51 protein-coding genes and 2 pseudogenes are annotated in these 57,067 nt (G+C 64.4%); 25 read left to right on the top strand and 28 right to left on the bottom strand.

Features of this window, described 5'->3' with window-relative positions; translation table 11 throughout:
* Positions 1–290: 290 nt before the first annotated feature.
* Entirely contained in the window at positions 291–3,368 is a 3,078-nt protein-coding gene (locus IR187_RS10995) for a TonB-dependent receptor domain-containing protein (RefSeq protein ID WP_194954658.1), read from the top strand.
* Between the two features lie 63 nt (positions 3,369–3,431).
* On the opposite strand, the gene IR187_RS11000 is transcribed toward IR187_RS10995, so the two are convergent.
* The 5 genes from IR187_RS11000 to IR187_RS11020 are packed head-to-tail and all read right to left on the bottom strand — an operon-like array spanning position 3,432 to position 10,909.
* A complete protein-coding gene (locus IR187_RS11000) occupies positions 3,432–3,617 on the bottom strand; it encodes a hypothetical protein (protein ID WP_194954659.1) in 186 nt (61 codons plus the stop codon).
* Positions 3,618–3,671: 54 nt separating this feature from the next.
* Positions 3,672–4,598, bottom strand: a complete 927-nt coding sequence (locus IR187_RS11005; protein WP_194954660.1) for a LysR family transcriptional regulator — start codon at positions 4,596–4,598, stop codon at positions 3,672–3,674.
* Between the two features lie 2 nt (positions 4,599–4,600).
* The gene (locus tag IR187_RS11010) at positions 4,601–6,427 is read right to left on the bottom strand and encodes a CocE/NonD family hydrolase (RefSeq protein ID WP_194954661.1); all 1,827 of its coding nucleotides are present in this window, start codon (positions 6,425–6,427) and stop codon (positions 4,601–4,603) included.
* Positions 6,424–7,956 (bottom strand): AbgT family transporter, encoded by a 1,533-nt coding sequence (locus IR187_RS11015; RefSeq protein WP_228765822.1) that lies wholly within the window; start codon positions 7,954–7,956, stop codon positions 6,424–6,426. The genes IR187_RS11010 and IR187_RS11015 overlap by 4 nt, the downstream gene beginning before the upstream one ends.
* Before the next feature lie 55 nt (positions 7,957–8,011).
* Complete coding sequence (locus tag IR187_RS11020; RefSeq protein WP_194954663.1) at positions 8,012–10,909, bottom strand: TonB-dependent receptor; 2,898 nt, start codon at positions 10,907–10,909, stop codon at positions 8,012–8,014.
* 154 nt (positions 10,910–11,063) lie between these two features.
* On the opposite strand from IR187_RS11020, the gene IR187_RS11025 reads away from it, so the two are divergent.
* A complete protein-coding gene (locus IR187_RS11025; RefSeq protein WP_194954664.1) occupies positions 11,064–12,227 on the top strand; it encodes a CapA family protein in 1,164 nt (387 codons plus the stop codon).
* Positions 12,228–12,340: 113 nt separating this feature from the next.
* Here IR187_RS11025 and IR187_RS11030 read toward each other — a convergent pair whose 3' ends face one another.
* Positions 12,341–12,559 carry a hypothetical protein gene (locus IR187_RS11030; RefSeq protein WP_194954665.1) on the bottom strand — a complete coding sequence of 73 codons (219 nt, stop codon included), beginning with the start codon at positions 12,557–12,559 and terminating at the stop codon, positions 12,341–12,343.
* A gap of 31 nt (positions 12,560–12,590) precedes the next feature.
* Between IR187_RS11030 and IR187_RS11035 the strand changes: the two genes are divergently transcribed.
* A complete protein-coding gene (locus IR187_RS11035; RefSeq protein WP_194954666.1) occupies positions 12,591–13,058 on the top strand; it encodes a hypothetical protein in 468 nt (155 codons plus the stop codon).
* Positions 13,059–13,521: 463 nt separating this feature from the next.
* On the opposite strand, the gene IR187_RS11040 is transcribed toward IR187_RS11035, so the two are convergent.
* The 3 genes from IR187_RS11040 to IR187_RS11050 form a co-directional block, all read right to left on the bottom strand.
* The gene (locus IR187_RS11040; protein ID WP_194954667.1) at positions 13,522–13,947 is read right to left on the bottom strand and encodes a GtrA family protein; all 426 of its coding nucleotides are present in this window, start codon (positions 13,945–13,947) and stop codon (positions 13,522–13,524) included.
* Positions 13,948–14,031: 84 nt separating this feature from the next.
* Complete coding sequence (locus tag IR187_RS11045) at positions 14,032–15,027, bottom strand: glycosyltransferase family 2 protein (protein WP_194954668.1); 996 nt, start codon at positions 15,025–15,027, stop codon at positions 14,032–14,034.
* Positions 15,024–16,517, bottom strand: a complete 1,494-nt coding sequence (locus IR187_RS11050; RefSeq protein WP_194954669.1) for a hypothetical protein — start codon at positions 16,515–16,517, stop codon at positions 15,024–15,026. The genes IR187_RS11045 and IR187_RS11050 overlap by 4 nt, the downstream gene beginning before the upstream one ends.
* Before the next feature lie 789 nt (positions 16,518–17,306).
* Between IR187_RS11050 and IR187_RS11055 the strand changes: the two genes are divergently transcribed.
* Positions 17,307–17,477, top strand: a complete 171-nt coding sequence (locus IR187_RS11055) for a DUF1328 domain-containing protein (protein WP_194954670.1) — start codon at positions 17,307–17,309, stop codon at positions 17,475–17,477.
* A gap of 14 nt (positions 17,478–17,491) precedes the next feature.
* Here IR187_RS11055 and IR187_RS11060 read toward each other — a convergent pair whose 3' ends face one another.
* Positions 17,492–17,707, bottom strand: coding sequence for a hypothetical protein (locus IR187_RS11060; RefSeq protein ID WP_194954671.1), 216 nt, complete (start codon positions 17,705–17,707; stop codon positions 17,492–17,494).
* 271 nt (positions 17,708–17,978) lie between these two features.
* Between IR187_RS11060 and IR187_RS11065 the strand changes: the two genes are divergently transcribed.
* Entirely contained in the window at positions 17,979–20,309 is a 2,331-nt protein-coding gene (locus IR187_RS11065; protein ID WP_194954672.1) for a bifunctional diguanylate cyclase/phosphodiesterase, read from the top strand.
* A gap of 66 nt (positions 20,310–20,375) precedes the next feature.
* Here IR187_RS11065 and IR187_RS11070 read toward each other — a convergent pair whose 3' ends face one another.
* The 11 genes from IR187_RS11070 to IR187_RS11120 form a co-directional block, all read right to left on the bottom strand.
* Positions 20,376–20,873: a transcriptional regulator, SarA/Rot family gene (locus tag IR187_RS11070; RefSeq protein ID WP_407699082.1), complete on the bottom strand. Its 498-nt coding sequence runs from the start codon at positions 20,871–20,873 to the stop codon at positions 20,376–20,378.
* Positions 20,870–21,454, bottom strand: coding sequence for a JAB domain-containing protein (locus tag IR187_RS11075; protein ID WP_194954673.1), 585 nt, complete (start codon positions 21,452–21,454; stop codon positions 20,870–20,872). Before IR187_RS11075 ends, IR187_RS11070 begins: the two co-directional genes overlap by 4 nt.
* A complete protein-coding gene (locus IR187_RS17110; RefSeq protein WP_194954674.1) occupies positions 21,394–21,888 on the bottom strand; it encodes a hypothetical protein in 495 nt (164 codons plus the stop codon). The genes IR187_RS11075 and IR187_RS17110 overlap by 61 nt, the downstream gene beginning before the upstream one ends.
* 38 nt (positions 21,889–21,926) lie before the next feature.
* The gene (locus tag IR187_RS11085) at positions 21,927–22,268 is read right to left on the bottom strand and encodes a hypothetical protein (RefSeq protein WP_194954675.1); all 342 of its coding nucleotides are present in this window, start codon (positions 22,266–22,268) and stop codon (positions 21,927–21,929) included.
* A gap of 63 nt (positions 22,269–22,331) precedes the next feature.
* Entirely contained in the window at positions 22,332–22,895 is a 564-nt protein-coding gene (locus IR187_RS11090) for a LuxR C-terminal-related transcriptional regulator (protein ID WP_228765826.1), read from the bottom strand.
* 372 nt (positions 22,896–23,267) lie between these two features.
* Positions 23,268–23,888 (bottom strand): MarR family winged helix-turn-helix transcriptional regulator, encoded by a 621-nt coding sequence (locus IR187_RS11095; protein WP_194954677.1) that lies wholly within the window; start codon positions 23,886–23,888, stop codon positions 23,268–23,270.
* A 119-nt stretch (positions 23,889–24,007) separates the two neighbouring features.
* The gene (locus tag IR187_RS11100) at positions 24,008–25,114 is read right to left on the bottom strand and encodes a Csu type fimbrial protein (RefSeq protein WP_194954678.1); all 1,107 of its coding nucleotides are present in this window, start codon (positions 25,112–25,114) and stop codon (positions 24,008–24,010) included.
* Positions 25,105–27,564, bottom strand: coding sequence for a fimbria/pilus outer membrane usher protein (locus IR187_RS11105; protein WP_194954679.1), 2,460 nt, complete (start codon positions 27,562–27,564; stop codon positions 25,105–25,107). The genes IR187_RS11100 and IR187_RS11105 overlap by 10 nt, the downstream gene beginning before the upstream one ends.
* Before the next feature lie 4 nt (positions 27,565–27,568).
* Positions 27,569–28,429, bottom strand: a complete 861-nt coding sequence (locus IR187_RS11110) for a fimbrial biogenesis chaperone (RefSeq protein WP_228765828.1) — start codon at positions 28,427–28,429, stop codon at positions 27,569–27,571.
* A gap of 38 nt (positions 28,430–28,467) precedes the next feature.
* Complete coding sequence (locus IR187_RS11115; protein WP_194954681.1) at positions 28,468–29,004, bottom strand: Csu type fimbrial protein; 537 nt, start codon at positions 29,002–29,004, stop codon at positions 28,468–28,470.
* Positions 29,005–29,064: 60 nt separating this feature from the next.
* Positions 29,065–29,613: a Csu type fimbrial protein gene (locus tag IR187_RS11120; protein ID WP_194954682.1), complete on the bottom strand. Its 549-nt coding sequence runs from the start codon at positions 29,611–29,613 to the stop codon at positions 29,065–29,067.
* A 715-nt stretch (positions 29,614–30,328) separates the two neighbouring features.
* On the opposite strand from IR187_RS11120, the gene IR187_RS11125 reads away from it, so the two are divergent.
* Positions 30,329–30,907, top strand: a complete 579-nt coding sequence (locus IR187_RS11125; RefSeq protein WP_194954683.1) for a J domain-containing protein — start codon at positions 30,329–30,331, stop codon at positions 30,905–30,907.
* Between the two features lie 499 nt (positions 30,908–31,406).
* A complete protein-coding gene (locus IR187_RS11130; RefSeq protein ID WP_194954684.1) occupies positions 31,407–31,832 on the top strand; it encodes a hypothetical protein in 426 nt (141 codons plus the stop codon).
* Positions 31,833–32,395: 563 nt separating this feature from the next.
* On the opposite strand, the gene IR187_RS11135 is transcribed toward IR187_RS11130, so the two are convergent.
* From IR187_RS11135 to IR187_RS11145, 3 genes are all read right to left on the bottom strand, one after another.
* Positions 32,396–33,712 (bottom strand): hypothetical protein, encoded by a 1,317-nt coding sequence (locus tag IR187_RS11135; RefSeq protein ID WP_194954685.1) that lies wholly within the window; start codon positions 33,710–33,712, stop codon positions 32,396–32,398.
* A gap of 362 nt (positions 33,713–34,074) precedes the next feature.
* Positions 34,075–35,391 carry a DUF1996 domain-containing protein gene (locus tag IR187_RS11140; protein WP_194954686.1) on the bottom strand — a complete coding sequence of 439 codons (1,317 nt, stop codon included), beginning with the start codon at positions 35,389–35,391 and terminating at the stop codon, positions 34,075–34,077.
* A gap of 326 nt (positions 35,392–35,717) precedes the next feature.
* Complete coding sequence (locus IR187_RS11145; RefSeq protein ID WP_194954687.1) at positions 35,718–36,926, bottom strand: DUF1996 domain-containing protein; 1,209 nt, start codon at positions 36,924–36,926, stop codon at positions 35,718–35,720.
* Positions 36,927–37,387: 461 nt separating this feature from the next.
* Here IR187_RS11145 and IR187_RS11150 point away from each other — a divergent pair, with 461 nt between their 5' ends.
* The 5 genes and pseudogenes from IR187_RS11150 (at position 37,388) to IR187_RS11165 (ending at position 40,821) form a co-directional block, all read left to right on the top strand.
* Positions 37,388–37,906 (top strand): hypothetical protein, encoded by a 519-nt coding sequence (locus tag IR187_RS11150; protein WP_194954688.1) that lies wholly within the window; start codon positions 37,388–37,390, stop codon positions 37,904–37,906.
* Positions 37,907–38,420: 514 nt separating this feature from the next.
* The gene (locus tag IR187_RS11155; protein WP_194954689.1) at positions 38,421–39,074 is read left to right on the top strand and encodes a glycosyltransferase family 25 protein; all 654 of its coding nucleotides are present in this window, start codon (positions 38,421–38,423) and stop codon (positions 39,072–39,074) included.
* A gap of 307 nt (positions 39,075–39,381) precedes the next feature.
* Positions 39,382–39,480 (top strand): annotated as a pseudogene (locus IR187_RS17165) (DNA-binding protein); the annotation flags it as partial.
* Positions 39,481–39,639: 159 nt separating this feature from the next.
* Complete coding sequence (locus IR187_RS16830) at positions 39,640–40,158, top strand: HEPN domain-containing protein (RefSeq protein ID WP_324187684.1); 519 nt, start codon at positions 39,640–39,642, stop codon at positions 40,156–40,158.
* Positions 40,159–40,596: 438 nt separating this feature from the next.
* On the top strand, positions 40,597–40,821 hold the full coding sequence (locus IR187_RS11165) for a hypothetical protein (protein WP_228765834.1): 225 nt from the start codon (positions 40,597–40,599) through the stop codon (positions 40,819–40,821).
* Between the two features lie 13 nt (positions 40,822–40,834).
* On the opposite strand, the gene IR187_RS11170 is transcribed toward IR187_RS11165, so the two are convergent.
* A complete protein-coding gene (locus IR187_RS11170) occupies positions 40,835–41,626 on the bottom strand; it encodes a DUF2569 family protein (protein ID WP_194954690.1) in 792 nt (263 codons plus the stop codon).
* Positions 41,627–42,163: 537 nt separating this feature from the next.
* Between IR187_RS11170 and IR187_RS11175 the strand changes: the two genes are divergently transcribed.
* From IR187_RS11175 to IR187_RS11225, 11 genes are all read left to right on the top strand, one after another.
* A complete protein-coding gene (locus tag IR187_RS11175; RefSeq protein ID WP_194954691.1) occupies positions 42,164–42,352 on the top strand; it encodes a Flp family type IVb pilin in 189 nt (62 codons plus the stop codon).
* 65 nt (positions 42,353–42,417) lie between these two features.
* Positions 42,418–43,374, top strand: a complete 957-nt coding sequence (gene cpaB, locus IR187_RS11180; RefSeq protein WP_267463778.1) for a Flp pilus assembly protein CpaB — start codon at positions 42,418–42,420, stop codon at positions 43,372–43,374.
* Between the two features lie 16 nt (positions 43,375–43,390).
* Positions 43,391–44,833 (top strand): type II and III secretion system protein family protein, encoded by a 1,443-nt coding sequence (locus IR187_RS11185; RefSeq protein ID WP_194954693.1) that lies wholly within the window; start codon positions 43,391–43,393, stop codon positions 44,831–44,833.
* Positions 44,823–45,083, top strand: a complete 261-nt coding sequence (locus IR187_RS11190) for a hypothetical protein (RefSeq protein ID WP_194954694.1) — start codon at positions 44,823–44,825, stop codon at positions 45,081–45,083. Before IR187_RS11185 ends, IR187_RS11190 begins: the two co-directional genes overlap by 11 nt.
* A 66-nt stretch (positions 45,084–45,149) precedes the next feature.
* Positions 45,150–46,289, top strand: a complete 1,140-nt coding sequence (locus IR187_RS11195; RefSeq protein ID WP_194954695.1) for an AAA family ATPase — start codon at positions 45,150–45,152, stop codon at positions 46,287–46,289.
* A 5-nt stretch (positions 46,290–46,294) separates the two neighbouring features.
* Positions 46,295–47,680, top strand: coding sequence for a CpaF family protein (locus tag IR187_RS11200; protein WP_194954736.1), 1,386 nt, complete (start codon positions 46,295–46,297; stop codon positions 47,678–47,680).
* Position 47,681: 1 nt separating this feature from the next.
* The gene (locus tag IR187_RS11205; protein WP_194954696.1) at positions 47,682–48,683 is read left to right on the top strand and encodes a type II secretion system F family protein; all 1,002 of its coding nucleotides are present in this window, start codon (positions 47,682–47,684) and stop codon (positions 48,681–48,683) included.
* A 1-nt stretch (position 48,684) separates the two neighbouring features.
* A complete protein-coding gene (locus IR187_RS11210; RefSeq protein ID WP_194954697.1) occupies positions 48,685–49,665 on the top strand; it encodes a type II secretion system F family protein in 981 nt (326 codons plus the stop codon).
* A 2-nt stretch (positions 49,666–49,667) separates the two neighbouring features.
* Complete coding sequence (locus IR187_RS11215; RefSeq protein ID WP_194954698.1) at positions 49,668–50,570, top strand: tetratricopeptide repeat protein; 903 nt, start codon at positions 49,668–49,670, stop codon at positions 50,568–50,570.
* A 115-nt stretch (positions 50,571–50,685) separates the two neighbouring features.
* Complete coding sequence (locus tag IR187_RS11220) at positions 50,686–51,486, top strand: tetratricopeptide repeat protein (protein WP_194954699.1); 801 nt, start codon at positions 50,686–50,688, stop codon at positions 51,484–51,486.
* The gene (locus tag IR187_RS11225; RefSeq protein WP_267463779.1) at positions 51,473–51,943 is read left to right on the top strand and encodes an A24 family peptidase; all 471 of its coding nucleotides are present in this window, start codon (positions 51,473–51,475) and stop codon (positions 51,941–51,943) included. The genes IR187_RS11220 and IR187_RS11225 overlap by 14 nt, the downstream gene beginning before the upstream one ends.
* Before the next feature lie 26 nt (positions 51,944–51,969).
* On the opposite strand, the gene IR187_RS11230 is transcribed toward IR187_RS11225, so the two are convergent.
* From IR187_RS11230 to IR187_RS11240, 3 genes are all read right to left on the bottom strand, one after another.
* Positions 51,970–52,344: a TadE/TadG family type IV pilus assembly protein gene (locus IR187_RS11230; RefSeq protein ID WP_194954701.1), complete on the bottom strand. Its 375-nt coding sequence runs from the start codon at positions 52,342–52,344 to the stop codon at positions 51,970–51,972.
* Positions 52,345–52,418: 74 nt separating this feature from the next.
* The gene (locus IR187_RS11235) at positions 52,419–52,880 is read right to left on the bottom strand and encodes a TadE/TadG family type IV pilus assembly protein (protein WP_194954702.1); all 462 of its coding nucleotides are present in this window, start codon (positions 52,878–52,880) and stop codon (positions 52,419–52,421) included.
* A 4-nt stretch (positions 52,881–52,884) separates the two neighbouring features.
* Positions 52,885–54,126 (bottom strand): pilus assembly protein TadG-related protein, encoded by a 1,242-nt coding sequence (locus IR187_RS11240; protein ID WP_194954703.1) that lies wholly within the window; start codon positions 54,124–54,126, stop codon positions 52,885–52,887.
* A 1,016-nt stretch (positions 54,127–55,142) separates the two neighbouring features.
* On the opposite strand from IR187_RS11240, the gene IR187_RS11245 reads away from it, so the two are divergent.
* Complete coding sequence (locus tag IR187_RS11245) at positions 55,143–55,787, top strand: Npun_F0296 family exosortase-dependent surface protein (protein WP_194954704.1); 645 nt, start codon at positions 55,143–55,145, stop codon at positions 55,785–55,787.
* An 822-nt stretch (positions 55,788–56,609) separates the two neighbouring features.
* Positions 56,610–56,729, top strand: a pseudogene (locus IR187_RS17170) (PEPxxWA-CTERM sorting domain-containing protein); the annotation flags it as partial.
* Positions 56,730–57,067 lie beyond the last annotated feature (338 nt).

Raw genomic sequence — 57,067 nt, forward strand, 5'->3', positions numbered from 1 at the left:
CGGCCGTGGCTCTTCGGAAAATAGGGCTGAAGCCGCGCCATCTGCTCGTCCGTCAGCCAGAATAAATCGCTCAAATTCAGGCTCCTTCCCGGCCGCCTGAATCATAATCGCTACCGCAAATCAATGGGTCCTGACCCTAGCGGCGCGGGCGGGCGCCGACGAGCGGCGGCGGGGCGGCGTGAGGGTCGCAGCGGTAGTTTTCTAAGCCCCGGTAACCATATCGAAACGCGGTTTGCCTTATTTTCTCCGCGCCGGGGGGCGAGATCAACTCTTACGTTCGGAAAAATATCATGAAATCAGGCACCCGACCCCAGGTGTTGCTGGCCGCCACTGCCTCGGTCATGGCATTGACGGCCACCCCTGCCGCAGCACAGACCGGTGAAGACGACATTGTCGTCACCGGATCGCGGATCGCAAAGAGCGAATTTACCAGCGCCGACCCGATCCAGATCATCGATCCTGACAGCGCGAAATTGCAGGGACAGGTGCAACTGGCTGAGATACTGCAATCGACGCCCGCAGCGCAGGGATCGATCCAGATCACTTCGGCGCTGTCGAACCGCGTCATCGCCAATGGCGGCAACGACGTCCAGAGCGTGTCGCTACGCGGGCTGGGCGCCGAGCGGACGCTGGTGCTGATTAACGGCCGCCGCGCTGGACCGGCAGGGATCCGAGGCTCAGTCGCGCCGTTCGACCTCAATGTGCTGCCGCTGTCGGTGGTGCGGCAGGTCGAAATTCTCAAAACCGGCGCTTCATCGATCTACGGTTCGGACGCCGTCGCGGGGGTGGTCAATATATTGACCCGTAATGACCTGAATGGCGCCGAAGTCGGCGGTTTTTCATCGGTCACCGAGCATGGCGGCGGCGAAAGCTATGGCATCGATGCCAGTTTCGGCAAGACATTCGACCGCGGGCATGTGTTTGCGACGGTCGATTATTTTCGCCAGCTGAACCTGACCCGCCGCGACCGCGGTTTCCTGTTCTGCTCCGAAGAATATCTGAGGCGCGAGGCCGATGGCAGTCGCGCCGACATCGTCGATTTCCGCACCGGCAGACCGGCATGTGCCAATGCCTTGGGTAATGCGATTGTGTTCGGCGATTTTTCGGGGGCCGATCAGAACGGTTTTCCGACCTTTGGCCCCGGATTGATTGCGCCAAGCGGCCAAACGATCTTTGCCGGCCAATATGGCGCCGAGTTTGCGGCGGTCGGCATCCCGATCAATGCCTATAACCCGATCGGGGTTTTCGGTCCCGCCGACTTCTTCGGGGTCGATTTTGACGGCCCGTCGAACGGCGCGCTCAACCGCTTCAACCCGGTCGAGCAGGACTCCGACGTGTTCTCGGACGTTCGCCGGATCAGCGCCTTTGTCGATGCCGCCTATCAGGTCACCGACGGCACGACGCTGTACGGAGAATTTCTGTTCAGTAACCGCAAGTCGCTCCACAACGGCTTTCAGTCGATGTCGGTCGACCAGTTCACCGGCGCATCAATGCTGCCCTTTTTCCTCTGCAACCCGGCAGCTAACAATTGCGACCCGTTCGACATGGGCGATCCGTTCAATGCCGAATTCGGCGGGAACATCATCCTGCGCCCGCGTGTACTGGTGAAGGCGCAAAGCCAAGCCGACGTCGATTACTACCGCGGCGTACTGGGGCTGCGCGGCGAACTCGGCGGGTGGAAGTGGGATGTTCATGGCCAGCACAGTCGGTCGGACGCCAGCTATACGCAGGACGTCATCTATCAGGATGCGATCGCGTCGCAGACTTTCCGCACGCGCTCGTGCGTCGGCACGACGACCGCGATCCGTGGGGTGCCGTGCATCGACATTGATTTCACCGACCCGCGCGTGCTGCGCGGCGATTTAACCGCCGCCGAGCGCGCCTTCCTCACGGGACGCGAGACGGGGCGGACCTTGTTCAAGCAAACATCGGCCGAGGCGCTGCTGACCGGCAAGCTGGTCATGCTCCCCGCCGGGCCGGTTGGCGCCGCGTTCGGCGCCCATATCCGCCGTGACGAAATCAATGACACCCCGGGCGCGGCAACGCTGGCGGGCAATGTCGCCAATTTTACCACGTCCGGAATCACTGCCGGGCGCACCGTCTCCAGGGAGCTGTTCGGCGAGGTCGAAGTGCCGCTGCTCGAAGGCGTGCCGATGATCGCGCGGCTGACGCTCTCGGGCGCGGCGCGCTACACGCATGTCGAAGCCACCCGCCGCGACGGGGTGCAGGACAGTTTCAGCGACACGACGTGGAAGGTCGGCGCCGACTGGGCGGTGACCGACTGGCTGCGCTTTCGCGGCACATGGGGCACATCGTTCCGCGCGCCCGCGCTGTTCGAGCTGTTCCTGCAAAACCAGACCGGCTTTCTGGGCCAGCTGGACGTCGATCCGTGTATCCAGACCGCAGCGCGGCTCGCGGCAGGCGCGATCAGCCAGCGCATTTTCGACAATTGCGCCGCTGACGGCATCGGCCCCAATTATGCGGGCGGGGTCAGCCCGGTAACGATCGTGTCGGGCGGCGGTATCGGGACGCTCAGGCCCGAAGCATCGACCGCGCGCACGGTGTCGGTAATCCTGACCCCCGACCTGTCGGGCACCCTGTGGGGCGGACTCAAGGCGCGGCTCGCGGTCGATTATTTCGACATCGACGTCCGGGACGAGATCAGCTTGCTCGGCGCGAGGAATATCGTCCGCGGATGTTATGATTCCGCGGTCGCCGACGAGCCGCTGTGCGGGTTGTTCACGCGATCGACGACCGCCGGACCCGACGCGCAAAGCATCGCGGCGGTCACCGACCGCCATGTCAACATCAGCCGCCAGCGCAATCGCGGCGTCGACCTGTCGCTGGCCATCGATCAGGATATGGGCCGCCTTGGCGCGCTGGCGTTTCGCGCCCAGATGACCTGGCAGGTGAAGGACAAAGTGGCGCTGTTCCCCGGCACCGAGATCGACGACAATGGCAAGATCGGCAATCCGAAATGGGTCGGCGATTTCAGCCTTGGCTGGGCGAAGGGTGGGTGGACCTTGTTTTACGGACTCGACGTGACGGGCGCGGCGTCGAACGCGGCGGATCTGCTGCGCGCGCAGGGTGGCGATCCGTGCCGCACGTCGAGTTACCGTCCCGGCGGGCGCTTCTGCCCAGACGTCAGTGTGCCTGCGACCTTCTATCACTCGCTGTCGCTCAGCCGCGATGTTGCCGACCGGTTCCGGATTACTTTGGGGGTCGCGAACCTGTTCGACACACCGCCGCCGCAGGTTTCGACGGTGGTCACGGCAACCCCGCCGGTGATCGGGCAGGCACCGGCGTTCGGGACGCAATATGATTATCTGGGGCGGCGGTTTTTCGTTGGGGTGCGGGGGAAGATTTAGGGTCAGGACTTCTGTGGTTGCCGCCCGCGATGCAAGAGGGTTTCCCATTCCGGAGATATATAGTCAGACCGAGTCAGGGGCTCGCTCTCCGCTGTGCGTGGCGGCTGTGAACCGGTCGAGCGGCAAAATTCCGGTTTCCGCCATTGAGGCGAGCGTCCATCGGTACTTCTTCTCGGTCGCGGCCCGGCCATTGAGACGAAGGCCGCGGCCCGTCACTTCAAGCACGATGTCGTTGATATCGAGCGGCATCACCGGGACCGGGATTGCGCGCCTCCACCGTGAATGCGGGAACATCGCCGACAGTTATTTACCAAAATAGGCCGTTACCGCGTTCCTGAATTCCAGCGTCAGACGCGACGGACGCGAAACATTTGATACGGCGAACGCATATTCATGCGTGATCGGCGGATCGAACGGGCGGCTCACGAGCGGCGGGTGCATATAGGGCTTCACGAGCAGTTCGTTCAGTATCGCCATCCCGTTTCCGCGCGCGGCAAGCGCGCAGGCCGAACCATGGGTATGCGTTTCGATCGCGACCACGGGCCGCATGCCATAGGCACCGAAGGCGGCATCCACCTGGGTGCGCCAGTGACGGCCTGCACCTAGCAGGATCAGCGGATGCTGACCGATATCGGCGGGCGTCACCCTTTCGCATTCTGCAAGCGGGTGATCGTCACGCATCACGCAAACGGAACCGCTGGAGACGATCTGTTCGATCGCCAGATCGCTCTCGTCGGTCGGCAGTTTGACGAAACCGCAATCGACATAGCGCATCGCGATCATCGTTCGGGCCGTCTCGACGCTGCGCGTATCGATGTTGAATTCGACTCCCGGGAAGCACTCGCGGAAGCGCGACACGATGTCGGGAAGTATGCCCTCGGCAAAGCTCGGCGGTGCGACGATCCGTACCGTGCCCGCCGAATAGCCTGCGATATCGCGCACGAGGCTGTTGAACCGGTCGAGGCTGGCAAGGGTCAACTCGACTTCCTGGATCAGCTTGGTGCCGTCGGCGGTGGGGACCAGCTTGCCTCGGTCGCGGTAGAACAGGTCGAACCCCACTTGCGCTTCAAGCTGTGCGATGAGTCGGCTGACCGCCGGCTGCGAGAGCGACAGTTGTTTGCCGGCCGCCGTCGCCGAACCCGTCCGCATGATCTCCGCAAAAACCCGCAACGCGCGAAAACTGACATCCTTGTCGGGCTCGAGGCCGGCCGGTGCGAGCGGCTTGCGCATCGTCAGCGGGCGCCGGCCGGAACGACCGGCAGCAGGATGCGCGAGCTGTGATCGGCGCCCAGATGGATCGTGTTGGTGGCGACGACCGGTTCGAGGCCTTCGACCCGCCAGTCGGTATTGGGGTTGATGTCGAAGTGGGGGAAATTGCTGCCGGCGATCTCGACACGGATATGATGACCCGCCGCGAAGCGGTTGCTCATCGGGAAGGAGGCAATCTGCACGCGATATATATAGCCCGGTTCCATGATTTCGGGCGTCTCGAAGGAATCGCGGAACCGCATTCTCAAAAGGCCATGGGCAATATTGAGGGCATAACCATCCGGGTAGTCGGCGCTCGGCGGGTAAACATCAACGATTTTGATCATGATGTCGGTATCGACCGCGGTCGAACTGACGAAAAGTTCGGCAACCGCCTGACCCGTCAGTTCGACATCGGCCGGCAGCGGACCGGTTTCGAAGATCAGCACATCGTCCCGGTCGGCAAGTGCGCGCCTGGGTTTGCGCGAACCGAAGAAACCGGGTCCTTCGCGCTGGTCGAAGCCGCCCGCCGCCATGACCGGCGCGCCGGACGTGATCGCGCCGCCGATCGTCGGTACCGGATCATGGGGATCGTGCACAAAACGGCACGTCCCGGCAGCGGCAGGCGCGTCTTCGCGTAAACCGCCGCACGGGTGAAGATGGAAGGGCGTCATGCGCATCGCGGGCAGCGGCCACGCCGGGGCACTGCGCCAGCGCCCGCCATGATCGAGCCGTCCGCTGGGCAAGCGTCTCCCGCTGCCGCCGCCCATGGTGAAGAGATAGACCGGCTCGGGCAGCGGGTCCGCGCCTTCATCTTTCAGATGGTGGTCGAACCAGCGCTTGCGCAGCGCGATATAGTCGCCGAACAGATGGTCGAGCGTCGATTGCGGTCCAAAGTCGGCATCCCCGGAATAGGTCAGCGAGCGCTTGCCGTGCGTCCAGGGTCCGAGGATCAGCTTTACCGGCCCGCGTTTGCGCTTTGACAGGCCGACGAAATTCTCGATCGCGGTCAGTGCATAGGGGTCGTACCAGCTCGACATGTGTACCATCGGCACATCGGCGAAATCATCGTACCAGCCGCGTGCGTAGAGCCCGCGCTGCTTCCAGAAATCGCCGAAGCGGTCTTCGCGCCATTGCTCGAGAATGAAGTCCTCATATTCGGGCGCGGCGCTGATCGGCGAATGTCCGGGCCGCCATTTTTCGACCCCGATCCATTCGCGAATGTCCGCCGCCTCCAGCGCGGCCTGCCGCGCGGGGTCGGCCAGCGTCGCAGGCGCAAGCAAGGCATGCTTCTGCGCCCAGGTGAGCTGCTTGAGCTCATAGGCACCGCCTTGACGGATGCCGCTGTGATAGGCGCTCGAGAAGCCGCCGGAGTCGAGGAACATGGCCGCAAGCCCGGGCGGATCGAGGGTGGCGAGCGCTGCCTGCACATGGGCGCCATAGGACAGGCCGAGCGTCCCGATCCGGCCGTTGCACCACGGTTGGGCCATGATCCACGCAATCGTGTCGGCGCCATCCTCGGCCTCGGCGAGATATTTGCGAAATACACCTCCGGACGCATAGCGGCCACGACAGTCCTGCAGGACGAACGCATAGCCTTGCGCAGCAAAGATGCGCGCGATCTCGGGCTTGGAGCGGGGAACCTCGTCGGCAACCGAAAAATCGGCGTGGTTGGTGCCGCGCTTGTCATAAGGCGTGCGCTCGAGCAGGACCGGCTGCGCCGCCGCGTCCGCGGGAAGATAGATGTCGGTGGCAAGACGCACGCCGTCGCGCATCTGCACCATGATGTTGGGGAGAAGGACGGCGGTCATAGCGTCGGCATGATGTAGGTCGCAGGCGCGCTCGGCCCGACCGGCAATTCGAACCCGGCCCACAGGCCGATGAGGCAAAGCCCGGTCAGGCCGATCGCGGCCGAAAAGGGCAGCATCAGCGCAATCAGCGAGCCGACGCCGAAATCCTGCCGCCAGCGCTGGGCAAGCACAAGGACGAGGACGAAGTTCGATGCGACGGGGGTCACGATGTTGAAGATGGAATCGCCCATGCGATAGGCCGCGGTCGTCAATTCGGGCGACACGCCGAGGAGCATCAGCATTGGCACGACGATCGGTGCCATCGCGCTCCATTTCGCCGACGCCGAGCCGATAACGAGGTCGAAGACCGACGACATCAGCAGGAGCAGGATCAGCATGACCGGGGTGGCAAACTGCTGCGCGCGCAGCCAGTCGGCCCCGTTGATCGCCATGACCGGCCCCAGGTTCGACCAGGCAAACATCGCGATGAAATGCGCGGCAAAGAAGGAAATAACCAGAAAGGGCGTCATCGTCGTAAGACCCTCGGTCATCATCCTGACGATATCGCGGTGCGACGACACCGTTCCGGCCGCGGCGCCATAAACCCAGCCGCAGACGAGAAACAGCAGCATGAACCCCGCGACGAGCGAGGCGTAGAAGGGGCCGAACCGCGCAGGTCCTGTCGCTTCAGCGTCGACCAGCGGCGTATAGCCGGGCCACAAGGTGAAGGCGGCGAATATCAGCACGATCACCGCCGCGGCGAACCCAGCGCGACGCAGTCCCTTGCGCTGGCGGCCGTCGTCGGCCGCGTCCTCGATCTCGCCCTCGGGCGGCGTCCCGGTCCAGGCTCCCAGCCTTGGTTCGACGATGCGATCGTTCACAAACCAGGCGACCGGTATCAGGACGATCCCGAGCACAGCCGTGAAATACCAGTTGCCGAGCGGGTTGAGCATATGGTCGGGGACGAGCAGCGCTGTCGCCGATTTGGTAATGCCGAGCATCAGCACGTCGAATTGTCCGGGCAAGAGATTGGCCGCGAATGCGCCCGAGATGCCGGCATAGGCAATTGCGATTCCCGCCATCGGATGACGCCCCGCGGCGGCGAAGATGATCGCCGAAAGCGGGATCAGCACGACATAGGCCGCGTCGGCCGCCTGATGCGACAACAGGCCGATCAGGAATATTGCGGGGGACAGGAACCGGTTCGATACCCCGTGCATGGCGCGCGTCATCAGCGCGGTGAACAAGCCCGAGCGTTCGGCAACCGCGGCGCCGAGCATCACCACCAGGATCAATCCCAGCGGCGGAAAATTTGCCATTGTGTCGGGCATGGCGGTCAGCAGCTTGCCGACATTCTCGGCCGACAACAGGCTCTTGGCGGTCAAGGTTTCAGCGTTGACCGGATGGACCGCGCTCCAGCCCGCAAGCGCGGCCAGCACCGATACCGCGACCAGCAGCGCAATCAGGCCGAGGAATATAAACACCGGGTCGGGCAGGGCATTGCCCAGCCGCTCGACCCGGTCGAGCCATTTTTTCGTCTTGCCTGGCATTGTCGAGCCGCCCCGCATCGCTGTGGCCGCGCCGTTGCCGGCGCGGCCGGTCCGATTACATCTTCACCGAAAAACTGGCGTAGAGGAAGCGGCCGCGTGCGTCGTAAGTGTAGATGTCGTAATTGATCGGCGCGTTGGCGTAGGACGCCGGCGGCGCCTTGTCGAACAGGTTGTTCACGCCGAGGCTGAACCGCGCGCTATCGTCGGCGATATTGAAGCCCAGTTCGAGGTCGGTGTAGATGATCGACTTTGTCCGCGCATCCTTCACGGCATTCACGACGTCGGTCGTCGGGCCGATGTATCGACCGCGCAGCATGACATCGACCGTATCGCCGGTCCAGCCGAGCGAGGCTTGGCCTTTCCACCGCGGATAGGTCGAACGCGGCGCGTCGCCGCGACCCGCGCGCTCGTCCACGATCGGCTCGCCGCCCGCGGGGTTGGGTGCGGTGGTCTTGAACGAGTGGAGGTAGGATGCATCGATCACCGCCGAAATTCGGCCGATGCTGCTGTTGAAATCGTAGCGCAGCGTTGCGTCGACCCCGTCGGTGGTGATCGCGTTCAGATTCTGTGCGCCTTGCAGCAGCTCGAGAATCGCTCCCGTCCCGGCGTCGCGGCTGACGAGTTCGCAGAAGACACCGCCGCGCACCGCGCAAAGCTGCATGATCTGGGTCGGAGTCTGCGAGGCGATCGCATTCTTGATCTTGATCTTGTAATAATCGACGGTCAGCGACAGCCCGCGAACGCCGGTTGGCGAAACGGCGACCCCGACGCTGATCGTGTCGGCGGTTTCCGGCTTCAGGCCTGTGTTGCCGCTGATCACGCCCGGGATCAGACCGTTGAGATTGAAATTGGCCTGGTTGTAACCGGTCGGCACACCGGCACAGCCGGGCCGTCCCGGATTGGCCGAGGCACCGCCATTGCACGGGTCCACGCCCTGGAAGCTGGTCTGACGCGCGCCCTGATAGAGTTCGTTGATCGACGGGGCCCGGAACCCTTGTGAATAGGTGCCGCGCAAGAGAATGTCGTCGATCGGACGATAGCCCAGCCCCGCCTTCAGCGTCACCTTGCTTCCTACCGTCGAATAGTCCGAATAGCGGCCCGCCAGGCTGAGCTCGAGGCTTTTGGCAAAGGGCTGGTCGCGGAATATCGGCACATTGAGTTCGGCATAGGCCTCGTGAAGGTCATAGCTGCCGACCGTGGGCGTACGCGTCTGGCCCGTCGTTTTCGCGTAGAGCGCCGGGTTCAGATAGATCGGGGGTGCGTTAACGACCGGATCGGGCGCGTCGAAACCGCGGTTCTGCCGATATTCATAGCCGAGCGCGAGAGCGACGGGACCCGCGGGCAGGTCGAACAGACTCCCCGTCACGTTGAACGCGGCGTTGTAGAGCTCGGTGCGGTTATACTCGCGCGTCGTGAAGCGGATATAGGCGGCCTGCTCCGCGGTCATCGGGGCGAACAGGTTGACCGGAACGCAGCCCGCCGTTGCGGCGCAAGTCGCTGGCGACCCTAGTCCGAGGAACAGATTGTCATAGTTGATGCCGTTCTCGGCCACCGTGTCGATGCTGTTCTTCGAATAGGAGCCGAAGACGTCCCAGCGCCATTCGCCCCCGCCGATCATGAAGCTGCCATCGACTCCGACCGAGAAGCGGATCGTTTCGACATCCTGGATATTGTTGCGGTTGCCGACATCGGTCATCACCTTGCGGATACGCCACGCGCTGTTCGCGCCAAAAGTCAGCGCATTCGCCGCGGGTACGCCGTTGGCCGTGCCGAATGGGTTGAACGCCTGATTGTTCGGAATCGCGAAGCCGCGGACGGTTCCCGCCGTGCCGCCGACGTCGAGCAATACGGGCGAGAAAAGCTGGTTCGACTTGCGCCGGTTGTAGGCGCCATCCAGCCTGATCGTGACGTCGTCGGTCAGTTCATAGTCGAAACGGCCATAAACGCCGTACCGCTCCGAGGGTCCGGTCGAGTAGATGCCCTGCGCCTGCGTGTTGTACGCATCACCGGGCAGCGCGCCGACGTGAAACGCATTATCCGCGGTGTTGCCCGCGCCGATCGTCGCGCCATTGTTCAGTACGATCGGGTTGGCAGAGCTTGCGAAGCCCGCCGGGGTCCCGAAATAGGCGTTGTTCGCAAGCCCGGGCAGGATGAACAGGCCGTTGGGATTGGTGCCCACCGCGGTCTGCGGGACCAGCGTCAGCCGCGTACGATCGCGGGCGTCGGTGCGGATCGGACTTGATTTGAAATAGCTGCCCGACAGGATGATCGCGGCGCGGTCCCATGTCTTGCCGACCGTCAGCTTGCCGCCCAGCTCGGACCCGTCGCCATGGCTGGTGATGCCCGCGCGAACCGAGCCGCGCAGCCCGTCGAACGGCTGGACGGTCTTGATATTGACGACGCCCGCGATGGCATCGGCGCCATAAATGGCGGACGCGCCGTCCTTCAGGATCTCGATCCCGTCGATCATGCCCTGCGGAATGGTGTTGAGATCGACGAAGTCGCGGAAGCCGCGCTGGCCGACACCGTCGACCCAGCGATGCCCGTCGACGAGAACAAGGACGCGGTTGCCGCTGCCCTCCGCCCCGCCGAGATACCGCAGGTTTATCGAACTGGCACCGTAAGATGTTCCTTGTGTGCCGTTCGAATTGAGGCTTACCCCGGCCGAAGGCAGTTTTTGAAGCAGGTCGCCGATCGACGAGGTGCCCGATTTAGCGATGTCGTCGGAGGTGACGGTCAGGATCGGGCCGACCGAATCGGCATCCTTGCGACCGATACGCGATCCGGTGACGATGATGTCACCGCCCGCGCCCGCATCCGAGGCCATGTCTTCTTCCGCATTCTGGGCAAACGCTTGCGAGGGCCAGGCGAGCGCAGCCAGGCTGATGCCGGCGGCAGCGGCAAATTTGGCGGCGCGAGGACGCCGGGCGAAACGAGCGAATGCGATGGTCATATTGTCCCCCAAATTGCGATTCGTTCACAGCCTTAGGGCGAAGCGCGTCCCGCAAAAATATTATGACAGTCCCGGATATGTTCATAACAAAAGTGCATGACGTTGCCCCTCTTCAATCGCGCTTGGTATGGAAGGGGCAAGAGGGAGAGGGATCATGTCACCAGTCTGCCGGCTCGAACCGACCCGTCGACGCCTGCTCGCCGCCGGAATTTCTGTTGCCTTTCTGCCGGTTCTGACGGGAGCAGGGCGACGGCCGTTGCGGATCAGCCTGCTCGGCCAGGCGCTGATCAAGACCGATCTGCGCGCACTCGGCTGGGACGGCCTTGGCGAGTTTCGGAGGCTGCTCAAGGGGCGCGATGTCGTTTTCACCGATTTGGAGACGGTGATCGCGGGGCCGCTGGCCGGGAAATCGACGCGACCCGCGGACAGCGAGGTACTGCACGTCGGCGATCCTGCCGTCATCGACTGCCTGCAGGCGATCGGGGTCAATATCGTTGCGACGTCGAACAATCATGCCTGGGATCTGGACAGCGGCGGTATCCTGTCGACGATTGATGCCCTCGAGGCGCGCAAGCTCGCCTATGCGGGCACGGGCCGCGATCTTGCCGCCGCGAGTGCACCGGGCGTGCTGAACGTGCGCGAGCGGGTCGCGCTGGTATCGGCGGCCGCAGGAGCAATCCGTGAAGGCGGAGCGGCCACCGAGACCCGTCCGGGTGTCAATGAACTGCGGCGCGCATCCGAGGGGGCGCTCGCGCAAATCGATGTCGAACGCTATCTGGCGACGATCCGGATCGCCGCCGACAGCGGTGCCGTCGTCATCGCCTATCTGCACAGCCACTATTGGGAACCGCGCAAGTCGGATACGCCGACGTGGCAGCGCGACTTGGCGCGGCGCGCGGTCGATGCGGGCGCCGCGACCTTTGTCGCGCATGGCGTTCCCGAACTTCAGGGTATCGAATATTATCGCGGGGCGCCGCTCTTTCACGGCCTTGCCTCTTTCATCTTCCAATCGGAAAAGCCCGACGACGCTTATGGTCCGGAGGCATGGCAATCCGCGATTGCCGAGCTCGACGTTGTTGACGGCCGCGTCACCGCGGCGCAGCTGCTTCCGGTACAGCTTGATTTTCGCGGCATGGAGCATGGCGGAAAGCGTGTCCGGGGCAGCCCCAGGCTGGCGGTTGGGCAATCGGTCGAGGAAATCGCGGAGCGCCTCATTCGCCTGAGTGCTGCACTTGGCGGGTCGGTCCGCTTCGAGGCACCGCAGCGGTGGCGCAGGGGCGGTTTCGCGATGCAAATATCACCAATAGCGGCACGATAATCGACTGTTCCGGACGGGCAGATGCTGCACATTTTCGGCAAGATCATGCAAGGCACGGGCTACTGCTTGACAGGATTTCGTTGCAAAGACGGATTGTCGGCTCGCGACCGGATTTAACGGTTGGCGTCCCGCTCAAAAGCGGGAATTTCGGGCGCCCCGCCACCATGATCCGGTCGGCCGTTTGTTGGCCTTCCTCCCATCGCTACATCGATCATCGCGCAATAGATGCCGCATACGGCATCGTGCTGAATGTCGGCCTGCTGTTCGGCGCCGGCGCTGATCGTGGCCGGGGCCGGCTCGCGTTGGAGTCGCGCACGGTAAAGCACCGTCAACTGCTGTTCACCAGTTCAATCCACGCGGAGTATGATCGCCGCTTTTCTCCCGGGCTCTTGGCTCAATATCGATGCCGCCTGCAACAAGCCGTTTTGCCGTAAAAGGGTTGAGCAGCAGATGATCGATCCGAACGCCGGCATTGCGTTCGAAGGAATTACGCCAGTAATCCCAATAGGTATACATGGGTACATCGGGGTACAGGTGGCGGGTGGCATCGGTCCAGCCTTGCGCCAGCAATTTCTCGAAGGAAGTGTGGGCGAGCGGGTCGGCCTGCTATCGCATGCATCGCTCTGGGTTGCTGGCGATCCGCACGCGGATATTGCGGCCATTGCAAGCTTCGAGGAAATGCTTGGGTTTTGCGGCGGCTATGGACTGGCTGCACACGCAACGCTGCGGCAGATTGTCGCGCCTGCTGGTGCGCGCGCTATGGCCTGGCCAAGGGCACCCATCCGATCCGGACATGACCTCGCGCGTCCCCGGGACCATTGCGTAAAGTAGCTGCACTGTTGCCGTCGGTCATCGGGATGTTCACGCAATCTGTTTTATTCGATCGGCAAAGGACACGGTGACGTAGTTCCGTGAGACGCCATCCTCTCACATCGCTCACAGCAGCCCGAGGCGCCTTCGCGACAATATCTTCGATCGTCACCTTTGTCTGGGTTTTGCCGACCCCGGCCTCACTCGCCGTTTTCACAAAATGCCGGCCTCCAATATCGAGACGGCGCAGCAACCCCCGCCTTCCGCCCGACCCGCGCTACAGCGACGGAAGGCTGGCTTGGGGCGTGGCCTCGTCTGGTCTCGGTGGGGTTGCTATCACCGATCGGGATCTGCAGTCGTTTGTCGCAACGATCGGGCCCCGGGCACATTGCCCTCGACTACGCCGGGATGCTCGGCGGACAGGCCGCGCGCGTCATGGAAAGCCTGAAATTGCATCATGTAGAGGTAGGCGTTTTGCAGTCCATCATCGCTCGCCGGCGAAGGCCCAATGCCGCGAGCCCAGGAAGTTCACGGTCATCGCAACCGCTGATGCAATCGCCAGCGCCGCGACCGGATGGTGCTCGAGGACGGGCGGGCCAAATGCGATGCACAGCATGTAGACCGCCATGTTCACCAGGGCGCCGACGAGCTGGACGAGCACATAGCGAACCGATTGCGGCAGATGCGCCTGATCTCTTCGTTCAAAGGTCCAGATGCGGTTAAGATACCAGGTAATGCAGAGCGCCGCTGGGAAGCTGATGGCCCTTGAAAAATAGGGGCCCAGCTCCGTGGTCGCCAGCAGGATCCAGAGTGTCGTGGCGTCCGCCGCAAATCCGGCCGCTCCTGTCATGGCGAATTTTACGAATGAGCGGACGAGGCCCCCTTGCGCCTGGCGGCCGCTGCGGACCATTTCAGGCACGCTGTCCCTGCAATGTCCCGATCGGACTGAAAGGGGCACCGCCGCCTTGGCGTGCGTGGCGAAGGGCGCTTCCCCTCATTTTCTTGTTTTGGTTTTCGGGAACGAGCTCGTTTGCACAAAAGTGGCGGGCGCCCGAATTTTTGGTACGGCAATCGCGACGCCCAGATATGCCATCCGCAAGGTCTCTCGTCGGCCGCGAACCACGGTATCCAGAATCAGTCCGGCGAGTGCGAACAGAAAGGCGACGATCATCAGCGCCGAACTCAGGATGGCGGTCGGAAACCGGGGCACTTGACCGGTCCGCAGATAGGTGTCGGCTAACGGAATCGCCAAGGCGATGGAGACGATCGCCAGTGTCAGCGCGATACTCGCGAAAAAGAACAGCGGCCGCTCCTGCCGCACCAAATCGAATATGGTGGACAGGATCCTGACCCCGTCGCGATAGGTCGCCAGCTTGGAGACCGATCCCTCCGGACGCGCGAAATAGCTTGTTGCGACCTCGCCGGTCGGCATTCGCATCCTGAGGGCATGAACGCTGATTTCCGTCTCGATCTCGAAGCCGTCTGAAAAGGCGGGGAATGATTTCACAAATCGTCTCGAGAACACCCGGTATCCCGATAGAATATCACTGAAACTGCGGCCGAAGAACGCGCTGAGCGTGTAGGTCAGCAACTGGTTCCCAAGCCGGTGACCATGGCGATAGGCACCCATATCTTGCTCTTCCCGGCAGCCGACGACCATATCGAGGTGCTCGCGGATCGCCTTTTCCAACAGTATCGGCGCGGCCGCTGCGTCATAGGTGGCGTCGCCATCGGCCATGACATAATAGTCCGCCTCGATGTCGGCGAACATCCGGCGAACCACACTGCCCTTGCCCTGCATTCGCTCGGTCAGGACAGTCGCACCCTCGGCAAGGGCAATCTCGACCGTCCGGTCGGTGCTGTTGTTGTCACCGACATAGATGACCGCATCGGGTAACGCGGCACGAAAGGACCTGATTGTCCGGGCGACCGACATTTCCTCGTTATAACATGGCAAGAGGACAGCCACGTGCGACTTGAACTCAGTCATTTCGGTACCTCGCGAGCATCACGTCTCGATCCGAGCAGGATTGCGCCTGCAGCAAGGGGGAGAACCCACAGCAAGCGCGTGTTATAGCGGTTATGCGGTTTGGATAGCGCGCCTGCAATCAGCGCGTTTGCGAAGATTGTACCAAACAACAAGAACGCCGCAACGCGATGCTCGCGGCTTCGGCCGCGCGCTGCAAGCAAGAGCAGGACCGCAGCGGCCAGGAAGCTGGTCAACACGATACCGATGTTGACGAACTTCATCGGCATCTCGCCGGCAGCGGAACGGCTCAGCGCACGCTCGCGCGTATAACGGGGTGGAAGGTCACCGGTCTCGGATGGGGGGAGATTGAAGATATCAGCTTTTGCCATCAGCAACTGCCGTCCACTGGCGAGAGCGCTGTGATATATGACCTCGAAAGGATAGGCACGCAGCGTTTCCAGAGCCAGGCGACTGTCCTGATCGGCCAGTCGGCGCTGCACGGCATGCGATTCGACCGAAAACACGCCGTCGGTGGGCTCGCGGCTCCACAAGAAAGTGTCACTGTCCCGCGGCATCCGGTCCTGAAACCGGCACGCTTCCAAAGCGATTTGTGGACATTTTTCACGAAGCAATTTCAGCGCAGGTCCTTCGTTCACGAGGCGCGCGGTCAAAAATGGAGGCCGGATCGGCGGCTCTCCCAGCCGCGCCTCGACCGATGCGACAAAAATGCGCTCGCTGACGATACCGCTTGTCGCAGCGATCGCGAGGATGACGATAGCTGCGCGTTGGACTGCGCCGCCGCCGAGCAATATCAGCAGGCCAAGCCCGAGCATTCCGCCCAGGATCAGAACATTCGAGCTGTGCGACATGGCTGCAAAGCACGCGATTGAAAGCAGAGCCGACTTCTCGAAAATATTGAGCCGCCGCCACCCAATCAACGCGGAGAGTCCCATGGCAACGGCGAAACCGGTGAATATATCCGGCATCAGGAGCGAAACATAAAAGGGTAGGGAGGTGAGTGCCGCGAGGCCGGTCGCGGTCGCCAGCACCGGGATCGCGAGCCGCCTTCCATCGCCAAGACCAAGAGCCCGCAGCGTGATCCAGAGGACAAGAACAGTCAAGCCTGCCTGGATCATCACACCGCCCATGCTCCCGAACAGCACCACGAAAGGAAAGATCAGCAGACCATAATAGACCGAACGACCAAGGAGCACCGGGTGGGCCAGTTGCTGCGCCCGGGCTGCATCGTCCCCGAGCCGCTGGTGACCGGTCTGTTCGGTGCCCGCCGCGGTATCGCGAAGCAAATTGTGCCGGTCGGACCAGTCGGTCTCCCACCCGGTCAATTCATATATCGCGGAGCCCGCTCCTCGCAGATAGGCGGGGGTGTCGGGGAAGAAGAATGCTGCGCCATTGTACAGGGCCGGCCAACTGACGACCAGGAGGGCGAGCAGCAAGGACAGGCTCTGTATTGCCCTGTTCGACAAATGTGGCCGGTTGCTGTCCTGTTCCATCGCTGGTTCAGCGGCGCAGGGACGGGCGCACAAGCGCCGCTGGAATGGCCGGTGCCTCGAGGGTCACCGGCGTAAAGTGCATGATCGCTCCACCAAGGCGTCACACCCGGTGTCCATCATGGCTCTTGCCGCAGGCTATTTGGATGCCGAATCATAAACTGGCTCGTAATCAACAAGTTCAAAGTTTAGAAGTGTTCCGCTTCCACACAGCCATTCTGTGCCATTCTAGTACTTGCCCCTTTTGGCCATCTTCAACGCGCTTGCAAGGCGATCCCTTGAGACTGGCGGGTCAGCGGGCGCGACGTAGGACCGTGGCAGCCGGCATATCGAAGGCGGCGATCGCTCCCGCCGCAGAAGCGCCGAACACCGTCAAGGTGCAAATGTCCGGCAGCGAAGAATCACGCCCGCAGGCCGCGGCCTGGCAACGGTTGCGGCGTTTGGCGCGATCGTCGGGCACTGCCGACAGGCACGGCATATTCGGTCGGAAGCAGTCGAAAGAGGTGCGGCGCGTGGCCCGAACCATTGCCGACCGGATGCGCCCGCTGCGTCGCGCTTGGAACCGCGGCGGGGGCGGCAGCGACTGAGCCGCCGGGACAGGATGGACCCTGCTTGGCAAAAAGGTAGCATGTGCAGTCCGGCAAGGAAAAAGGGCGCTGACCGGGCATGACGGGAACTCTCGCGGTCGAACGCACGTTGATCGAACGTCCTGGCACGGAATTGCCAGGGACTGCGGGCCAAGGAGCGGGCGGTTAACAAGCGTCGGGATGACGGCGCTCAAGGGAGAAAATCATGTTCCGCTATGCTATTATTTTTGCCGTCGTCGCGCTCGTCGCCGCGTTGCTCGGTTTTGGCGGTATCGCCGGCCTGTCGGCTGAATTTGCCAAGATCCTGTTGATCGTAGCCGCCGTCCTGTTTGTCGTCGGCATCGTGTTTGGCCGGGGTCGTCGTACCATACCCTGACGCGCAACTGAATTTCAGCGCTCGGCGTCGATGACGCCGAGCAGCAGCGTCGCCGCGACCCGGCGGCGCTGCTGTCGCTGTGTGGTCATTCCCTGTCCGACACTGCCGGCGCGCGCAGGCACAAGGAAGCAGGCTATCACCTCCAAACGGCTCGGATCGTCGCTGCCTTCCGCGCGGCGCCATGGTGTCGCGGCGGCGCGCGGGTGACGGACCGCATGCAAGCCGCCCATGGGTTCAGATCGGACCTATTGCCGCTCTGACGCTGGCCGCGCGCACCAGCGAGCTGGTCGCTCGCCGTACGCCATCCGCCTGAAGCGGTTTGGAGTAGACGTCCCGCTGACCAATCGCGGTGCATTTGCGCCAAAGGCATTGGCTCGCGCGAGTAGCTCTCGCCACGCCCGCGCGCCATCCTCGAATTGCCTCCGTTCCGGACTCATCTCTGCGCTGTGCTAATCCGCCGTTTACCGCTCCTGGCCGACGTCACCGTCAGGGGGTGCCGTCATGTTCAGAGTGATCGAATGTATCGTTGGCCAGCATGATCTGCGGCTTGTGCTGCTGGCGGCGCTGGTATGGCTGCTGGGGAGCGCGGCGTTGTTTCTGCTGCTCAAACGGTCGATCGACTGCGTCGAGGCGCGGCGGCGGCAATGGCTCGCCATCGCTGCCGTGGCCGCCGGGGTCGGTGTCTGGGCCACGCATTTTATCTCGATGCTGGCCTATGAGGGATCGATGCCGATGCACTTCGATCCGGCGCTGACCGCGCTTTCGGTGGCGATCGCGATCATTGCCTTCTGGGCCGCCTTCCTCGCTGCGGGCCGTCATTTCTCGATCCTGCGCTGCCATGCCGCGGGTGTCCTCGCCGCGCTCGGCGTATCGGCGATGCATTTTACCGGGATGCAGGCGATCGTGGCGCCGGCAGTCATCCGCGTCGATATGCCGGCGGTGATCGTGGCCTTCCTGCTCCTGGCGGCCTGTTTCGTGACCGCCTTCATTCTTTTCGGGAGGCTTCGCGACCCGGTGCGCATCGCCTTACCCGCTCTATTTGCACTGCTGGGGGTCGTCATCCTCCACTACACGGCCATGTCGGCAACCATATTGGCGCCCGATCCGTCGCGCGGGATTGGGACCGCCGATGCCAGCGACGGCTGGCTGGTCGTTGCCATCACGGTTGCCACGGTCGGTCTTATCGTGTGCGTCCTCGTCGGCGCCTTCCTCGACCGGATGGTGACCGACCTTCGGGGCTTCGCCGATGCGACGCTCGAGGGGATCGCCATCTTGAGCGGCGGCCGGATTATCGAGGCGAACGGCCAGCTCGCGCGTCTGCTCGGGGTCGAGGCGGCGACGCTCGTCGGGTCGGACCCCGGGCGCTGGTTCACGACCGCCGACGGGCTCGCAATTCCGTCGCTGCGCGGCGAGCCCGCCGAAGCGACGCTCACCGGCAGCGGAGATGACGGCCAGATTGTCGAGATTGCGGCGCATGCGGTCGAATATCGCGGCAAGGCCTGCCAGGTTCTCGCCGTGCGCGACCTCACGGCGCGCAAGCGCGCCGAACTGCAGGTCGAACATCTTGCCGCCCATGACGCGCTGACCGGCCTTCCCAACCGGATGCGCTTTACCGCTGTCCTCGACAATCTGGTCCGGAGCGGGGAGAGTTTTGCGCTGCTCGCGCTCGATCTTGATCGCTTCAAGGCGGTCAACGATATCTTCGGTCATGCCGCGGGCGATGCGATCCTGTGCCGCGTCGCTGCGCTGCTGCGCGCGGCCGTTGACGAGAAGGATCTTGTCGCGCGGATCGGCGGCGACGAATTTCTCATCCTCCAGCGTAACATCGCGAGCGACGCCGACGCACAGGCGCTTGTGCGCCGCCTGTTTGCCGATTTTGCGGCCGAGATGGACATCACCCGCGATCCGATGGCGGTCGGGGTCAGTATCGGCGTTGCCCTGTTCCCGACCGATGCCGATTGCGGCGAGCGGCTGCGCCACAATGCCGATGTCGCGCTTTACCGCGCCAAGGAGCGCGGCCGCGGCACCGCCTGCTTCTTCGATCTCGAGATGGACCGCCAGGTTCGCGAGCGGCGCGAGCTCGAGCATGACCTGCGGCATGCCATCACCCGCGGCCAGCTCAGCCTGTTGTTCCAGCCGCTCGTCGCGACCGAGGGCGGGACGATCGTGGGATATGAGGCGCTGCTGCGCTGGGCGCATCCGCGGCGCGGCTCGGTCCCGCCCGAAGTCTTTGTACCGATCGCCGAGGATGTCGGCGCGATCATTCCCATTGGCGAATGGGTGCTGCACCAGGCATGCCGCGCCGCGATGCAATGGCCCGAGCATGTCAGCGTCGCGGTCAATGTCTCGGCGGTACAGTTCCAGCTCCCCAATCTCGCCGCAGTGGTCGAGGAAGCACTGCGGCGCAGCGGGCTTGCGGCGGGGCGCCTCGAGATCGAAATCACCGAAAGCGTGATGCTGCGCGACCGCGCCGAGGCGCTGGCCACGATGTACCGGCTCAAGGCACTTGGCGTGCGTATCGTGATGGACGATTTCGGGACCGGATATTCATCGCTCTCGAACCTCCAGGCCTTTCCCTTCGACAAGATCAAGATCGACCGCAGCTTTGTGAGCCATGTGACCGACGATGAATCGGCGCGCTCGATCATCCGCGCGATCGTCGGACTCGGGCGCAGTCTCGACCTGCCCGTGGTCGCCGAGGGGGTCGAGACCGAAGAGCAGCGCCGGATGGTGCTTGAGGAAGGCTGCCCGCAAGCGCAAGGCTTCCTGTTCGGCGCGCCCGCCGCGGCCATCGTCGGAGCGCCGCGCTTTCTGCGGGTCGTGGGCGAATAGGGTCTGCGCTTCACTTCGCGCGCGAATATATCGGCAGATGCTCGCCCGGCCGCCTCGCGGCGGCGACTATTCCGTTTCGGTCGTTCGTGAAAAGCTCGGGGCCTCCCTTTCAGTTTCGCTGCGGAGATGGGCGGTCATGCGCTCGAGGCCCTGTTCGGTGAGCAGGACATGGACCACGCGCTGGTCCTCGCGCGAACGCACGCGGGTTACCAGTCCTGCCGAACGGAGTTTGCCGATCCAACGCAGCGCGGTCGTTTGCGGTACGGCCGCGGCAATACAGAGACTGTGACTGCTGACCTGCTTGCCGCGGTGGTGATGGACGAACAGGTCGAGGAGCATGTCCCAGGCGGGGTCGGCAAAGAGTGCGCCGCCGAACCGCGCGTCACGGCGGCGGCGGCGGGCATATTCGGCCTCCGCCGCTGCCGCCAGCAGTGCGCCGTCGTCGTTGCCGTGCCCGCGAGCGCAGGCCGCCGCCTTGCATCGCAGATATCCGGCCCCGGCGACCTCGGCCTTGCCTGCAAAGTGGGTGGCAGCGGCCGCGATATGATCGGGCGTGCCGCTCACAGCAGGCCTCGTTCGCGCATGCTGACGATCGCGCCGGCGCCGACGATGAGGTGGTCCAGAAGGACGATGTCGACCGCGCGCGTCAGCCGTGCGATCCGCCGTGTATATCGTATGTCGGCGGAACTCGGTTCGGCCGAGCCCGAGGGGTGGTTATGGGCGAGCAGAATGCCGTGGGCGCCGACGTCGAAGGCGCGGCTCAGCAGCAGGCGCAAACTGACATGGGCAGCGCCGGGCGAGCCGGTGGCGATCCGCTCGTCGGCGAGATAGCCCCATTCGCCGGTAACGAAGGTGACGTGGACGGATTCATTGGGCGATGATCCGATGACGAGGCGCAGAAAGTCGCGATATTGCGGATCGCGGGGCGAGACCGCGGTCCGCCTTATATCTTCACGCAGTCCGGCCTCGACGAGGCGCCGCGCCGCCACCAGCGCGGGGACGAGATCGGCATCCTTGCCGAGCGCGGCGGCGAGCTGTTCGCCGGGCGCCGCGAGCGCACGCCCGAGGCCGCCGAAATGGCCGATCAGCCGGTCGGCCGCGACCGCGGCGCGGGCGCCTGCGAGCGGGGCGAGGAGTTCCGCCACGATCTGTACGGCCCGAGGGTCTTCGCCCGTCGGGCATGGGTGGCGATCCCCCCGGCAAGGATCAGCAGGATGATGTAATAGGGGCCGTAGCTCATCAGCCCGTAGGCGAGCATCGGCAGCACCTCGGTCAGATCGCGCGCGAAATGCGAGAGGAGGGAGACCAGTTGGAAGGCCGCGAGCCATAGGGGATACACCCTGTTTGCACCGAGCGCGACGGCGATAAATGCCGCCGCCACGCTGGCGTCCATGACAAGATGACCGGTGTCGACGGTCTCGAAGACCGGGTAGCGAACGAGGATATGATAGATCGGATCGACAAGGGTCACGAGAACAAGCGCCGCGGCGCAGACTTTCTCCGGGCCGGCGCCCCAGCGCAGCGCAGCGGCGCCGAGGAGACCGACCAACGTGAAATTAACGTACATGAGAATGTCCACGGCGAAGCTGTGCGCTCCGCCCGTCGCGGCGTCAAGGATCAGGCTGCGGCCTGCACCGGCTCGCTGTCCTCGGCAAAGGTCAGCGTCACTTCATGGCCGGGGCCGCCGGTAATCTGGACCCGCGCCTCATTGAGCGCATTGTGCGAGCGGAACACATCATTTGCCGAGCTGATGTCCGACTGGATCGCCCGACCGAGGCGCACGATGGCATCCTGGCCGATATGCGGGGCCGGGATATCCTCGACCTGGCGAGCGCGCAGGATCGAGCTCAATACCTCGAGTTTGGCGAGCAGGCTTTCGTCCGCCTTGGCCTCGGCCGAACGGATCTGGTGGCGGATGCGCGCCATATAGGCGGGTACCGCTGTGTTGGTGGCTGTCATGTCCAATTCCCCCCCGTCGCGCAGCCCGCGCGCGCGCCGTTGCTTGCCTAGTGCCGGGGCCGGCTAGCCGATCGCATCCGCGAGCGCCCTGGCCGCTGCAAGTATGAGCACCAGGGAGGCGATGATCGCGGCCAGAAGGATCGCGATGACCGCACCGCGGGTGAGGGTGGCATTGTTGCCGTCGAGCACCCCGGGGACGATGCGCGGTTCGTCTCGCGGCTTCCAGGGCGCCTCGATCGACATGACGACCGGGTCCTCGAACGCAGCATAGCAGGCCTCGCTGTCCCGCTGCGGAATTGGCGCGGTTGGGGGCGTTTCGGCCAGTTGTAGAATTTGCCGTCCGCTTTCTACACATGGCGCCGCGGCGGTCGTTTCATTCCGGCCGCGCGGTCCGGCGGCGTCGGCCCGGTCCACCCAGAGGCGGTAGCGTCGAATGACCTCGTGCCGGGTCACCCCGCCGAGCCGGGCGCGCACGACCTCGATGCGGCGGTTGACCGATGTTTCCGAAATGCCGAGTGTGGAGGCAATCTCCTTGCTTGTGCGCGCGTGGAGCAGCTGGTCGAGCACGGCCTTTTGCCGTTCGGTCAGGAAGAGGAAGTCGCTCGTCGGTTTTCGGGGTGGCAGCATCGGTTCAGCCGGGTCACTCGGTCATCGCAGGAAGCCGATACGCGGCCGACGGTCGGCACCGGGGCGGATCGCCGCTGCCGCAGCAGCAGGCGCCGCGCCCGCGGCACAGAGCCGCGACGTTGGAGGAAATCGGGAGAAACCAGGCGGGGTTTGGGCAGTCCGGGCGGCTTGAGCGGCATGTGAGCATATTGGCGATCGCAAGTCTTTCTGGCCCCGGCACCACCCCGCCGGCTCGCCGATTGTTAGCCGATGTCCCGCCCGGGAGGGAGTGAAATGCGACCAGATCATTGCCAGACTGACAGCATCGTCAGACCGTGGTGGCGCAGGTCCGCTTCGCGCGGCGACCAATGGTGCCGGACGGGAAGAATCTCGTCAGTGGCGGCTGCCGCTGACCGCATCGAAATAGGCGTCGAGACCGCTGCGCGCTGCGTCGGTCAGCATGAGGAAGATCCGGCGCCCGTCGGCGGGGTCGCGGCAGCGGCTGATATAGCCTTCGCCGGTGAGGCTCTCGATCGCGCGCAGGGCGGTGGTGGACGGCACCGCAGCCGCAAGGCACAGGCTCGAGACGCAGACCTTCTTGCCTTCATAGGCCGCGGCATAGAGGTCGAGCAGCATGTCCCAGGCCGGTTCGCCGAACAGCGATGCCGGCAGATGTTCGGTGCGCATGCGGCGCAGCCGGATCATCTCGCGCGCTTGCGCGGCGCGCCCTTGCGGAAATCCTGTCGGCGCCGGTGAAGGCTCGTGCGGGGGAATTGGCGGCGCGAGGTGCGGGGGAGAGGAAAGGAAGGGCGCCGCGCGGGCCATCAGTTCGGCGGCATCGCCGCCGGGTCCGGCGGCTGCGCGCCCCGCCGCGGCTTCCGCCTCGATCCCTCCGGACTTCGGGCGCTCGCGCAGCAGTTGTTCCAGCGCGATGATGAGCGCCCCGATCTGCTGCTCGTCGACCTCGGTCCCGGACCTGCGGGAGGGAGGATATGCGTCGTTTGCCCGCCCCATATTTGTCCCCTTCGACAGGAAGATGACGACGCGATTATTGCCCGATTTAGGCCGGAACGGAAGGTAATTGATCCGAAATGGATCGGATTTCCGCTACGGCATTCATTCGTCTGGATATTTTAGAACTCGATATCGACACGCAGCGTGTCGCTATAGGCTCCCGCCGGCGGGGTCGCCTGGCCGGGGTCGATCAGGGCGCGGTAGGTAAAGCCCTGGAGCGTCACGGAATCGTGGATGCCGGGGTTGAGATCGGCTGCAAGGCTCGAACGCCGCGCCGCGCCCACAGCGCCCCAGCGATCGGGCGAGGTGGCTGATTTGAATATTTCATAGGCAAGATAATGGCCGCCGCCCTGCATGCGCCGCGTCGCGCCGCTCGGGTGCGATCCATTGTCGAGGCCCACAGTATAGGCAGCCCCCGCCGAGCAGCGGATCTGGATCGTCTGGGTCACCGGATCGAAGCTGCCGGCAAGCGGCGCTGCTCCGAAGTTGATCGCCGGTGCCTGGATCAGGCAGTCATTCTCGACCTCGAGGAGAATATTGACCTGGACCGGCGCGCCCGAGCCCCAGTTGGTGACCGGCCCGACGAGCGGCCTGACGAATCCAGGGCTGCTCGAATGCGCGAGGCACAAGGCGACGCCAAGCGAACAAACCGAATAATACCAGCGAATGGCAAGGCTCCCCGTATAACTTCCTGCCCGCAGCGCAGCGGTCGGTGCGGTGCGGATGTAGACCGGGATGCTGTTGCTGGTGCCCGAAAACAGGCTGAGGACGCTGATCGAGGAGAGATTGACGAAATTGCCGGCAACCAGCGCCGGGCCGCCCGGCGACAGCGACGCCTCGAACGGCAGGCTGCTGCCGCCGGGGCCGGTCAGCTGGAAACTCGAACTGTCGACCTGCATCGCGACATAATGCGCCGAGAGCAGCGCCAGCGTCACGTTGCAGGCAAGGCCCGCCGAACCGCTGCCGGTGAGCGGCGCCGCGGCGACGGCATAGCTGCTGTGACTGCCAAGATTGGTCGACGCGCCAGCGAGCGTGCAAGCCGCGGCCGGGGCAGCGGTGAGCGAGAGCCCTAGCGCGGCGATGCCGGGCAGCCAGCGACGCGTCGCCGCAGCGAGGCGGATCGCGGCTGGAGGGTAGCGGTTTGGCCGGACGGCTATCCGAGCGGCGCGGCGGCCGTGCCCGGCAGTTTTCCGCGTGGCCGCGCGGCAGGCAGGGGTCACCGGCATCGATATTCTCCAAGATCGCGGACGGCGCCCGCTGCGGCGACGCCCGGCGGGTGCGCGTCGCCGACGGGGGCGCAGCGCCTGCCGTCGGCAAGCTCCCATTCCGGCGCGGCGCCGGGAGGAAGATCGTCGAGGTAGACGAGGCCGTCCCACGCCACGACCGCGTTGCCGCTGCCTGCGGTGACGGCGCTTCCGGCTGCGACAAACTCGCCCGAGGCATCGCGAAGAACGGCCTTGGCCGGGTGCAGGCGGGTGACGGGAAATCGCACCACATGCCCGCCGCCGCGCGCGACGGCCACGCGCTCGCTGACCTTCGGCACCGCAACGTCGGCGGGGAGGTCGAGCGGGTCGATTGCATAAAGCGCCGGATAATAGGCCGCCGCCCAGGGAATGAGCAGCTTGCCGACCCGGTTGGTGCGCCCGGCAAGCTGGTTTTCATAGCGCACCGGTATTTCGGGGGTGCCGTCGGTCGACACGATGACAAACGCATCGGCGACCCGGTTGGCAGCAAAAAGGCTGTTGTCCATGAAGATGAGCGACCCGCTTGCGCCCGCCCAATAGACCGCGCTGTCGGCGCCATAGGCGCCGGCGCGCAGGAGCACCGGATCGCCCCGCCACGCGATATCGCCGCGCAGCGCGAGCGCGTCGCCGTCGCCGATCGCGCTGGCGCTCCAGCCAAGGCCGCCGGCGCTGGGCACGGCGCGGCTGTAATCGCCCCGCCAGCTCTGGCCACCGCGGCCGTCGTCGATCCAGCCGGCGGCCAGCATGCCGCGGCGCGCGCCGAGCGGCAGCGAGAAGGAGAGCGCGCCCGACCAGCGCTTCTCCTCGAAGTCGCGCGACGCGCTGGCGTGCAGCCGGCTGCCGCCGACGAGCGGCAGCGCAAAGGAAGCGTTCGCCAGCCGGACCGCGGCTTGTCCCTCCTCCTCGACCGCAAAATAACCAAAGCCCAGCGTACCGGCCGTGCCCATCGAGACGCTGAGGGTTGCCGCGCTCACCGTCCGCGCGCCGCCGCGGGCGGGCAAGTCGATGAGGCCGAGGTCGCGGTAAGCGGCGCTCTGCCGGCTCCGGCGCAGCGCGAGCGAGAAGAGCCGCGCCTGATATTCGTAGCCGAGCGTCCACTGCGCGCCGTCGCCGGTTTTTGAGCCATCGCCGCTACGGCGAAAGGAGCGGCTGTACGAGCCGCTGACCACGCCGCCATTGCCGAGCCTGGCGATGGCGCCGCCGCCGGCCAGCTGCATGTCGTCCGCGATCTCGGCGCGGACTTCGAGCGTGACCGCGCTGCTCACCCCGTGGCGGAGCGAGGCGGTTGCCGCGACGCCGCCATAGGCAAAGCTGCGGCGGCCATAAGATTCGCGAAAGGCGCCCGCGGCAACGGCGAAATCGGTGAGCCCGGGACGGAGCAGCGCGCTCGACACATAAAAGGGCGCCGACGTCTCGATGGTGCGGCCATGCAGATCGGTGACGAGAAGCTTTGCTTCGCCTGCGCCACTGATCGGGACGAGACTGTCGATCAGGAAGGGACCGGGAGCAACCGTGCCGCCGCCGATGCGCTGGCCGCCGACGACGAGATCGACGGTAGAGGGCAGCGCGGCATTCCCCGCAAATTCGGGAAGCGGATAGGTGATGATGTCGGGACGGACCGCAAAATCGCGGCTGACCTGCAGCCCTCCGAGCCGCACCGCCGACGCCCAGGGCAGCGACCGGGTGATGAGATCGCCCGCTTCGATCGTCACGGCGGTCGTCTCGTCGCTGCGGCGCCAGCTGCTGTCATAACGGGTGTAGCGCGTGCCGCCGCCGCTGCGCAGCATGGCGGTCGTCGAGAAGGCGCCCGCGCCGCTGAACAGCCGGACCTCGTGGAACAGCGTAGCCGTCGTCTTCTGCCCTGCACCGCCGCTGACATAGCTGTCGTAGTTGAGCAGCGCGCCCATGTCATAGCGGGCCGGCTCGAAGCGGCGCCGCTCTTTCCTGCCGAGGCGCTGGCCGGGGAAATAGCGCGGTGCCGCCTCGATCCTCAGCTGCTGGCGCGGCGCGTCATAGGCAGCGCTGACGTCGGCGAGATCCTCGATCGCGATTGTCTCGGTGCGGCCATCGAGAAGAAGGCCGGCCTTCTGCAGGTCGGCGCGATCGAGTTCGGTGCGCCCGGCGGCGAGGCGGACCCCGGCGATGACACCAGTGCGGCGCGCATTGACGATCAGTTCGAGAAAAAGGTGCTGCGCCTCGGCCGCGATATTTGCATCGCTTTCGGCCCCGGCAGCGGTTTCGGAACCGGTGTCGCGGTCGCCAGGGCCGCCGCGGGGGGCGACCGGAAGGGACGGGGGCGGGGGAAGCTCGCCGAAACCTGGCGATGCTGCCGCCGCGGCGGCGTCCGCGGGCGGCGACAGCAGCGCGGCGGCAAGTGCGGCCGCCGCCGTGGCGGCGCGGAGCGGCAGGGGCGAGGCGCTTGCCTGTCGCACCGGTTCATTCCCCGGCGCGGTTTCCGGGTGACAGGCCATCGGGTGCCCGGCCATCGGGCTGCCGATCATCCGCGCTCGGCCGCGCCGGCACCGGGGCATTTGGCAGCGGCTCCTTGCTTCGCGGGCGAACCGGGGACAGTGGGACCGGGGCGGCCGGGAGCGCGTTGACTGAAGCGGCGAGATTGCCTGCGGGATCGGCGCCGCGCGGCAGCGGCCAGCGCATCGTCTCGCCGGCGAGCACATAGCCCAGCAGTCCCTCGGCGAGCGGGAGGCGGCGGGCGCCGCTTTCAATGGCGACATCGGTGAGGCGGGCATGGCGCTCGCCCGCATTGTGGATCTCGGCAAAGGCCTCGTCGCCCTCGACGCCGCGGCGCCAGGCGAGACGCGGCGCGGCGCGGTCGCCGCCCGCCGCGGCAGCGCTGCCTGCGCCGCGGACGAAGAGCGGCAGCGAATAGCGCATGCGAAAGGCGATCGCGGCGCCCGGCGGTGCGGCCGCCGCGGCGGGGGCGGGGATCTCGTCGACTATGATCCGGTAGGCGGCTTCGAAGCGCGGCGGCGGCGCGCCGAGCCGGGTCACGCGGACGAGCTGCTTTGCGCCGGGCGCAATGGTCACAACCGGCGGCGTGGCGACGACATCGCCCTGTTCGGCGTAGAGGTTCTTGCCCTCGCGCTGCGCCCAGGCAAAGACCCGGACCTGCAGCGTGACCGTTGTCTTGCCGGGATTTTCGAGCCACAGCGCGCCGGCCCTGCGATCGGCCTCGATGACGGGATGGACCGGCCAGATCAGGACCGCGCCCGGCCGCCGCGCCGCCGCCGGAGCGGCGAGGGGGCCGAGGAGCAGGAGCGCGAGGGCGAGCAGCGCCATCGACGCCCGCAGCAGGGGGTGCCGCGAGACGGTACGGCCTACCATGTCAGCGTCACGGTGAGCCGGTCGTCGTAGACCCCCGGCGCGAGCCCGCCCGGCAGGGTGAGCAAGGCATGGAGCGGTAGCCTTACATCCTCTGCATTGGCTGCGTCGACCGCCACCCCGGTCACCCCGCCGATCGCGATCGGCTGGCTGCACGCGGCATCGCGGCACAGCTGGTAGGCGATGCGCGCGGAGGCGTCGCCGCCGCGCTGGAGATGGCGCTGGCCGCTTGCCGCGTGGCTGCCGCCATCGACCGTCATCGAAAGACCAAGCCCCGGGGTGCAGCGCAGCCGGATCGCCTGCGCCGCAGTGGTCGTGGCGCTGTGGGTGGCGGTCGAGAGGCTGGAATCGGTGCCGAAGTCGAGCGTTCCGATCAATCCGGCATCGCCCGCGCCGCCGAGCCCATCGACCCGGCAGCCGGGCTCGATGCTGGCGCTGACGTCGAACTGCGCACTGGTCTCGGCGCGCGCCGGCAAGGAAAGGCCGCCCCCGCTCGCGACCAAAACGAGGAGGGCGGCCAGGAACCGGCGCATTTTTGCACTGTGGGTTTGCATGGGTAGGACCATGATCATGCGCCGGGAGGGAATTTGCGTCTAAAGCTCGAGCAGGACGGTGATCGTGTCGCCGTAGCTGCCTGGCGTGAGCCCGGCCTCGCCAAAGGCGCGGCCATAGATATTCACGCTCTGGACCGCGCCGGTCGGCGCGAGCGCGACGCTGCCGCCGATCGGAATGACCGTGGTGCGGCCCGCATCCGAATAGAGATTATAGGTGACGAACTGGCCCGGCGCGGCGCTGTGTGCCATCGCGCGGGCGCCGGCGCCGCTGCCCTCGCCGTCATTCTCGCCGCCCTGGAAGCGCAGCGTCGGCGCAATGCCCGGGCTGCACTGGATCTGCATCGCCCCGCCGCCGCTCAATATCTCCCCGTCGGCAGTGGTGAAGAGGCTGTTGTGGGTGCCAAAATCGATCGTGCCGAAATCGGCATTGCCCGCGCCGTCGCCCAGATTCTGGCCGTTGATGATACAGCCTGCCTCGAGCGTGATCGTGGCATCGACGCTACCGCTGATATCGGCGCGGGCCGGGGTCGTGGTAAGTGTGGCGACAAGGGCGGCGGTTGCCAGCGCGAAATTGTTGGTGGGTCGCATATCAAACACTCCGGATATCGCATCGATTATTCAATAGAATCGAGATACGATTTCGACAGATGCGATGATAACGTCTATCCGTTAACAATATATGTGTGTCAAAATGACAAATACTGTATATATTATTCGATATAAACAGTAATAACTGCACAGATACTTTATCTGCACAGCGAGGGCGCGAGGCGCCAGATTGAGACGATCCTTCTACCCTCGTCGCGATCCCGTGTCGCGCCCAGGTGAATCCGCTTCGGACAGGCATGGTACGCCAGCGGCTTGTTGTCGCATCTCGCGGGCGACGCGCGCGGCGCGTCGCGACCCTCGGCGGGCAGCGAGAGCGTTGAAAATTCACCGCAAGACAGAGATTTTTCACCAGGCGGGCGCTGCGGTGCCGCGAGCGTCGCGCTTGGACGGAAATGCTCCGATCCGGACTCGATTGTCGCCAGGGCGACGGGACGCCGGCGCTCGAACCATTTGCCGGTTGCGATGCGCGCCAATGGGCGTGCAGGTGTCGCATGACCGCGGCGCGCGCGGACCGGATGGCAAGAGGGGCCATCGTCAACAGGCGCGGCGCCAGCGGACGCAAAATTTTTGACAAGCGGGCGCTGCCCGTGACAGGAGCAGGGCGAAGCCGTGAAACGAGCGGGGTTGCAGGGCAGTGCGGGATCCGACACCGCTGGCGCGCAGGGGGATATGGGCATGATGGGCAATTGCGCCGATGACTGAGGGACAATCCTTCGTCGATCTGTACGACATTCTGCATGTCGACCCGGGCTGTGACGACAAGACACTCGAGGCCGCTTACCGCTTTCTTGCCAAATTATATCATCCCGATCGCAAGGAAACCGCGGACAGCGAAAAGTTCAACGAGGTGATCGAAGCCTATCGGCAGTTGCGCGACGTCGACCGGCGCGCCGAATATGACGCGCTTTACGCCGAGCATGGCCGCTACCGCCATTCGCAGCGCTTTCGCGACAGCCGCGCTGCATCACCCGACCAGTCGGCGGTGAGCGACGCGGCGGCGCATGCGAAAATCCTGCGCTTCCTTTACGACAGCCGCCGCAAGAATGCGCAGAGTGCCGGCGTTGCCGGCTTCTATGTCCAGGAGATGCTCGGCTGCAGCGACGAGCAGTTCGAATTCTATCGCTGGTACCTGCTGGCGAAAGGTTACATCGAGACGAACGAACAGGGTGGGCTCGCGATCACCGTCGAGGGGGTCGATAAGATCATCGCCGAATCGCGCCAGGCCGTCGAGGAGATGCGCCTGATCGCGCAGGCCGCGCCGACGGCCGACTGATATATGCGCTGCGGGGCTCGCCTTGGCGCGCGTACGCCCCCGGCAGGGGGTCGCTTTCGGAGACGGGGATGCTGGCGATGCGGGGGTCCACAGGAGGGCGCGATTTGCTGCCGCTCCCTCCCGAGCACCGCCAGCGACTCCGCTGATAGGATGCCGCGCGCCGGGCGGCCAATGCCGCGCCGCAATTCATCGACCAGTCGGGCTATTGCGGCGTCGATCCGTTGTGGGGGCGCTTCGACACGGGGAACCATGGGGCGGGGAGCGGGCAGCAGGCGAATCGAGCAGGGGCAGGGTGCAGGGGGCAGGGTGCGCGGAGCAGGGGGCGAAGAACATGGAGCAGCGAGGGGCGACCGCAATCCGGGGCGCCGGGGCTGCAAAGGCAGCGCCGCGACCCGGCTTCAGGCGGCAAGAACAGGAACGCCAATTTGCGTTTGCATCGGCCCCCACTATGGAGCCGCGAAGAACAGCTCGGGACCTGTCATTCGGCGGGGGGCGTTGGATGCGCGTAAACGCTGCCTTGGCAACGGCTTCGCTCCTGCTTTCCGGCTGCGGCGAGGCCGCCGAGGCCGATCGTGCCACAGCCAACTTCGAGCAGGCCAGTTCGCTCGGCCGCTGGTGCGCCAAACCCTCTACCCTGAGGCAGACCTGGCAGATCATCGAGATCGTCGGCGGCACCGATCCGGTCGCGCGGATATTGGCCGGCGACGGGTCGCGATCCGATCGCCCGCTGGCGGCATCGTCCAGCGGCGAATTCACCGTCGTGGGAGAAGGCTTCGGTGCGACCTACCGGCTCAATGTCAGCGACGGCGACATCGGCTTATATGATCGCGCCGGGCTGGTTTATCTCGCGAAGCGCATGCAGCCGTCGGAACCGCCCGCTTCATGCCTGGGAGCGGGGTTCGACGCCGACAGCGCTGCCGGCTGAGATGGCGAAGTTCAATTTTTTAACTTCTCGCTGTTAAGCAGGCCCTCTCTCGCAAAGTGAAACCGCTCCGCAGCTGCGGGAGGGTCCTTGCCTTTGCGGTGGTCGACCCATGTCGCCGCAAGGCTGGAAAGGCTCTGTTGCCCGTCAACAGGGCCTTTCCTTCTATCTGCCGCGGGAGCATGCCGGCAAATCGGGGCCGCCGTGCAATGTTAAACCTGTGTTGAAAATTGCGCTTGATGTGCTACGGATCGAGCTCCTGCCCGGCCATACTACCCCGGACGCGCAGGCGGGTCCGCGTTCCGGTTTACCTACCCAGGCCGCCGGACGCCGGAAAGGCTCTGCCGCTGGTCGGCGGAGCCTTTCTTGATGGACCGGCGCGCTGCCGGCTTGTCGAACCGCCAGAGAGCAGCGCGGGAACGGGCTGGTGCCCGGCGCCGTTATTCTGCGGCTTCTTCCGCCTTCGCGAACCACAGCACCCCGGGTCGGCCAGCCCCGTCTGCTCGGGCGATGCCGCGTCGTCCGCGGTGCGGATGGTGGCGCACCCTTTCCGCCGGCCCGGCGCGTCACAGCCGGGCGCAAGGCCACATGACCGGGCGGAGCATCGCGGCGGCGCCGACGAGCGACGCTTCGCCTTCGCCGCGCCCGTCGATGCGCAGCATGGCATTGTCGCGGCGCTGGACGAGCCGTGCAAGCAGCGGCGTACCGGCGAGGCTGCCTTGCCAGAAGGTACCGTCGGCATTGGCGCGCTGCACCGGGATATTCACAAGCTCGCCGGCAAAATTCCAGCTCAGCGTCAGCCGCGCGCCGCCCAGCGGCTTGTTCAGCAGCATGGCCACGACGGGGCGTCCGTTGTCGCAGAACAGGCTGAACGATTCGATCGTCGGCGAGCCGGCGGCGGCGACATGCGCCACCGGCGCGCGGCCCGCGACCGGCATGAGCTCCCAGGGCGTGCCGGGAAGCGCGGTCGCGGTCTCGGGCGGGCTGCGCTCGGCAAGGGCGGCGATGCTGGCGGGCAGCGCGATGCGGTCTCCGCTCGCCGGTGCAAAGACCCGCAGCTTGCCCTTTTCCCACAATCCGACCTGCACGGCGCGGCGCGCCGGGTCGATGAGGATATAGGCCTGCTCGACCCCGCCCTGATGCGTCGCATTGCCCGACAGGTGATAGACGCGGCCCTGCCGCTCGAGCGGCGACACCACCGCGAGATTGGTTTTGAGTACCTCGAACTTGGAGCCGAGCTGGGCGCGCAGCGCCGCGGCGATTGCGCCGCGCTCGAACAGGTCGATATTGCTGCCGTCATAGTCGCCGGGATAACGGCCTTCGAGCGCCGCGAGATTGCTCCATTCCGCCGGTGTTGCCCGGGCTGGGGCGGGCGTGGCCGGCGCAGGCAGCGTCTGCGGCGGCGAGGGCGCTGTCGTCGCCGCGGGGCCGCAGCGCTCGAGACGTGCGGCACGGGTGAAGGCGGCATGAAACGGATCGGCGCGCTGGCCGGGCGGAAGATCGGCCTCGATGCCGATGACGCCGCGTTTCTCGCCGTCGTTGATGGTGAGCCGCACGGGGCCAAAGTCCGGGTTGCCGCGCGGAAAGGGGAAGACGACCATCGCGATACCCCGATACGCGGGCCCCATATAGCTCGGTGCGAACTCGACGGTGGCCGGCTTGACGGTGCGCCCGAGGGCCCGGAAGGCGAAACCGCTCTCGCCGATCGTCAGCCGCGGCTCGGTCCGGCAGTCGCCGCCCGGCGCATAATCGCCGTAGATATGTTCAAGCTGCTGGCCCTTGAGGCTGCCCACCGGGACGGCCCCCGCCGGCATCGCCGTCATGATCGCCGCGGTTACGATCAGGGCGGTGATGCCGCAATGGCGCGCTTTCATATCGGTCATCGCTTTGACGGTCCCCCCCCGTGTGGCGCCGGCCCCTGCCATCGTCCGCTCGGTTGCTGCGTCACCGGTTCGGTGCTGCGCAGCGCATGCAGCGGCGCGCGGCGCGGTCCCGGCGACGCTTGCGGCAAGGGTCGCAGCGGCGGACGAGCAATGGCCCGCACCGCCGATCGATAACGCGTGCGGGGCGATCATTCAATGCGCTCGTCGGTCGTGCGGCTGGCTTGCCAGAAGAGAGCATTTGGCTTGCCGCGAGAGAGCAGTAGCCGGCGATCCGGGCACCGGGCGCAGCCACGGTGGCCGGGGAGGACGCGCCAGCGTTGGCTTGACCCTGTTCGCCGCGCTCTGCGACGCCCGCTGCGTCGCTATTCGCGGGCCGGCCCATGCGGGCCATGACCATCGCCCGCATCGGTGACGGGCGGTATGGGGACGAGCCGGGGTGAAACCTTTGGTTTGGGAAAATGGGGGCCGCGCGCCATGATCTGTCCGTCGCCAAGGTCGCCATCTGAACAGTTGAGCATTTTATCGATGCAGGCGGCTTCCCAGCGAAGACGGATATCGTCCTCCCAGGCTTCGAAATAGTCGCTGTGAAAACTGGCACCCGGGCGGCGGAGCGCGGCGGGCAGCATCTGGTCGCTCGACAATTCCCAGCGCGTCGGCTCGTCGCCTTCCTCGATGCGGTAGGCGACCGTCATCGTGAACTGCGGGATGATCAAGGGATGGGAGGCGGGGCATTTTGGCTGCCCGTTAATGCCTCGGTCCCGCGGTTCGGCGAGGTGGCTGCGGTGATCGGCGGTGTCGAGGTCAATGCCGTTCCAGCATTGCGGGGACGAGAGCGAGGCGTAGATATGCTGCCCCGGCTTGCAGATCTTCATCGGCTCGGTCATGTCTTTTGCCGTCGGGGTGACCGCCTCCCAGCCCTCGACGCATTTGAAACCGGTGTGAACGGCGTTTTCCGGCTGCGCGACCGCCGGGCGCGTCTGGTCCCAGCCGAATATGAAGCGAAGCCCGCGCGGGATGCCGACGCACGCCTTGCCCTCCTTCTTGCAGACCGGATCGCTGGCAGGGCGCCGCTTGTAATAGATCGAAACGAAATCGGGGCGGACCACATTCCCCTTGCCGTCGAGCATGGCCGGCATCCAGTAAGCCGAGCGGTTCAGCGCGTTCTGGCAGCTGCTTTCGCCGGTGGTTCGCAAGCTTTCGTAAGTCGAATGCGCATCGGCGCCAAGATTGCCGAAGAATTGGTGGAGGTGGGCCTTGCCCGGCTGCCGGGGATAGACGATCGGATCGTCGTAACTGAGCTGCCCGGCGCTGCACAGGAAACGGAACGCCCCGACGACATCGGGAGCGCTGCTCGGAGGAATGTCTTTCGGACCGAGCAACGGCGCAACGCTGAGCCCCGACGGTATCTGCGGTGCCGCATCGACGGTCGCTTTTGCTGTCGCATCGGTGGCAGATGCGGCGCCGACCGGCAGGAGAGGCGGCGAGGCGCCGGTTATCGTCGCGCCTTTGGCCGGTGGCGGCGCAGCGTCGCTACCGGCGGCCGCATGTCTGCCGCGCTCCGCACATGCCTGCCGCACGCCTGGACCGCACAGGATCTTCGACCCACCGGTGCCTTCGCCAATGCCCCCGGACGTGCCGCCGCGGCCGATGTCGGCCGCCGACCACAGGTTTGCTGGCACGCCGCATCCGTCAGCGCCGGACAGCGGTGAAAACGCCGCAGCCAATAGCATTGCCAATATGATCAATGGACAGCTTCTTTGGACAAATTCGTTGACCCGCCGGATTCCGCCCGATGCCGGCCCGCGGCGGCCTGGATCGGCGCGGAGCAGGACCAGATCGAACTGCTGCCATGTAACGCATGATTGCGCTGCGAGTCGATAGGAGCGGCATGCGCATGCCGCATGCAGCGCACGCAGCGCGACCGCAAGGAGAGTGCCCGGTGACCGGGGCGGCGGCGGGCAGCCTTATGCTGCGCCGCGCCGCGACCCGATTACAGACCGGCGGCTCAGCTGCCCGACAGGCTCACGAGGCGCGGGTTGGCGGTCCAGCTCAAGTTCCAGCTCTGCTTGATCTGCTGCCCGTTGCCGAGGTCACCGGTTGAACAGTTGAGCATCTTGTCGAGGCAGTTCTTTTCCCAAAGGTCGTGAACGATCGGATCCCACGCCATGAAAAAGTCGGCATGGAAGGTGTCGCCGCGGCGGTGCGTCGGCGATGTGTCCAGCTCGTCCGACACGAAGGAATAGGTTTCGCCTGCCGCCTGCGTGTACCAGACGCCCATGGTGAAGGTCGGAATGACGAAGGGATGGGTTGCCGGACATTTCTGATAGCCCCAGTTTCCGAAGGAGCTGTAGGCCACATGACTGCGGTGATCGGCGCTGTCGAGGTTCTTTCCGTCCCAGCAATCGGGGGCGTTCGCCCGCACCGCGATCCGGTTGCCTACCGGACAGCCGAGCTGGGCCTCCTCGAAGTTTTTCCATTCCTTCTGCGTGAACGGCACCGGCCCGTCGCAGGCGAAATCCATGTGCCCGGTCGACGCGGCGGCGAGGTCGAGCAGATCGCGCCCGAAGATGAACCTCAGACCATTGGGCAAAGCGGTCGCCTTGCCCTGATACCGGGGGTGATTGGGGTCCGACACGATGGGGTCCGACTTCGGCCGGCGCTTGTAATAGATCGTCACATAGTCGGGCCGAACCACCTGGCCCTTGCCGTTGAGAAGGGCCGGTATCCAATAGGCCGACCGGTTCACCGGCGACATGCAGGTGGAATTTCCGCTGGTCCGCAGCGAGGTGTAGGTCGAATAGGCATCGGCTTTGTCATTGCCGAAGAACTGGTGGAGGTGGCTCCTGCCCGGTTGTCCGGGATAGACGATGGGGTCGTCTTTGCGGAGCTGGCCGGGCATGCAGATGAACCGGAACGCGCCAACCACATCGGGGGCTGCCGACGGCGGAATCGACGTTGCCACAAGTTCGCTCATCGGGTCGAAGTTGCTGGCGATCGCCGCAGCGCCTTGCACCGTTGCGCTGCTGTCCTGGCCCGTCGAGCCGGCGGGCGGCGGCGTCGGGGCCGGTGTCGGGGTCGGCGTAGGCGTAGGAGTCGGGGTCGGCGCCGGTGGCAGCGTCACCGTGTGGGCAGCGCTGCTGGAGCTGTCGGAACCACCGCCGCCGCAGGAGGCGGTTGCGAGCGCGAGCGGAAGGATCAAGGCAATGCGGCGCATAAATTCCCTCGTGGCAAAGACAGGCTGCGATCGACGCGCGTTGGATCGGCGGCCGGGCAGCGCGGTCGCGCGCTTTGCGGCGCGCGCCCCGCACGGCTGATACGCTGCGCTGGCAGCAGGCGGTGTCGACGTGGACCGGCTTGGGCGCATCATGTTTCCAGTTCTTGGATCGGGCGCCGTTGATGGCATCCAAAGGCTAATTTGAAGTAAAGGCGGCGCTTCGCCGGAGGATAATTTCGCGTTGCACCGGTCAGGTGCAGCGTCGCGACGCGCGCGTTTGAGATGGCAAGCGATCAACCGCCCGCCGGGACGCGGCCACCAACGGGGCGCGGGGGCCGCCGGAGTCACCGGAGTCACCGTGCCCCGTTGCGCGCCGCTGGCTGCCGTCCCCGACGCGGGTGCGTTGTCACCAGAATTTGTTAACGATGATCGGCTAATCAGGTTCGGCGGAAGGATCGACCATGGCGCGGGCTGCCCTGTTGTTCGTTATTTTACTGGGCGGCTGCGCGCCCGCCCCGCGGGACATCGCGCTGGCGGACCTCGATCTGCGCGATATGCAGACCGTCCAGGCAATCCGCACCCAACTCGGCGAGCAGGACGCGCGCGCCTTTGCCAGCTTTGTTGTGAGACATCATGTCAAATCGGCCGGTTTCTGCGGTCAGCCGCTTCAGGATTCGCGCGGCAAACCGCCCGAAACGGTGGGTGAGGCGATCGACCTGGCGGTGCGCCGCGACGCCCTGGAGCTCCAGGCCAAAATGGCGGCACTGGCACCCAAGCATCCGCGCGAACTGGCCCAGGAGGCGTGGGACGATCTCGTGCGTGAGCGCGATCTCGGGGTCGATGCCCAGTCGCGGCTGCGCATGCAATATGGCGACGCCGCCGTACGCCGCCCCGAATGGGCGCGCCTCGAAGCCAGCCTGGCCGATATCGACCGCAAACTTGCCGTAATGCGGCCGTCCCTTTTCGGCGCCGGCAGCTAACACCGCCAGGCAGGCTGTCCGCGAGGTCGCCTCGGTCGTTACCCGCCACGGCGGCGGCGCGTTGCGCTGTCCGCGCGGGCGCATTTCAGCTTCTTCGAGCGCATTTTGCGCGGCGGACGAGCGAAGTGCGGCTGCGCCGGCGCTCAACATATTTTCTGCAATGCCTCCCTGTGTGTCTGCCTGCGCTGCCCGCGCCCGGCAACCGCGCCCGGTGACCGCGCGCGAGGGTGCCGACCAATGGAGCGGCAGCACGTCCGCCTTGCCTTCGGCCCGGATGAATTGCCGCGGGGCGCCGTGAAAGGGCAGGGCAAGGGCGCCGCGCGCGACAGGGGCTGCGATGCGCCCTTGTGTCAGATCGGGAGCCGGAACATGGGGACGCGCGCCTTTCGCGGGTCATAGCAAGATTGTTCTTGCGACGGCGCTTTGCTAGCGCTGCGCGTGAACGGTCCCTACATTTCGGCATCGGGGCGATCGCCGCCCGGTGCCTCACTCGCCGATCGTGCGGAGCAGACTGATGAAAGTCTTTGATCATTTCGACCGGATCAGGGTCATCAACCTTGCCTACCGGTCCGATCGCCGCCGCGAGATGGACCGCGAGCTCGCCGCGGTTGGCTTGGCGGGCGACCCGCGCGTCGCCTATTTCGAGGCCATTCGGCCGGACGAGGCGATGGATTTTACCTGTGTTGGCGCGCACGGTTGCTTTGCGAGCCACCAGACGCTTTTGCGCGAGGCGGTCGCGGCCGGTGAATCGATCCTGATCCTCGAGGATGATTGCAGCTTTGCCGCAGGCGCCGCCAATCGTTACCTCGCGCCGGGATGGGATATATTTTACGGCGGCTATACTGCCGCCACGCCCGACGACCTTCATGTCAGCGACATCCAGGAATCGCATATGATGGGTTTCTCGCGGCAAGGCGCCGAGCGCGTGAGCTATTATCTCGAACATCTGAGTTATGAAGGTACGCATCCCCCGATCGATGCCGCCTATGTCTGGTACCGCCGCGCCAACCCGCATGTCGTGACCAAATTTGCCGTGCCGCCGCTCGGTGTGCAGCGCGCATCGCGCAGCGACATCGCCAATCTCAAATGGTTCGACCGCTCGCCGCTGACCCGCAGCGGCGCCAACGCCCTGCGCCGGTTCCGGCGGGCGCTCGCCGGGCGGCCGTAGGAGAGCCGGGGAGCGGCCGATGCGGAAGCAGCACTGCGGTCATTAGGGCCGGTCGCTCGTCCGTGATGGGCTCGGCATAGTTTAGTGTCCGATCTGGATCAATCGACACGGCCTTGCGGCAATGAGGCCTTGCCACGTGGCGAGAAGATGGCGAGACTCCGGGCATGAAGAACGATGTCGATCATCTTCCGCCGGCGCAGCAGGAAGAACTGGCGCTGGCGACGCGGATATTGATGGATGATTTACCGTCGCGATCTCGCGCGCGACGCAGCAATGGAAGAAGCACGGCAAGGTCCGCAAGATCATCCTGTTCGGCAGCTATGCGCGCGGCGATTGGGTCGATGAGCCCGAGAATGGCTATCAGTCGGATTATGACCTGCTGATTATCGTCAGCCATGAGGATCTTACCGAGATCGCCGATTATTGGTATGACGCCGAGGACAAGATCCTGCGCGAGGCCGCAATCGCCCGACCCGTAAACATCATCGTCCACACGCTCGATGAGGTGAATAGCGGCCTGAAGCGCGGCGAATATTTTTGGGTCGACATCGCGCGCGATGGTGTCGTGCTGTACGATCTGCCGGGTAGCACGTTGGCTGCCCCGATGCCGCTGACAGCGGCTGATGCCTATGAAATGGCAAGCGAATATCTTGCGAAGCAGCTTCCGGCGGTTGATCGGTGGCTCAAGCTAGCCGCAGTTTCCTGTGCCGAAAGTGAGACCGACCCCGAGTGGGCCAAGAATGCGGCTTTCACACTGCATCAGGCCGCCGAGCGTGCATATATCTGCTACCTTCTCGTTCGCTGTCTGTACGTACCGCGCTCGCACAATCTGAAGTTCCTGCGTTCGCTGGCCGAGGACCGCGAACCGCGGCTCGTCGAGGCCTGGCCGCGCGCGACGAAGCTCGATCGCCGGCGCTTCGAGCTGGCGAAGCGCGCTTATGTCGAGGCGCGCTACTCGGCTGCTTACGCCATCGGCAGCGACGATTTGCAGGCGATCCGGGCGGCGGTCACCACCCTGCGCGACACGGTCGCGACGGTGTCGCGCGAATGGCTCGATGGGCTTCGGCAGACTGCCGACCTCTGATCGCCGTCGCGGCGCAGACCGCAGCCCCGGTCCCCATTCCAGAAAAGGCGATCGATGGGCTGGCGCTGATATCGCCGCGACCGAAACCGCTCCCGGTCAGCCATTGAATGAGGCAATTACGACCCCGACCGAATTTCTTGCCGTAGCCGTGCCGTGGCCGTCTTTGCGCAGCCAGGCGACATTCGGGGTCGATGCAAGTCCCTGAACGTCTGGCGCGCAAATGGCGGATATTCCAGTTTCCATTCAAAATCATCTGGCTTCACAGTTTCCTTCTCTGCAATAAGTGCGGGGAGGAGCGTAAAACTATGCCGGGCCGATCACCGCAAAGTTACGGGAAATGCGTCCATTCCATGCCCGCACGGAATAGCGCGCTCGGTATCGTCATCCGCCGCGAGCAGATCGAGCGTTTCGCGGCGGGCACGGAGGCAGCGTGACGCGATGACCCGCAACATGACGATCGCCGGTCAGATCGAGGCGCTGATCCAGCGCCTCGATGGCCTGGCCGTCTGCGATGATTGCATCACCGACCGGCTCGACCTGTCGGTTCGCTCGCAGGCGAATGCCGTGACCCGCGAACTTGTCGGCACCAGGGGCTATCGCCGCGCCAAACAGCCGTGCAGCCTGTGCGGGGCAAACAAGCTGGCGACCTCGCACCACGCTTGATCCTGAGGATTGTTTAAGCCGGCTGGCGCCAGCGGTAGGTCACATTGACCCGTTCGGACAGCAGCAGATAGGGCAGCCAGATAATCATGCTGATCGCTGCCTTCTTGAGGTTGCTTTCAAGCAGCGGCGCGATCGAGGCCGCGACCCCTGCGGGCAGATAAGGCGCGCTGCCGACATAATTGGCGATCAGCACCTGCGATGCCAGGTCGAGCCCCCATGTGAGCAGCAGCATCCGCGGAAAGAACGGGTTGCGGCGCAGCGCCATGAAGAAGCAGAGCGTGTAGAGAAAGTTCATGGCAATGAGGTCGGTCGCCATCGCGAAATAGATCATCTGGCCCCACATCGGGGCCGATCCGGTCATCGCCGGCACCGCGGTCATGAACTCGGCGGTGCGGATCGGCACGTTCAGCAACATGCCGATGAGTAGCGAGGCCATGATGCCGACCGGCCCGAATGCCGGATGGTCGCGGGCGGACAGGGCATTGAGCGGCCGCCAGCTGCCCAGCCGGGCCAGGCGAATATCCGGCTGCGCAAAATCGGTGCCGCGCGGGAACAACGCGTTTGCCGTCCAATAGGCAAAGAAGGGACTGGCGAGGATCAGCATGTGCGGGACGACGAGCACGAGCGCGTCCGCCGGATGGTTCGCGGGCGTCACCGGAAAGACGATGCGGAACAGACAGAGCAGCGCGACCGGCACGGTCCAGCCGAGCAGCAAAAGGCGCGCCTTGTCCTCGAGTGGCGCGACAAGCCGAACGCTCTGGGCATAGAGCCGCTGCCGCAATGCCTGAAAACCATTCTCGACCATCGCTCACCTGTCTCGCAGTTATGCCCCGTTTGTAAAGGCAGGATGGTTAACAAATCTTTGGGCTGGCAAAGGGTTCCGCAGGGGATGTGGTGCGGATGTGCCTTCGGCGCGTGTTAACCCGGCCCCAATCATGCTCGCTTGCTCGGCTGGGTGATCGTCCGCGCGCGCGATTAACCGAATCTGTCAAGCAAATCTGGCGACGGAACAATCTGTTACGCGCAACACGCGAATCATGTTCGAATCGGTCGTGTAAACTACCTGAATGGTAGTGATTGCTCGAATGGTTAACGAAAATTATCCGTTAAATCCTTGTTTATATATGTTAATTTTGTGTTGACGGCGGACTCGAAAAAGCGTTGAATCGTGGCGTTCTTTGTGGGGGGCCGCATTGACAGGTTGAACCGGCGTTTGCCGGAATAAAATACCGGGTCGCGTCGGTTCCATTGCTCCTTCCACAGAACTGTCTGGTCGTCTCCATGGGGGAGACACGACAGGCACACCGCCTCTCTCGGTTGGCGGGTCATTAGGAGTAAGACCATGAAGAATTTTCTGAAGAATTTCGTTCGTGACGAAAGCGGCGCGTCGGCTGCTGAATATGTGCTGATCCTCGCGATCATCGGCTCGGCAATTGCGGCTTCGGCCATCGCTCTCGGAGACGAAATTGGTGGTGCGATGGATCGTGCGGGTGAAGTGATCAAGGGCCAAGAATACACCCCGAAGAGCTAACCGCCACGAAACCGGGTCGACGAGGTCGACTCGGTTTCTTTCCATAATAGCGGTGGGGGGATTCGATGTTATCAGGACGAAAATCAGTAGTTGTTGCTATAGCAGTACTGCTCGGGTTGATTGTCGTTTTTTTGGCAAATAGCTTTTTTAGCGGCGTTGAACGGCAACGGGATCAGCAATCTCGGGAAGCGCAGCTGGTTCAAGTTCTTGTTGCATCTCAACCCCTTGAGTTCGGTACTGTTTTAACACCGCAGAACACCAAGTTGACCAAATGGCCAGCTGGATCTTTGCCGCAGGGCGCCTTCCAGACCGCGATCGGCGTCGTCAACAATCCGAAGGGCCCGCGCGTTGCACTTCGGCCAATGGTAGTTGGTGAACCCATTTTAGCTTCCAATATCAGTGGCGCCGATGGGCGCGCCAGCATCTCGGCACTGCTGCCCGATGGAATGCGCGCCGTGGCTGTTGGTATTGACGCAGTTTCGGGCGTCGGCGGCATGGTGTCGCCTGGTGACATTGTCGACGTTCTGGTGACCCGCAAAATGGCGGGCGATAGCGCTGGCAACGAAGACCAGATGACCGATATCGTGCTCGAGAAAATCCGTGTCATCGCGATCGACCAGGTCGCCGACAACAAAGCGACCGATCCCAAAGTGGCCAAGACCGCGACGCTCGAAGTCGATGCTGTCGGCGCGCAGAAGATCGCGCTGGCCCAGGAGGTCGGCACCGTGTCGCTGGCGCTGCGTAACGTCACCAGCATCGAGGACGGCGCCAACATGACCGTCACCCAACAGGATCTGGGCAGCGGCTGGCGCTCGGCGCCGTCGCGCCGTTCGCAATCATCGTCGCCCGGCCTCGCCGGCCTGCCACCGGGCTTTTACAGCGAGGCGCCGATGGGCGCACCGCGCTATGCCGCACCGCGCCCCGCTGCGCCTGCCGCGCCGCCGCGGCCCGCCGGTCTCACCGTTGAAATTGTCCGTGGCACTGCGCCGACAACCTATGAGGTCAAACGTCATGGCTCGTAATCTTTCTCCGCGTGCCATGCGCGCATTCGCCGGCTTGATCGCCGCGCCGCTGCTGCTCGCGATCGCCATTCCCGCCGCGCAAGCGCAATATGTGCAGGGTGGCGGTGTGCACGCCGGCCAACTCGACGTTCCGCTCAACAAGAGCCAGACGGTGACGCTCGATCGCCCGTTCGGCCGCGCGATGATTGGCTCCGACGAAATCGCCGATATCATGCCGATCTCCGATCGCTCGATCTATGTCCTCGGCAAGAAACTCGGCGCGACCAGCCTGACCGTTTACGACAAGGGCGGCCGCGTCATCACCATCATGGATGTCGCGGTCGGGCCCGACGTGCTGTCGCTGCGCCGCCAGCTCGGCGAATTGATGCCCGGCGAGCGGATCAGCGCGCGGATCGCCAATGATGCGGTGGTCTTGTCGGGCGTTGTCAGCAGTGCCGCCGCCGCCCAGAATGCCGTCCAGATCGCCGGAACCTATGCCGGCGACAAGGTCGTCAACATGATGGGCATCGGCTCGAGCCAGCAGGTGATGCTCGAGGTTCGCTTCTCCGAGATCAGCCGCCGGACCGGCAAGGAAATCGGCGTCAGCGGCTTTTTCCGCAACGGTTCGGGGCGCTTTGACGGTGCTATCGGCGCAGGTGCATCGCTCACCCCCGATCCCGACACCGGCGACGGTGTGCTGAAGCTCGCATCGATCACCGAAAGCTTCGGCATTTTTCGTCGCAGCTTTAACATTGCGGGCCTCGACATACTGGGGGTCCTCGACAGCCTCGAGGAAAAGGGCATGGCCAAGACCTTGGCCGAGCCCACATTGGTTGCGCTCTCGGGCGAAAAGGCCAGTTTCCTTGCTGGCGGCGAATTTCCGATCCCGGTCGTGCAGGGGAGCGGTGGTGGCGGTGGCGGCGGCAATGCGGGCAGCATCACCATCGAGTTCAAACCCTTCGGCGTCAGCCTCGGCTTTACTCCGACCATCCTCGCCGATGGCGTGATCAACATGATCGTCGAGCCCGAGGTCAGCTCGATCGATCCGAACAATTCGATCGTGCTCAACAATATCACCATTCCCGGTCTGCAGACCCGCCGGGCGTCGACGACGCTCGAGCTGCGCGACGGCGAATCCTTCGCCATTGCCGGCCTGCTGCGCCAGGATTTCAGGAACACCATCAAGCAGGTACCCTTGCTGGGATCGATCCCGATCATCGGCTCGCTGTTCCGATCGACCGGCTTCCAGCGCGGTGAAACCGAATTGCTGATCGTCGTGACGCCGCGCCTGGTCCAGCCGATCAAGCCGAACCAGGTTGCCTTGCCAACCGAGCGCGTGGGCGAGCCCACCGAGCTCGACATGTTCCTGCTCGGCCGCACCGACAATGCGGTTCCCGCCGTCCCCGGCGTGCAGCAGCAGATGAACCCGGCGCCGAAAGCGGCGGCTCCCGCCAAGGAAGGACCCGGCTATGAATACTGATCATATCGTTCTGGCCATCGTTGCCGCCGTGCTGCTGGCGGGCTGTACGCCGACCGACGCGACCTTCGGCAACGCCGTACGCCAGACGATGGCGGCGCAGGTCGTCAATCCCGATCCGCAATATGACAATGCTGTCCCGACCACCGAAGCCGCCAAGGCCGGTGCCGCGGTCGATCGTTATCGCACCGACAAGGTCAAACAGCCCGATACGATCCGCACGACCGACACCAAAGCCGGTTCGCCGCAATAAGGGACGGGCGGCATCGTGGGCAAAAATATGGACATCGGCACTGGCGCCACCTCAGGATTTCTCCGCTTGAGCTGCAAGATCAAATTGTTGATTTCGGAGGAAGAATTTGCGCGCTCTGCACTTTCGCGCGACGAATATTCCTCGCTCGCCTTCGAACTGCTTCACATCGAGGCCGGTGCCCCGATCACCAGCGAGCTGGTCGGCGATGCCGAACTGCTCGTCGTCGAGCTGCGCGCCGACGATCCGCAATCGATGCAGCGGCTGACCGGCCTGCGCACCCGCTGGCCCGACCTGCCGCTCATCGTCGCGATGCGCGATGCCGATTTTGCGACGACCCGCGCCTTGATCCGCCAGGGCGTCGACGATGTGATCGCGCTTCCCGTCCAGCGCGCGGAATTCGACGATGCGGTGAACAATCTGTTGGCTCTCTCGGCCAAGTCGGCCGAAGCATCCACCGACCTCGCGCCCGTCGTGGCGGTGGCGCAGAGCGTCGGCGGTATCGGCGCGACGACGGTTGCAACCCATCTGGCTTATTTTCTCGGCGCGAACAGCCCGCACGGCTGCTGCCTGATCGATCTCGACCTGCAATTCGGCAACGCCGCTTCCTATCTTGGCCGCTCCGCCAGCCTCACCATGGAGCATCTGCTCGCCGCCGGCGACCGCGTCGATGGCGAGCTGCTGCGCAGCGTCGCCGCGCCAGGGCCCGATGGCGTGGCAGTGATCGCGGCGCCTGACAAGATCGCGCCGCTCGAGGCGATCGATTCCGAACGGCTGATGCGCGTAATCGAACTTGCGCGCCAGCAATATGATCATGTCATCCTCGACCTGCCGGGCAATTGGGCCAACTGGACCTTGTCGGCGATCGACAAGGCGGACCTTATCCTGCTCGTCGTTGACCTCTCGATCGGCAGCCTCCGCCAGGCGCGGCGGCGGCTGACCTTGTTCGAGGAAACCGGCATCGATGCCGACCGTATCCGCGTCGTCGCCAATCGCATCGAAAAGCGCATGTTCCGCACCATCGGCGTCAACGATGCCGCCGACGCGCTGCATTATCCCGTCTTTGCGTCGATCCACAGCGATTATGCCGTTGTCCAGTCGGCGCAGGACCAGGGCGTATTAGTCGGCTCGGTGGCGCGCAAGAACAAGGTCGCGGCCGACCTGTCGGCCCTTTCCGACCTCGTGGTCGCCGCGCTGGGCAAGGTCTGATGGCAATGTGGCAGCTCCAGAAACAGAAAAATGCGAAGGCCGAAGCCGCCGAGGGGAGCGCGGCAGCGCCTGGCGAACTGACCGACGACCGCGGCGAGCGCGGCAACGATGCCCGCAGCGCCGCGCTGCTGTCGCTCAAGGTGCAGGTCCACCGCGAATTGCTCGACGAGATCAATCTCGCCCAGCTCGAAAAGATGTCGCGCGCCCAGATCGAGGCCGAGGCCGGCGATGTGATCGCGGGGATCCTGGGCCGGCACCAGATGGCGCTGACCGCCGCCGAGCGCCGCATGCTGGTGAGCGACGTTCTCGACGAATTGCTCGGCCTCGGGCCGCTCGAGCCGCTGCTTCAGGACCAGACGATCACCGACATCTTGGTCAACGGCCATGACACGGTTTTTGTCGAGCGCATGGGAGTGCTCGAGCAGGTTGACACCCGCTTCAAGGACGAGCGCCACCTGTTCCGGATCATCCAGAAGATCGCGAGCGGTGTCGGCCGCCGGATCGATGAATCCTCGCCCTTCGTCGACGCGCGCTTGCCCGATGGCTCGCGTGTGAATGCGATCGCTCCGCCGCTGGCGCTCGACGGGTCCTTGCTTTCGATCCGCAAATTTGCCCACATCCCGATCAATATGGCCAAGCTCGTCGAGTTCGGCAGCGTTCCCGCCGCCGTCGCCGAGGTGTTGAAGGGCGTCGTCGCTGCGCGCCGTAACATCCTGATTTCGGGCGGTACCGGCTCGGGCAAGACGACGCTGCTCAACGCCGTCTCGTCATTCATCGACGAGCGCGAGCGCATCGTGACCATCGAGGATTCGGCCGAGTTGCAACTGCAGCAGGCGCATGTCGCACGCCTCGAGACCCGCCCACCCAACATCGAGGGCAAGGGCGAGGTCACCCAGCGCGACCTGGTCAAAAATGCGCTGCGCATGCGGCCCGACCGCATCATCATCGGCGAGGTACGCGCCGGCGAGGCCTTCGACATGCTGCAGGCGATGAACACCGGCCACGACGGTTCGATGACCACCGTCCACGCCAATACCGCGCGCGACGCACTCGCCCGCGTCGAGCAGATGATCAGCATGAGCGGCATCGAGATGTCGCCGCGCGCCGCCCGCGCCCAGATCGCATCGGCGATCAATGTCGTGGTGCAGATCGGGCGCCTGTCCGACGGCCGCCGCCGCCTGCTCAGCGTCTCGGAAATTACCGGCATGGAAGGCGATATCGTCACCATGCAGGATATCTTTATCTTCCGCATGAGCGGGCGCGATGCCGACAACCGCGTGATCGGTCACTTCGAGGCCACCGGCATCCGTCCGAAATTCCTCGAAACCCTGTCTGCGCACGGCATCGAGCTCTCGCCCGATCTGTTCCGGCCCGACCGCCCGGTGAACTGACATGAACGACAGCATCCTGCGGCTGCTGACCATGGTCGCCTTGTTTGCGTTCGTCGTGCTCGTGGTCCAGCTCGTCGGCGGCGCAATCGCCGATCGCAGGAGCAAGAGCCGTGCGGTCAACGAGCGCCTGCGTCTGATCGAGGCCGGGGTCGATCGCGAGATCGTGACCAACCGGCTCCGCAAGGATTTGCCAAGCGACATTCCCGGCGCCCCGGCATGGGTGTCGAGCGCGGTGCGCGCTTTTCACCGCAATCTTGTCGCCGCCGACATTCGCCGCTCGGTCTTCGACGTCATGGGGTTTATGGCAATTGCGACCCTCGTCGTCACCATGGGCGTGATATTCCTCATATCGACCAGCGGCACGGCGCTCACCCTTGGCGTCGTGCAACTCGCGCTCGCTTTCGGTATTGTCATCGGGGTGCTGCTGCCCTGGATGGTGATCGGACGCAAGGCCGATGCCCGCCGCCGCCGGATGGAAGCGCAGTTTCCCGTCGCGCTTGACGTCTTTGTGCGCGGCCTTCGCGCCGGCCACCCCATTCCCGCCGCGATGAACCTCCTCGTCGAGGAAATGGAAGATCCCGTCGGGACCGAGTTTGGCATCGTTAGCGACGAGATAGCCTTCGGGTTCAGCCTGCGCGATGCGCTGCAACGCCTGGCCGACCGCTGGGGGCTCCCCGATATCGACATGTTTGTCGTTTCGGTTTCGGTGCAGATGGAAACCGGCGGCAATCTCGCCGAGATTCTCGAGAATCTTGGCCGCGTCATTCGCGAGCGCGCCAGCATGTTCATGAAGGTGCGCGCGCTGAGCTCGGAAGGCCGGATGACCGCTGTCGTCCTCACCGCCTTGCCGATCCTGTCGTTCGCCGGCCTGTTCGCCCTTCGTCCGGAATTCTATCTCGAGGTCGCCGGCGATCCGATTTTCACGATGGGCTTTGCCGGTCTGTTGCTGCTTTATGCCGTCGGTTTTTTCTGGATCCGGCGCATGGTCGATCTGAAGGTCTGACATGGTCGAACTGATCGCCTTGTCGCCCTGGATGCGCTGGACCGTCCTGCTGCTGCTCTTCGCGGTGGTTTCAGGGCTCGCCTTTTTCGCGCTGCGGGCGGTTGCCAGTCGCCGCCTCATTCTCGAACGGCTCGATAGCCAGTCGCGCGAGGCGATGGCAGCGGAGAGCGCGGCGGCGCGGCTTTCCATGGCCAATTCGCGCGCCAGCGCCTGGTCGCGTCTCACCGAGCGCATCGAACGCGGCGGTCTCTCGCTCGGCGATTCCGATCCCAAGGCCTTGCAGCGCAAGATGATTGCCGCAGGCTACCGCTCGCCCGCCGCGCCGAAGATTTTCACGCTGGTGCGGATTATCATGATCGTCGTGCTGCCGCTTGCGATCCTGTTGCCGCAGCTGCTCTCTGACAAACCGGTATCGCTGCTTAGCCTCTATCTGCAGGGCGCCGGCTTTGCTGCGTTGGGGCTCTTTCTTCCCAATCTCTTCGTCACCGCGAAGGCCGACCGCCGCCGCCAGGAAATCATCAACGGCTTTCCCGACTGTCTCGACCTGATGCTCGTCTGCGTCGAGGCCGGCATGGGCCTCGAGGCCGCGCTCGACCGCGTCGCGCGCGAGATGACCACCTCGCACCCGCTGATCGCCGAAACCTTGCTGCAAACCACGCTCGAGCTGCGTGCCGGCGCCAGCCGCGAGGATGCGCTGCGCGCCATGGCCGATCGCTCGGGGGTCGACGAGATCCGCGCCTTTGCGACCTTGCTCATCCAGTCCGACAAGCTCGGCTCGAGCATCGCAACGACCCTGCGCGTCTATGCGACCGAGATGCGCGAAAAGCGCCGCATGCGGGCCGAGGAGAAAGCGCACCGGCTGCCGGTGTTGATCTCGATCCCGCTCGTCGCCTGCATGCTCCCGGTGATGATCGGTGTCTTGATGCTCCCGGCCGCGATCCGGGTCATCCGGCAGGTTGCGCCTGCCATGGGAGGGGGGTGAGCATGCAGCGCCGCACCATGTCCTGGGTTGCACTCGGCGCGATCGCGCTGGCGGGTTGTTCCTTCGGGCCGCAACTGCGCACCGCGCTTCCCACCGTTCGCAGCGTGCCGGTGCTCGCGGGCCTGTCGCCGACGGAATCGCTGGCGCGCGCGCGCAGCTATCTCGGCTCGAAACAATATGGGCTGGCGATCGAGTTGTTCCGCGCCGCGGGCAAGGATCCCGCGCTCGAACTCGACAGTCTTAACGGTCTTGCGATCGCTTATGATGCGATCGGCCGCGCCGACCTCGCCGAAACCTATTTCGAAAAGGCACTCGCGCTGCGCAGCGACGATCCGCGAACGCGGCGCAATCTCGCGGCCTTTTATCAGGCGTCGGGCCAGCCGGCGAAACGCGAGGCATTGCTCGCCGATATCCCCATGCCGCGCAATGCGGCGACCGTCGCTGCTGCGACCGGGGATGATGACGGTGCGCCGCTGCTCAGCATATCTTTTGCCGCGTCCGACGCGCGCCAGCCGGTCGGGGCGGAACTGCGCGCCCTGAGCCCGCTCGGCGGCGCCTTCCGGCCGCTCCTCGTCAAGGCGGGCTTTTCGGCGCCGGTGGCGGCGCAATCTGCGGTCGGCGGTGATGACGCGTCGGTCATCTGCCTTGCCGATCCGGCCTCGTCCGCTACCGCGCCGACGGGGGAGGGGGTCGCAATCTTCCGCCTCAGCATCGGCGAAGTCTTCGTTGCGAGCCAGCCCGCCGGAACCTCCTGCAGTCTCGCCGTCGCAATGCCCGCCGGGCTCAAGCCCGAGACGATGAGCAACCGCGACTATCTCGGACTTGTTGCTGCCTATCTCGACCAGCTCAACCGCGCCTATCACATGGCCGAGCTGACCTTGTCGGCGAAGCCCGCAGCGATCTGAGGCGATGGGACGTCGGGGAGCAGTTTTGGTCGGGTCGCTATGCGCTGCCGCTTGCCTGTCGGCACTGGCTGCGCCGACGCTGTCCGCACAGGAGGCGAGAGCCGCCGCAGCCCCGGTGGAAGCCACGCCGGCGCTGCCGATCGAAAGTCTGGCGGCCGTCGATAGCGCGATGGCCGGCGCGCGCCTGGTCGAGGCAAGCGAACTGCTCGACCGTCTCGAGACCCAGATTGCCGGGCAACACCACCCCGAACTCGCGCTGCTGCGCGCCGAATGGCTGATTGCCGTCGGCCGCGCCGGCGAAGCGCTGCCGCGCCTTGCCGCCATCGCGGCAGACCATCAGCTGCGCTGCCGCGCCCTGTCGGCAAACATGTTGGCGCTGCTCGCCACCGCCGCACTCGGCGATGCCGAGCGCCTCGGTCCAGCTGAGGATGTCCTGTGCAGCAGCGAGCCCGTTTATTGGCGCGGGTTGGCACGGCTGCAGCTCGCGCGCGGGCGCCCGGCGGAAGCGGTTGTGGCGCTGCGCCGCGCGGCGGCGCTCGAGCCGACGAGCATCGATGCACAGGGCGAACTGGCGGTCGCTCTCGTTGAAGCGGGCGAAGGCGCTGCCGCGGCGCAATTGCTTGCCGCGCTGGTACGGCGCGATCCAGGGCGTCCCGATCTTCGTCTCAATCTCGATTTTGCGCGCGGCATGCTCGGCGAACGTCCGGCGCGCGCCGCCGGGGACGACGACATGTTCTGGAGCCGTCGTCTTCAGTTTGCCGGGCTCGGCGCCCGGCAGGCAGGCCGCACCCGGCTCGCCGAGGCGATGCTCGGCCAGGCGCTACTGGTCCGGCCGCGTCACGATGCCGAGCTCTGGCGCCAATATGGTGAGATGAGCAGCAGCGACAGGAAAGGCCCGAGCTTTGCCCGCCATTGAACTCGCTTTCGCCGCCATCTTGCTCGCGGCCGCGGTGTCCGACGCGCGCCGCTTCCTGATCCCGAATTTCTATCCGCTCTGCCTGCTGTTGCTCGCCGCGCTTGCCTGGGTCGCGGGCTTTCCGTTCAGCGGACCGCTCTGGTCGCACCTGCTGCACTTTGTCGCTGCGCTCACCGTCGGCATGCTGATGTTTCATTTCGGCTGGTTCGGCGGCGGCGATGTCAAGCTTTATGCGGCGGTGGCTCTCTGGTTCGATTTTTCCGAGGGGCTGACGCTGCTCCTCTTCACTTCACTAGCTGGCGTCGGCGTGGTCGTGCTTTCGCTGGCGCTCCTGATGCTTCGAACCTCGATCGGCGGAGCGCCGAATAAACAGGGGAGGCTGCGCGATCGCCGGATCGCATATGGCGTTGCAATCGCCGCCGGGGGAATTTCTTCGCTGTTGTGGACATATTCCTGAACCGTCGTCGACGTTTCATGGAGAAGTCAGGTGACCGGCGTAGCGGGTCGACACGCTTTGGCGGTCAGCGTCACATTCAGCGGAATAACGGGTACCAAGGATTGGAATCCATAGGTTGCCGTCACCTGTCTGCCACAGGTGGGTGAGGACACTGCGAAGTTGGCGGACGTCAACGATTTGACCCCCGCGTTGTTGGCAGACGTCGCCGCAAAGCTTCTGACGTTCTCGACGGTGCTGCACGGACGGACGATCAATTCTGTGCGGTCGAGCGCGTAGCAGCGGGCGGCTGCTTCGACCACTGACTGCATCGTATTGCGCATCCACATGGCCCGCCCGAATTCGATGATGCCCAGACTGAAGGTCAGCAGCAAGGGGATCACCATCGCGAATTCGGCGGCCATCGCCCCGCTCCGTGCGACGCGGAGACGGCGAAGCCGATCGGCCGCACCGGGACGCTCTTCGCCGCGGGCCCCGCTCATGATATGCGCACCTTGGCAGTTGCCGACAACGACACTGTGTTGAACCAGATCGGCGTATAGATGGTGCTGGTACGCACTGTCACGTAACTGCCCGGGACCGTGCCGTTCGAGCAGAGGGTAGTATTGTTCGCAACAGCCGTGATCCCGGTCGTTTCGTTCGGGCAGCCGAATTCCTTCTTTGGCTGCTCCGGAAATGTCACCGGCAAATTTGTCGCGCTGGTTGCGGCTGCGGCAACCAGATTCGCATCGAAACCCTTTGTGGCGTTGACCAGCGCATAATTGGCGCCGGCGCGCGCCGCTCCTTGGACCTCCATTTTCTTCCAGGCCAACGCGCCCAGATCGATTATCCCGGTTAGCAATGCAACCAATACCGGCAACACCAGGGCAAACTCGACCGCACTCGCGCCGGATTCACCGCGGATCAGATGGCTCGACAAGAAAAATCGGGAAACGCGCATCGTCTTACTCCATCAACGCGACGGACGAATTGCCTGGATTACGGATGCCGGTGCCGGGGCAAGTATTATTCATGTTGGCATTATTCTTCATGATTATCCGTTGCGCGACCAATTGGGTACAAAGCGCCGCATTGAACGTCATGTTATTTTTGAATTCAATATTCTGATTTCGGAAATACATTGCGCCTTGAACATTAAACGTCATATTGTTCATAAACGTCTGGCTCGTCGGCGACGTGGCGAGACTCATAAGGGCAACTCCGGCATAAGTGCCGGTGCTGGGAGCCGTGATGTTCAGCGTAATTCCGTTGGCATCGTTAAACGCGGCACCGTTCATGAGGACAAGAGTGACGCCGCCTGTTGCGTTGATCGTCAAATTGTTACCATTGGTGATAGTTTTTCCAATATAGTAAGTACCGGGGGCTAGGTTGATGGTAACCCCGTTACCGACTTGAATGCCGTCACAATAATTTCCTGCAGTGTAATTTATTGTTTGATTGTTATTCGCGGACATCTTGGCCGTTCCGGGGCAAGAGGATGGGACAGTTACATCGGCATAAGGATCCGCCACCGGTGTAACGCCCGTTTGCTGCGTCCCAATCGTCGCGCCGTTGCTCATGCTGATCGTTCCGGAAACATACGCCGATCCGAAAATCTTGCTGTTATTGGACATCGACATATTTGCATTCGAGTAAACCGCGCAGCCGGGATTGGTGACTTCGTTGCCGTTGCTCATGCTAATTGAAGTGCCGGTGGTGGCAAGTCCGATGATACAGGCATTGCCGCCGGCAGCGCCGCCAGCCACGGCGCGGGCGCGCACCGTCGCATCGCCGCTAAACAGAAGCCCAGCCAGCCATGTGGACTGGGGTTCGGTTATAGTCACTTCCCAATATCCGGTTTGGCCAGCGAACTGGCCGGCGCTCGGCGGATTGGTGACGGCGACCGTCACGCCGTTGGCCGCGTGAACGAACCCCATTCCAGCGGTAATTGCCCGTGCATTGATTTGCACATTGGCAGCGCTGTTTCCTGCCTTGGCGGCAACCGCCGCCGAAAACGCGGCCTGATCGGCGGCGCCTTGGGCATGGCGCTTTTGCACGTTCCACAAACCGACATCGACAGCAAGCGCGCCCATGCCGACCAGTATCGGCAGCGAAATCGCGAAGATGGCGGCGGTCGCCCCCCGCGTGTCGAAAATCATTCGCTTTGCGGTCGGCGTCAGGCGCCGACAGTCGCTCCCACTTCGCATGCGGCCCTCCTTGAACAAGAATCACGCTGCGACCCGGAGGGTAGATTAGGCCATAGTTAAGTCGGGTTCAATCAAAGAAAGCCAGCATTTTGGCCATTTGTGACGTAAATTGGGACGCTTTTTGCCGCCGATCGTCCTCTCGGCAAAGCTAATCTTGTGCATTTTTAAGTTCAGCCGCTTCGAACGTCTTTGTGCTGAGTGCCGATAAGGACACGCTATGAGGTTCAGCGGATATGATAAAAGTATTGAATCTCAGTTGCTTATACGTCGCGTTGCGCGGTATTCCCTCCATCTGGGTAGCGGCGAGATTGACGCGGCTGAAAGCGCGGCGCTCTTCTTGAGCCGAGCGCTTCCGGTGCGCCGCTTACGGCATTGAGGGTACGGCAATGTTGGAATGGGGCGGGATCCAGTGCCGGATCGATGTGCATGGCCGGGTGATAGTCTCGCCCCGAACGAAAGCCTGGCCTTCGACACCTGTCTTAAGGCTTGAGGGCTCGGCGATTCCTTCGCTGCGGAGCGATCGTTGACGCGAGGAATAGCTCGCCTTCGCCGCTTGATCGATTTTGCGATGCCGCAATGCCTGCCGACAGAGAAGGCCCGGTGGTTAGGGTAGAGCAAACGGCGAGTGCCGAAACAGGACAGCGGCAATTTTGCGCTTTGCCTTTGGACCTCGTCGCTTATGCAGGGCCTGCGACCCGAACGGAGAACTCCGTTCATTCGACTGAGGCGGCCCGTCTTTGGCCGCCTTTTTTTTTTTAACATTGATTGCAGTCCACACCGCGGGGCGCACGCGCGCGGACCTGCCGACCTCTTCTGCGGGCGCCGTCGAACTCGCACGGCTTTCGAGCAGGTTGCCGCGCTGCGCCGAGTCCGAGAATGAGACAGGGCGAGCCATTTTTGACTCGCAATGGGCGCGAGAGTGGTTAAAAATTAGTTACTAATAACGCAAACAGGGCGAGTCGCACGGCCTGTCACCCCTCGATTTTTTTTCGGAGATGAAGACGATGCGCACTTTGATGAAGAGTTTGATATTTGCCTCGGCCGCGGCCCTGGCGCTTCCTGCCGCGGCCAACGCGGCGGTGACCCTCGGTTCGGTAACGCCGGGAACGGCTCCCTATTCGGGACCCGCGCCGACCTTCGATTTCGAATCGGCGGCGCCGGTAAGCGGCGGCCTTGTGACCACCGGCTCGGTCGATGGCGTGCGGGCCCAGCCGTTTGGCAGCACCGGCAATTACTGGACGGTTGGTCCGAGCGATGGTTCGCCGGGGATCATGGATCTGTCGTCGATCGGTGACATCTTCAACATCAGCTTCCTGTGGGGCTCGGTCGATGAATATAATTTCATCGACTTCCTCGATGGCAACGGCGACGTCATCGCGACGTTCAGCGGTTCGGACATCTTCAATCCCGCAAACGGCAGCCAGACCGATCCCAATCTCAACCCGGTTGTGCGCTTCGACATCAGCGGCGAGCATGTCAGCAGCCTGACGTCGCTGCGCCTGCGCTCGACGAGCAACGCATTCGAAACCGACAATTTCGCGATCAACGCGGTTCCCGAGCCGGCCACCTGGGCGCTGATGCTGCTCGGTTTCGGCGCGATCGGCTTCGGCATGCGCCGCCGCCGCTCGTCGGACAAGGGTGTCCGGGTCCGGTTCGCCTGAGCTCGAATTACTGACGAGGAGCATTGGGCGGCCTTCGGGCCGCCCATTTTTTTTGCCCAATCCGGGTTACCGAAGTCGCGAGGGTTGCGCGCGCTGCGTGATCTTGGTCCACATTTTTCGGCGCGGCATCCTGCTCTCCCCTGGGATCATCGCGGGGGACTCCACATCGCGCGGGGTCGTGATTTTGGCTTTGACGGGCAGGCGGGCGCCGCGACGGCGATGGCAAGTCCCGGGTCGTCGGACCGGATTGAAAGCGACGATTGGTGGCGGGTGAGCGCTGTCTCAAAATTGGACATGCGCATTGTCTAATATGTTAATTTCTGTTGCGGAATTTGAACAAAGCCATATGAATCTCTTGACTTTCAAGGGGATAAGATTGTGAAACAGTTTCTGTCAATGTTCGCTGCTGCCGCGCTGGTTGCTCTGCCGATGTCCACCCCCGCGCAGGCGGCAAGCCTGATTGGCGATACCGTGACCTGCACGCAGACAAACTCCCTGTCGACCTTTAGCTGCTCGGCACCCTCGGCAACGGTCGGCGCCGGACAGGAATTCGGGGTAGGGGCCGGTCAGAGCGCGTTCAGCCTCGATTTCGACGCGACGTCGCTCACCATTTCGAACGTGTCGGGCGGGATCATCACGCTCGGCCAGACGATCATTGCGCTCAACAATATCTCGAATGCGTTCACCAGCACGTCGTTCCTCAACTCGACGATCAGCGGCTTCGATGCCTCGGACGTATCGCTGAGCAATGGTTTGCTCACCCTCGATTTCCGCGGAACGAGCTGGCAGGCGAGCAGCACCGCGTCGATCGCACTCGCGACCGCTGCCGCGGTTCCGGAACCCGCGACCTGGGCGACGATGCTGCTTGGTTTCGGGCTGATCGGCGGCATCATGCGCCGCCGTCGTAGCCACCCCGTGAAGCACCAGCTCGCCATCGCCTGATTTCGCACGATCGCAGCGCCGGCGATCCTGCCGGCACGACGATTGTTTCTGACCCGGTGAAAGGCCGTTCCTGCCGGAGCGGCCTTTTCGCTCGTTCCGGATCCCAAGCTGGTCGATCGCGTGACGTACAATTGGTCTGGCGCACCGGGCACGCGCGCCCGGTCGGTGGAAGCTATCTCAAGCAAAGATAGTTGATGGCTCTAGGCGGATTGCCGCCAGCATGTCGGCGCTCTCTCTATCTAATATGGTGATGGCACTCGGTCCTACCGCAGTCGCATGCGCGAGCGGCGAGGGGTCTGCTCGGCACCTGCTCGGTAGCCGGTTATGTTCCGCTTCCT

This window comes from Sphingopyxis solisilvae, assembly GCF_015475875.1.
In the GTDB taxonomy this organism is placed as follows: domain Bacteria; phylum Pseudomonadota; class Alphaproteobacteria; order Sphingomonadales; family Sphingomonadaceae; genus Sphingopyxis; species Sphingopyxis solisilvae.

Coding starts and splice junctions, on each gene's coding strand:
- IR187_RS10995 (WP_194954658.1), top strand. CDS start 291: ATGAAATCAGGCACCCGACCCCAGGTGTTGCTGGCCGCCACTGCCTCG.
- IR187_RS11000 (WP_194954659.1), bottom strand. CDS start 3,617: ATGCCGCTCGATATCAACGACATCGTGCTTGAAGTGACGGGCCGCGGC.
- IR187_RS11005 (WP_194954660.1), bottom strand. CDS start 4,598: ATGCGCAAGCCGCTCGCACCGGCCGGCCTCGAGCCCGACAAGGATGTC.
- IR187_RS11010 (WP_194954661.1), bottom strand. CDS start 6,427: ATGACCGCCGTCCTTCTCCCCAACATCATGGTGCAGATGCGCGACGGC.
- IR187_RS11015 (WP_228765822.1), bottom strand. CDS start 7,956: ATGCCAGGCAAGACGAAAAAATGGCTCGACCGGGTCGAGCGGCTGGGC.
- IR187_RS11020 (WP_194954663.1), bottom strand. CDS start 10,909: ATGACCATCGCATTCGCTCGTTTCGCCCGGCGTCCTCGCGCCGCCAAA.
- IR187_RS11025 (WP_194954664.1), top strand. CDS start 11,064: ATGTCACCAGTCTGCCGGCTCGAACCGACCCGTCGACGCCTGCTCGCC.
- IR187_RS11035 (WP_194954666.1), top strand. CDS start 12,591: ATGATCGCCGCTTTTCTCCCGGGCTCTTGGCTCAATATCGATGCCGCC.
- IR187_RS11040 (WP_194954667.1), bottom strand. CDS start 13,947: ATGGTCCGCAGCGGCCGCCAGGCGCAAGGGGGCCTCGTCCGCTCATTC.
- IR187_RS11045 (WP_194954668.1), bottom strand. CDS start 15,027: ATGACTGAGTTCAAGTCGCACGTGGCTGTCCTCTTGCCATGTTATAAC.
- IR187_RS11050 (WP_194954669.1), bottom strand. CDS start 16,517: ATGGAACAGGACAGCAACCGGCCACATTTGTCGAACAGGGCAATACAG.
- IR187_RS11055 (WP_194954670.1), top strand. CDS start 17,307: ATGTTCCGCTATGCTATTATTTTTGCCGTCGTCGCGCTCGTCGCCGCG.
- IR187_RS11060 (WP_194954671.1), bottom strand. CDS start 17,707: ATGGGCGGCTTGCATGCGGTCCGTCACCCGCGCGCCGCCGCGACACCA.
- IR187_RS11065 (WP_194954672.1), top strand. CDS start 17,979: ATGTTCAGAGTGATCGAATGTATCGTTGGCCAGCATGATCTGCGGCTT.
- IR187_RS11085 (WP_194954675.1), bottom strand. CDS start 22,268: ATGACAGCCACCAACACAGCGGTACCCGCCTATATGGCGCGCATCCGC.
- IR187_RS11090 (WP_228765826.1), bottom strand. CDS start 22,895: ATGCTGCCACCCCGAAAACCGACGAGCGACTTCCTCTTCCTGACCGAA.
- IR187_RS11095 (WP_194954677.1), bottom strand. CDS start 23,888: ATGGGGCGGGCAAACGACGCATATCCTCCCTCCCGCAGGTCCGGGACC.
- IR187_RS11100 (WP_194954678.1), bottom strand. CDS start 25,114: ATGCCGGTGACCCCTGCCTGCCGCGCGGCCACGCGGAAAACTGCCGGG.
- IR187_RS11110 (WP_228765828.1), bottom strand. CDS start 28,429: ATGGCGCTGCTCGCCCTCGCGCTCCTGCTCCTCGGCCCCCTCGCCGCT.
- IR187_RS11115 (WP_194954681.1), bottom strand. CDS start 29,004: ATGCGCCGGTTCCTGGCCGCCCTCCTCGTTTTGGTCGCGAGCGGGGGC.
- IR187_RS11120 (WP_194954682.1), bottom strand. CDS start 29,613: ATGCGACCCACCAACAATTTCGCGCTGGCAACCGCCGCCCTTGTCGCC.
- IR187_RS11125 (WP_194954683.1), top strand. CDS start 30,329: ATGACTGAGGGACAATCCTTCGTCGATCTGTACGACATTCTGCATGTC.
- IR187_RS11130 (WP_194954684.1), top strand. CDS start 31,407: ATGCGCGTAAACGCTGCCTTGGCAACGGCTTCGCTCCTGCTTTCCGGC.
- IR187_RS11135 (WP_194954685.1), bottom strand. CDS start 33,712: ATGACCGATATGAAAGCGCGCCATTGCGGCATCACCGCCCTGATCGTA.
- IR187_RS11145 (WP_194954687.1), bottom strand. CDS start 36,926: ATGCGCCGCATTGCCTTGATCCTTCCGCTCGCGCTCGCAACCGCCTCC.
- IR187_RS11150 (WP_194954688.1), top strand. CDS start 37,388: ATGGCGCGGGCTGCCCTGTTGTTCGTTATTTTACTGGGCGGCTGCGCG.
- IR187_RS11155 (WP_194954689.1), top strand. CDS start 38,421: ATGAAAGTCTTTGATCATTTCGACCGGATCAGGGTCATCAACCTTGCC.
- IR187_RS11165 (WP_228765834.1), top strand. CDS start 40,597: ATGACCCGCAACATGACGATCGCCGGTCAGATCGAGGCGCTGATCCAG.
- IR187_RS11170 (WP_194954690.1), bottom strand. CDS start 41,626: ATGGTCGAGAATGGTTTTCAGGCATTGCGGCAGCGGCTCTATGCCCAG.
- IR187_RS11175 (WP_194954691.1), top strand. CDS start 42,164: ATGAAGAATTTTCTGAAGAATTTCGTTCGTGACGAAAGCGGCGCGTCG.
- cpaB (WP_267463778.1), top strand. CDS start 42,418: ATGTTATCAGGACGAAAATCAGTAGTTGTTGCTATAGCAGTACTGCTC.
- IR187_RS11185 (WP_194954693.1), top strand. CDS start 43,391: ATGCGCGCATTCGCCGGCTTGATCGCCGCGCCGCTGCTGCTCGCGATC.
- IR187_RS11190 (WP_194954694.1), top strand. CDS start 44,823: ATGAATACTGATCATATCGTTCTGGCCATCGTTGCCGCCGTGCTGCTG.
- IR187_RS11200 (WP_194954736.1), top strand. CDS start 46,295: ATGTGGCAGCTCCAGAAACAGAAAAATGCGAAGGCCGAAGCCGCCGAG.
- IR187_RS11205 (WP_194954696.1), top strand. CDS start 47,682: ATGAACGACAGCATCCTGCGGCTGCTGACCATGGTCGCCTTGTTTGCG.
- IR187_RS11210 (WP_194954697.1), top strand. CDS start 48,685: ATGGTCGAACTGATCGCCTTGTCGCCCTGGATGCGCTGGACCGTCCTG.
- IR187_RS11215 (WP_194954698.1), top strand. CDS start 49,668: ATGCAGCGCCGCACCATGTCCTGGGTTGCACTCGGCGCGATCGCGCTG.
- IR187_RS11230 (WP_194954701.1), bottom strand. CDS start 52,344: ATGGCCGCCGAATTCGCGATGGTGATCCCCTTGCTGCTGACCTTCAGT.
- IR187_RS11235 (WP_194954702.1), bottom strand. CDS start 52,880: ATGCGCGTTTCCCGATTTTTCTTGTCGAGCCATCTGATCCGCGGTGAA.
- IR187_RS11240 (WP_194954703.1), bottom strand. CDS start 54,126: ATGCGAAGTGGGAGCGACTGTCGGCGCCTGACGCCGACCGCAAAGCGA.
- IR187_RS11245 (WP_194954704.1), top strand. CDS start 55,143: ATGAAGAGTTTGATATTTGCCTCGGCCGCGGCCCTGGCGCTTCCTGCC.